This window comes from Aquitalea sp. FG25, assembly GCF_057809375.1.
In genome coordinates this window covers 287396-345066 of the sequence record NZ_JBMDJV010000001.1, presented here as the reverse complement: position 1 = coordinate 345066, position 57671 = coordinate 287396, and the positions used below count along the sequence as shown (strand labels likewise).

Below are 57671 nucleotides of genomic sequence, written 5' to 3'. Positions count from 1 at the left end.
TCCGATGCGCAAGGAGGTGCAGGGCTTTGTCATGAATCCAAATGGATCGTTTGCCTTTGAGGATGTTTACCTGAAGTAGCCAGCCAGCCTGGCGTTGCCATAAAAGAACAAGGCCGCTGCAGCGGCCTTGTGAGTACTCCCCGTTAACATCTGTTTCTTGCTTGTTATTGTATTTCCGGCCTCACGCATTCCAGGCTAGGTCCCACCCAAAGCCTGGCGCGCTTGGTCCGACACTGCCCCCTGCTTGCTCCCGTCTATAAGCACCTTCCCCGATGCTGTTCTTGCTATGGCGCGCGCTCCTCAACGCTTGTGCGCTTGTGCAGCCGGATTGTGGTGGCCTGTCTGTGCTGGCCGACTCACTGCCGTCTGACAATTTCATCTTATCGTCTGGATTTTTCTTGGCTAGTGCTGAGACGTAATTTCCACGAAAAATACTAAGTAAACTTACGTAGTGTGGTGGAAATGTCATTATTGTTAATATTTATTAATAGATAAGTTCATCATTCGATTAATTCTTACACATCGTTCCAGTACTTTTCGTAACACAGTTTCGATGTTGACTATGCTTTACCAGTCTTTACCGATAAAAAGTTAAGCATACAAGCGCGTATGTATTTAAAATAGCCATACTGCCCGATGAGCAGCCTTGCACTGGCTCAGCGCAGTTCCCATAAAATCAAGTTCTGGAATGTTTATGCACATCAAGCAAGCTTCACCCGCACTCAAGGCTGTTGCCGCTTTGCTCCTGACTGCCGCGCTGAGCAGTTGCGGCCAGTCGCAAAATGCCGCCATGCCGGCCGCTGGCCCCGCCAGTGTTGGCGTCTTGACCCTGCAACCACAAGACACGGTGATCAGCCGCGAGCTGCCGGCCCGCATTTCCGCCTTCACGATGGCCGAAATCCGCCCGCAAGTAGGCGGCATCATCCAGAAGCGCCTGTTTACCGAAGGCAGTGATGTCAAGGCCGGTCAGGTGCTGTACCAGATCAACCCCGATAGCTACCAGGCCGCCTATCAGTCGGCCCAGGCAAGCCAGGCCAAGGCAGAAGCCACGCTGACCTCCGCCGAGCTGAAAGCCAAGCGTTATGCGCAGCTGGCGGAGATCAAGGCCATCAGTAGCCAGGATAATGACGACGCCCGTGCATCGCTGCTGCAGGCGCGCGCTGATCTGGCGACCGCCAAGGCGGCAGTGGAAACTGCCCGTATCAATCTGGCCTACACCCGGATCACCGCACCGGTGAGCGGCCGCATTGGTAAATCCAGCGTCACCGCTGGTGCGCTGGTAACCGCCAGCCAGACCACTGCGCTGGCTACCGTGCAGCAATTGTCGACGGCCTATGTGGACATGACGCAGTCCAGTACTGACTTGCTTCATCTGCGCCGCGATTTTGCCAAGGGCGCCCTGCAGAACCAGCAAGGCAAGGCCAAGGTGAAACTGATTCTGGAAGATGGCAGCGAATACGCCAAGACTGGCGAACTGCAGTTCTCCGACATCACCGTGGATGCCACCACCGGCATGGTTACCCTGCGTGCCGTATTCGACAACCCCAATAGCGAGCTGCTGCCAGGCATGTTCGTACGTGCCCGTCTGGAGCAGGGTGTGCGCCATAACGCACTGCTGGTTCCCCAGCCTGCGGTCAGCCGCAACCAGAAAGGTGAGCCGGTTGTGATGGTGGTGGGGCAGGACAACAAGGTCCATGCCCGCATCATCAAGACCAGTCAAACCATCGGCGATAAGTGGCTGGTGGATGGCGGCCTGCAAAGCGGTGAGCGCATCGTGGTGGAAGGTTTGATGAAGGTGCAGGACGGGGCCACCGTCAAACCCGAAGCACTGAAGACCAACGCCTCTGCTGCCAAGTAAATCAGGAAAAGATTCATGTCCAAATTTTTTATCGACCGGCCAATCTTTGCCTGGGTGATCGCCATCGTGATCATGCTGGCAGGCTTACTGTCGATCCGCAGCCTGCCGATATCCCAGTATCCGGCCATTGCCCCGCCGCAGATCGCCATCAACGCCACTTATCCGGGCGCATCGGCCAAAACCGTTGAAGACAGTGTCACCCAGGTGATCGAGCAAAAAATGCAGGGTATCGACCACCTGCGTTACATGAACTCCACCAGTGATGACACTGGTGCGGTCACCATTACCATGACCTTCGACGCCGGCACCAATCCGGATACCGCGCAAGTCCAAGTGCAGAATAAGTTGCAATCTGCCATGGCCACCTTGCCTACCGTGGTGCAGCAGCAGGGCATCACCGTCACCAAATCGGCACGTAACTTCCTGATGGTGGTGGGTTTTGTGTCCGAAGACGGCAGCATGACCGGCACCGACCTGGGTGACTATGTATCCAGCAACCTGCAGGATTCGCTTAGCCGGGTAAATGGCGTGGGTGAAGTGACGCTGTTCGGTTCGCAATACGCCATGCGCGTATGGCTGGACCCGAACAAGCTCAACAGCTACCAGTTGACCGTTTCCGACGTATCTGCCGCCATTACTGCGCAGAATGCCCAGGTATCTGCCGGTCAATTGGGCGGCCTGCCGTCCAAGCCGGGTCAGCAGTTGAACGCTACCATCGTGGCGCAAACCCGCCTGTCCAGTGCCGAGCAGTTTGGCAAGATCCTGCTGAAGGTGAATACCGACGGCTCACGCGTATTGCTGAAAGACGTTGCCCGCATCGAACTGGGCGCGGAAACCTACCGCACCAAGGCCTTGTTCAATGGCAAGCCGGCTACCGGTGTGGCCATCAAGCTGGCCAGTGGTGCCAATGCACTGGATACCGCCCAGGCCGTACGCAACAAAGTGACCGAACTGTCCGCCTATTTCCCCAAGGGCGTAAAGGCGGTTTACCCGTACGACACCACCCCCTTCGTGAAGATTTCCATCGAAGAAGTGGTGAAGACGCTGGTGGAAGCCATCGGTCTGGTATTCGTGGTGATGTATGTCTTCCTGCAGAACTTCCGTGCCACGCTGATTCCCACCATTGCCGTTCCGGTTGTGCTGCTGGGTACCTTTGGTGTGATGGCAGCCACCGGTTTCTCCATCAATACGCTGACGATGTTTGGCCTGGTGCTGGCCATCGGTCTGTTGGTGGATGATGCCATCGTGGTGGTGGAAAACGTGGAGCGGGTGATGAGCGAGGAGGGCTTGCCACCACGCGAAGCCACCCGTAAATCCATGGGCCAGATTACCGGCGCGCTGATCGGCATTGCGCTGGTACTGGCAGCGGTATTTGTGCCGATGGCCTTCTTTGGTGGCTCCACTGGCGTCATTTACCGCCAGTTCTCCATTACCGTGGTGTCCTCCATGGCGCTGTCGGTGCTGGTGGCGCTGGTGCTGACACCGGCTTTGTGCGCCACCTTGCTCAAGCCTGTTGAAAAAGGCCATGACGTCGGTCACGAATACAGTGGCGTGTTTGGCTGGTTCAACCGCACCTTCGACCGCAACAACGAGCGCTACCAGAGCATCGTGTCGCGCATGTTGAACAAGACCTTCCGCTACATGGTGATCTACACCGGCATCATCATTGCCATGGCGGTACTGTTCATGCGCCTGCCCACCTCCTTCCTGCCGGAAGAAGACCAGGGCATCCTGTTTACCCAGGTGCAATTGCCGCCGGGGGCCACGCAGGAACGGACTGATGCGGCATTGCTGCAAGTGCAAAAGCACTTCCTGAACGACCCGGCAGTCAGCTCACTGTTTACCGTATCGGGCTTCGGCTTTGCCGGTAGCGGCCAGAACATGGGTCTGGGTTTTGTCCAGCTCAAGCCCTGGGATGAGCGCAATCGTCCTGACCTGACCGTGAAGGCGGTAGCCGGTCGTGCCATGGGTGCCTTCAGCCAGATTCGCGATGCGATGATCTTTGCCTTTGCACCGCCAGCCGTCATGGAGCTGGGTAATGCCTCCGGCTTCGACCTGCAGCTGCAGGACCGTGCCGGCCTGGGGCATGACAAGCTGATGGCTGCACGTAACCAGCTGCTGGGCATGGCAGGCAAGAACCCCAAGCTGGTGGGTGTGCGTCCCAATGGCCTGAGTGACAATCCGCAGTATCTGCTGGATGTGGATCATGAAAAGGCCAATGCGCTGGGGGTATCGGTTTCCGACATCAATACCACGCTGAGTACGGCCATCGGCTCCAGCTATGTCAATGACTTCATTGACCGTGGCCGGATCAAGAAGGTGTACCTGCAAGGCGATGCGCCATTCCGCATGTCGCCGGAAGACCTGGCCAACTGGTATGTCCGTAATGCCACGGGCACCATGGTGCCGTTCTCTGCCTTCGCCAGCTCGCATTGGGGCTTTGGTTCGCCGCGTCTGGAGCGTTACAACGGCCAATCGTCGGTGGAAATTCTTGGCACGCCCGCGCCCGGAGTCAGCACCGGTACCGCCATGGTTGAAATGGAAAACCTGATCAAGCAATTGCCGGCAGGCATTGGCTATGAATGGACCGGTCTGTCCTACGAAGAACGTCTGTCCGGTTCGCAGGCACCGGCGTTGTATGCCATCTCGCTGCTGATCGTGTTCCTCTGCCTGGCTGCGCTGTATGAAAGCTGGTCGATTCCGTTCTCGGTAATGATGGTGGTGCCGCTGGGTGTGATTGGTGCCTTGCTGGCAGCCAGCATGCGTGGCCTGACCAATGACGTGTACTTCCAGGTGGGCTTGCTGACCACGATTGGTCTGGCAGCCAAAAATGCCATCCTGATCGTGGAATTTGCCAAGGAGCAGCAAGAACATGGCAAGGAACTGATTGCGGCCACCATGGAAGCGGTGCGCATGCGTCTGCGCCCCATCCTGATGACCTCGCTGGCCTTCATCCTGGGCATTCTGCCGCTGGTGATCAGCCACGGCGCCGGCTCGGGCAGCCAGAACGCCATTGGTACCGGCGTGATGGGCGGCATGATCTCCGCCACCGTACTGGCGATTTTCCTGGTTCCGGTATTCTTCGTGGTTGTGCGCCGTCGTTTCCCGCCGAAAAAACTGGCGGACGACATGCATGGCATCAGCAAGGAAGGTCTGTAATGTCCCGACTCATCAAGATTTTTAGTCTGAGCGTACTGGCCAGTGCACTGGCTGGCTGCTCGCTGATTCCGGTGTACCAACAGCCGGCTTCTCCGGTGGCTGCGCAGTGGCCAACCGGGCCAGCCTATCAGGGGGTGCCGGCAGACAAAGCTGGCAGCTCCACGGCAGATCAACTGGCCTGGCAGCAATTTTTTACCGACCCGGCCATGCAAAAGCTGATTCGGCTGACGCTGGAAAACAACCGTGATCTGCGCGTGGCTGCCCTGAATATCGAAACTGCGCGTGCGCAGTACCAGATCACCAAGGCTGACCTGTTTCCATCCGTCAGCGCCAGCGGCAGCGGTACCAATCAGCGCGTATCGGCTAATTCCAGCACCACCGGCAGCGCTTACATCAGCCACAGCTACAGCGCAGGCATCGGTTTTAGCGCTTATGAGCTGGATGTGTTTGGCCGCTTGTCCAGCCTGAAACAACAGGCACTGGAAAATTACTTCTCGCTGGAAGAAACCCGCCGCAGCACGCAGATTTCTCTGGTGGCCGAAGTGGCCAATGCCTACCTGACGCTACTGGCAGACCGCCAGCACCTGAAGGTGTCGGACGAAACCGTCAAGTCGCAGCAGGCTTCCCTGGAACTCACCCGGCGCAAGCTGGAAGTGGGTGCTGCCACCGAGCTTGACCTGAGTGACGCAGAAACCACCGTGCAATCCGCGCTGTCCGATCAGGCCGGTTACCTCAGTCAGGTGGCGCAGGATGAAAATGCGCTCACCCTGCTGGTTGGCACCACGGTGCCGGATGACATACTGAAAGGCAGTGAACTATCGACACAGGGCAAGCTGGCGGATCTGCCAGCCGGTCTGCCTTCAACCTTGCTGCAACGCCGCCCGGACGTACAGGCTGCCGAGCACGACCTGAAAGCAGCCAATGCCAATATCGGTGCCGCGCGGGCCAAGTTTTTCCCCAGCATCAGCCTGACCGCCAGTGCAGGAGCCAGCTCCAGCAATCTGTCCGAGCTGTTCAAGGCCGGTAGCGGCACCTGGTCGTTCAGCCCATCCATCAACCTGCCCATCTTCAATGCCGGCAGCCTGAGTGCCAATCTTGATTCGGCCAAGGTGGCACGCGACATCACGGTGGCCAAGTACGAAAAGGCCGTCCAGACTGCCTTCCGCGAAGTTTCGGATGCCTTGGCCGTGCGTGGCACCGTTGGCACGCAACTGCGGGCGCAGCAGGCGCTGGTCAATTCCAGTCAGCGCAGCCTGCAGCTTTCCGAAGCGCGCTTCAAGGTAGGCGTCGACAGCTATCTGACCCTGCTGGTGGCGCAACGTACTTTGTACTCGGCCCAGCAAAATCTCATCAGCACCCAGCTGTCGCAGGCATCCAATCTGGTAACCCTGTACAAGGTGCTTGGTGGTGGTTGGCAGCCGCTGGAAGAGCGCAAGCAAGGCAGTTAAACCGCTAGAGGCCGGCAAGGTTGCACCGCGCGTGCAATAATGCCGGCCTACCTGAATGGCCGGGCAATGTACCCGGCCATCTTTTCGGATTGATGACACGATGGCACGCAAAACTAAAGAAGAAGCAGACAAGACGCGACACCTGTTGCTGGACGCCGCAGAACATTTGTTTTGGGAGCAGGGCGTCAGTAAAACTACGCTGGCTGGTATCGCCGAGCATGCAGGGCTCACCCGAGGTGCCATTTACTGGCATTTCGACAATAAGGCCGACCTGTTCAATGCCATGTGTGACCGCGCTTTTCCGCCATTCGAAGAAATGATGAAACTGCTGCTGGAAGAAGGGCACAGCCCAGGCCTCAGCCCGGCACAACGCCTGTGGCAACACAGTTGCGGCGTACTGCAACTGGTGACCACCACCCCGCGCATTGCCCGGGTTGTCGGCATCATCAACCTGCGCTGCGAGTATGTGGGCGAAATGCAGAACTCCCATCTGATGGACCGCACCTGGCTGATGGAAAAGCTGGGAAACCTGCAGGCCATTCTCGAACAAGCTGCCGAAATGGGGCAGGTGCGCCCCGGTCTGGATCTGCACTGTGCCTCGGGCTGCCTGCACTCGATGATTTGCGGCCTGGTTGACAGCTGGTTGCTCAGCCCGCAGGTGGTCAATCTGGAAAACGATGCCGAACGTCTGCTCACACCTTTCTTTGCGGGGGTTTTTGTTGAGCAGTGCTGGCTGCCTACAGTTTGAGCCGTATCAACAATACAGTCTGTCCGCTGTAAATAATCGCTTGCGGGCTGCCGATGCGATTGTCCGCCAGCTGCATTACTGACTACACTGTCATGATCAGGGCGTAGCTGTCTTTAGGGCCAGTTTGCAACCAGTACACGTCAGCAAGTCAGAGAGTGAAGCATGTTAAAAAAATTACTTGGCGGACTGCTCAGCCGGGGTGAGCAGGCAGCAGCTGTCGTGGACGCACCGGTGGCGCCCACGGTAGTTGATCACCACCGCTCCCACAACGCACCACTGAATCTGCCGCAGACCTTGGGTTTTGTTTCCCACCAGCCTATCCAGGATAAATCGCAACGTATTGTCGCTTACGAATTCACCGTCAAGGATAGCGTCAGCGGCAATCGAAACGCTGCCAATCGCCGCACCTTCGACCGCCTGCTGTTCAGCACACTGAAAAACATGAATATCTTTCGCCTGCTGACGTTTCGCCGGGCATTCATTCATGTTTCCCTGGCGTCGCTAGATGATTTGCTGGCGCAGAAATTACCCGCCGACAGCACCATTTATCAGCTGGATCTACTGGAAGGCGAACAACTGACTGAGGATTTGCTGCCGCAGCTGGATGCCTTGCGTGGCACGGGTTTGCGTTTTGCCGTAGAGCCGGCACGTTATGGCAGCAGCCCCACCGCGCTTGCACTGTATCAGCGCATGGATTATCTGGTGCTGGACTTTGCCGCAGCCAATACCCGGGCCTTATTCCCCCTGCTGGAACAATTACCTCAGCGTTATCCCCATATCCGCTGGCTAGCCCGCAATATCAATACCGCCGAAGAGCTAGCCCTATGCAGCCGAGGGCAGGACAGTGACCGCTTTGCCCTGTTTCATGGTTCCTATCTTTCCGTTGCACACAACAGGGTCAGCCAAAAAGAAGGGGCCAATCAGGGCCGGGTGCTGGAAATCATGCGTCTGTTGCGCGCCAATGCACCCACGACGGAGATAGAGGCGCAGTTCAAACTGGACTCGCTGCTGCTGTTCAAGTTGCTGCGCTTCGTCAACTCTCCGGTCAACGGCTTGTCACGCAAAATTCAGACCATCGAGGATGGCTTGATGTTGCTGGGGCGCAGTGCCTTGTTCAAATGGCTGTCGCTATTGCTGTTTACCTCGGAAAGCGAAAGTGGAGCTACGCTGACACTGCTGGAAAAGTCACTGATGCGGGCGCACTTCATGGAAGAACTGGGCACTATCCGGGGCAACAAGCTGGAAGCCGAGCATTTGTTTCTTACCGGTATGTTTTCTCTGCTGGGGGACTTGCTGAGCATGCCGCTGGCCGAAGCGCTGGAACCGCTTGATTTGCCCTTCATGATTTCCGATGCGCTGCTGTATAACAAAGGCCTGTTCGCCATGCCACTGCAACTGGCCCAGGCCTGCGAGCAGGACGATAACGACACCATCACCCGGCTGGCTGAAGCCATGACGGTGGATCTTGATCAGGTCAACAGCGTCTATATGGAAGCCGTTGTCTGGGCGCAGGAAATCCTTAGCGAGAGCGAAGTGCAAAGCGACGTTGCAAGCGTCTGACCCAGCCGCTTGCACCACCCAGGCCCGTCAGGGCCTTTTTCTTTTGCTGCAACCTCACTGGGCATCATCAAGGTTTTGGCGCGGCCCACGCCAGTTGACCGTGGCCTGATGCCGGTCGTCATCTTCGGTGTGCAGATAGCGACGCGTGGTTTCAATCTGGGCATGGCGCAGGTTCTGACTAACCGTCAGCAAGGGCAGGCCGGCTTCCAGCTGATGCGAAGCGGCGCTGTGGCGCAGCCAGTGTGTCGTAGCATATTCAAGATTGGCCGCAATCTGCAGGCGCATATCATTGCGGGCATCATCCGCCGCCGCCTTCATGGTGGCCTTGATGATTTTATGCAAGGATGCCGCACTGATCGGACTGAGCTTGCCGTAAACACTGCATACCAAGGGCGTGGTTTCGCCAGGAGAGGGCAGGGGAGACAGCCCCAGAAAACGGCGATAGCGCTGAACAGCCTCCAGCAACGCTTGCGGCACCGGCACCAGACCTTCTTTCTCCCCCTTGCCCATTACCCGAAACCACCAGTTACCACGAATCAGCTTGATGTCAGCCATGCGCGCTGCCGGAATCTCACGCAAGCGCGCTGCCGTATAGTAATACAGCGAAACAATCCACAAGGCCCGCTCGGCATGCTGCTTTTCGCGCACCGTTTCTGCCGGCAAGGATTCCAGCCACCAGAACAGATAGTCGATTGTGTCTTTTTCCAGCAGGCGCTCGTCATGGATAGCACGAGCGGTCGCAGAACGTCCGCGCTTGAGTGCAAAAGGATTGCGACTTAGATAACCAGCCTCAACCAGATAATTGAACAGATTAGACAAAATAACGTGCGCCTGGGCGCAGGAGGATTCGGCCAGACCATGTTTTCCGGCAGACCATTTGGCAAAAGGCTTCCACTCTGGATGCTGGCGCGGCCTGGTTGGCCCGCACCAGCCTATGTCCGGGTTGCGCAGAAACAAGCCATATTCCAGCACATCATCCCGGTTGATATCCGACAGGTTTTTGCCACGCTTCATTGCTGACCATAACAGGAAACGCTCGGCCTCCTTGCGATAGGAATCTAGCGTACGAGGGCGGTCACGATACTCTTTTAACCAAGTCCGCACAGCTTCGACATCTGAATCTGCATCAATCAGACAATGACCATGCTGACGATTCCAGCCGTTGGCCGCTGGATTCCGTTGCAAGTCTAAAGCGGCAACATCCGCATCTTCAGGGAAAAACGTCAGGGTAGGGAAACTCACAGCCAGACTCCACAAAGCGTAGCCGGAACGCCGCAAGAAGCAGCATATTCATCAATAATCATTTAAATAAATGTCAACATTATGTGGATAATGATGAATTATAACGCCAAAAATCCACCGCCTGCCGTATTTCAGGAACCTTACCCATCCCACATGATCATTTAATTGAAACGACAAACAAGGCTAGCGAAGAGGGTAGACGCCAGCCATCTCAATCCATCAAGGTCAGACCAGAACATGCATTCAGCTTGGCTATTTTTTCTCCTCATCATCGCAGTGTGGTTTCTGCTTTATCTGGTGACAACACGGCGCAAGCAAGGACAAGCAAGGACAACGCGGCCAGCCGGAAAATTTGCAGCAGCCCGCTTATTCGCCAAATCATCAGTTTCGCCAGGCTTCAGCGGCCTCGTCAGAGCATGCATGGGCGACTCCGCTCGCGCTACGCGGCTGGTACAGTTTGTACAGCGCAAGAATCCAGGGCTTTCCTACCGTCAGGCCGTGTCCGCCGCCATGGAGCGCTTGTCGGCAGATCGTTCACGGTAATCCTGGTGTCACCGCTTGGGCGACAAGGAAAAGCCGCACGCTGCCGAGCTGATCAGTACTAGTATGAGCTGCAGCCGGCACGCATTAAATCGTCGTGCGCATCGCTTGATCTGTGTAGCAATCCTTGCTCTTTGTCGCCATTTCTTAGCCTGGCATTTAGCAGATCTCGCTTAGCTCGTAAGGTGTTGTAGTTAAGAAGCTAGTTCTGTTTACTATGCACTTAAGTACTGCGGCATGACTGGACGTAGCTGAAACGATAAGGATTACTGCAGTAATTTTCTTCATGATTTATCTCGGAAAATGTTGTTAACCATCAGTCCGAATCGGGCTTGTCTATCGAGGTTATCACGGTAGAAATCTCGTTCCATCGTCAGGCGTTCAATCGGGGACTGGCGTTACGCCAGTTTCCCATTTCTCCTTCCTATATTTGACATAATATATATTATGCGAACCACAGTAAGCACTACCCATGCTTTACTTATGGCGAGATATGGCTTCTCAGTTATCGTTCGTATCAGTACCATGTACTACCCCATCCACCGCATTGAAAGACAAGAATCATGCAATATCGCAAGCTGGGCGACACTGATGTGTCGGTGAGCGTGATTGCCCTGGGCACCATGACCTGGGGGGAACAGAATACCGAGGCGGAAGCCCATAGCCAGATTGACCTTGCTCTTGAGCATGGCGTGAATTTACTGGATGCTGCCGAGATGTATCCGGTGCCGCCTCGTCCGGAAACCCAGGGGCTGACTGAGTCCTATATTGGCAGCTGGTTGAAGAAAACGGGCCAGCGCGACCGTATTGTTCTTGCCAGCAAGATTGTTGGCCCGGCCACCGACCCGAAGCGCCCCAGCCATTTTCGTGATGGGAAACCACATTTTGACCGCAAGAATCTGACACAGGCATTGAATGACAGCCTGCAACGCTTACAGACGGATTATCTTGATCTTTACCAGCTCCACTGGCCGGATCGCACGGCCAACACGTTTGGCACACTGGGTTTCCCCTGGCAGGATGATCCGGTAGGCAGTACGCCCATCGAGGAAACGCTGTCCATTCTTAAAGATTTCATCACGGCAGGTAAAATCCGCGCTATTGGTCTGTCCAATGAAACGCCGTGGGGTGTGGCACAGTTTCTCAAAGCATCCGAGAACCTGGGTTTGCCAAGGGTTGTCAGCATCCAGAACCCATACAGCCTGCTGAACCGTCTGTATGAGGTTGGTCTGTCCGAATTCAGTCGCCGTGAAAATGTAGGCTTGCTGGCCTATTCGCCACTGGCGTTTGGCGTATTGAGCGGTAAATACCTGGATGGTCAGCGCCCTGCTGCCGCTCGCCTGACCTTGTTTGAACGCTTTAGCCGCTACAGCAGCGAAGCAGCTGAAACCGCCACCCGGGCCTATGTTGATCTGGCGCGCAATCATGGCTTAAGTCCGGCGCAACTGGCGCTGGCCTTTGTCAATAGCCGCCCTTTCGTGACCAGCAACATCATTGGCGCAACCACCCTGGCCCAGCTACAGGAAAATCTGGACAGTATTCATGTCCAGCTGGATGAAACCATCCTCCATCAGCTGGAAGCCATTCACGCACGTATTCCAAACCCCTGCCCTTGATCTGTCAGCATAAAAAAAGCCCTGAACCATCAGGGCTTTTTTACATATCAAGCAGATCGATCAGGCGATGTCTTTTTCACGCTGGTACATGGCATAGCTGAAAATCGGCCAGCCGGAAGCCAGTGCCTGTTCCAGCGTCAGCTGTTGCGGCTGCCAGTGTTCTGGCTGCTCGTCGTCAAACTCACCAAATACGTCGTACAGCGTGGCAGACAGCACATCATCCAGCTCGTCGGCAGATTTCATTTCCACCACGATGAAGTCGTACATTTTTTCCCATTCGCTGGAATTGCGCATCGGAATCTTGAAGAACACCATACTGATACTCCTGTTTGCTATGCAGGCCGCAAGGCTGCGGCCATGCTTCATGTTTTACCGGCGCTATCTTAACCATTTGGCAGAAATACTTCACCCCCCGGTCACGCTTCAGACATCACCACCCTCTTCTGCTTCGTCAGTCAGCAAATGTGCCGGCAGTTGCTTGCCGTGTTTGATACCCATCTTGCGTAAGCGTTCGGCACTGGACAATAAATTACCGCGTCCGCTGGAGAGCTGGCGCATGGCATCACCAAAAACATCGCGCGTGCTGTCCAACTGCTTGCCCAGCTTTTCCATATTGCCGACGAAGCCCGCCAGCTTGTCGTACATGGCACCACTCTGGCGGGCAATTTCCTGTGCATTTTGATTCTGGTATTCGTAGCGCCAGATGCTGGCTACCGTGCGTAAGGTGGCCAGCAAGGTGGAAGGGCCAACTATCATGATGCGACGTTCGAAAGCCTCGTTGAACAGGCTCATATCATGCTGCACGGCAAGCAGATAAGCAGGCTCAACCGGGATGAACATGAATACGAAATCCACGGTATTGAGACGATACAGGTCCTGGTAGCGCTTTTCAGACAGGCTGCGGATGTGCTGACGGATGGCCGCCACATGCGCCTTGAGCGCCTGCTCGCGCGCAACGTCATCAATGGCACCCACATGCCGCACATAGGCATTCAGGCTGACTTTGGAGTCAACCACCAGTTGTTTGCCTTCGGGTAGATCAATCACCACATCAGGCTGATAGCGTTTGATACCGTCTTCGGTTTCCAATACATCGGACACCTGTACCCGGTATTCCCTATCTCGCGTCAGGCCGGAGGTTTCCAGTACCTTTTCCAACACCATTTCACCCCAGCCGCCCTGGGTTTTGCTGCTGGCACCGGTCAAGGCCTGCGTCAGAGCAACGGCATCCTGATTCAGCCGGGTATTCATTTCCTGCAGTCGGCGTAATTCCTGCTCCAGCGTCAGTCGTTCTTTTGAGTCCTTGTCGTAGGTGTCTTGCACCAGCTTGCCGAAGCCTTGAATCCGCTCATGCAGCGGCCCCAGCATGGCACCGATATTTTGCTGGTTCTGCTCGGTAAATTTTTTGGATTTTTCTTCCAGAATATCGCTGGCCAGTGCCTTGAACTGGTTTCCCAGGGCTTCCCGTGCCTCGCTGAGCAGAGTCAGTTTTTCCGCCGACTGCTGCCGCTCCATCTGCAACAGGGTTTGCAGTTCTTGCTCGCGCCCGCTTAATCGCATCAGTTCTGCAGCCTGCTGCTGCAATTGCTGAACCTGTTGCTGCATGTCGACACGCAACTGTTCCAGTTGGCGCGACTGCTCCTGACGGCTGGCCCAGTGTGCAGCAGTTTGCTGCTGTGACTCGGCCAACTGCTGGCGCAGGCTGGAAATTTCCTGTTGCTGCTGATGTTCACGCTGGTGCAGCGCTAGCAGCTTCTCCTGCAACGCATCCAGCCGCGCCTGCAATCCGGCTTCTTGCTGCACGCTTTGCTGGGTATGTTGCATGTACTGCCGCTGTGCCCGGTAGTGCGCCAGCAAATAGCATGCGGCACCGCTGAGCAGGATGGCTACGGCCAGTTCAATCATGATTATCTGCACCCGGGGTAAGCAATTTTCCGAGGATAGTCGAGATTTTTGAAATTGTACATATTCATAAGGACTTATTACCTCTTCGTATCCCCAATGAGTAAAACATGCGGTGAAATTTCATCATCCCCATTGGTAAATTCCGATTTTTTTCATCCCGCCCAGTCTGGCGACTGCATGCCTGCTGTTGCTGGCTACACTCATGCCTCCATCGACCACGCACAAAGATACCGCCATGTTCGACATGTCACTCTTGCTTGATCAAGTTCAGCAGCGTAACCCCGGCCAAGCTGAGTATCTGCAGGCAGTTACCGAAGTATTCGACAGCCTCACCCCTTTTTTGCAACAGCACCCCCACTATACCGGGCAAGCCTTGCTGGAAAGGCTGGTGGAGCCAGAACGCATCATCATGTTTCGCATCTGCTGGACAGACGATCACGGGCGAGTCCAGGTGAATCGCGGCTACCGGATTCAGCACAGCATGGCCATTGGCCCTTACAAGGGCGGCATCCGTTTTCACCCATCAGTCAATCTGTCGGTGCTGAAGTTTCTTGCCTTTGAACAGACGCTGAAAAACGCACTCACCACCTTGCCAATGGGTGGTGCCAAGGGCGGTGCCGATTTTGATCCCAAGGGCAAGAGTCCCGGCGAGGTCATGCGCTTCTGTCAGGCATTTGCATGCGAGTTGCAGCGCCATATTGGTTCCGATACCGATATCCCTGCGGGCGATATCGGCGTTGGCGCTCGTGAAGTGGGCTATATGGCCGGCATGGTGAAGAAACTGGGCAATCGGGCAGACTGTGTCTTTACCGGCAAGGGCTTGAGCTTTGGCGGATCACTGATGCGTCCGGAAGCAACCGGGTTTGGCACCGTCTATTTTGCTCAGGAAATGCTGAAAACCCGTGGGATGTCGCTGGAAGGCATGCGTGTTAGCGTGTCAGGCTCTGGCAATGTGGCGCAATACGCCATTGCCAAGGCCATGGAGCTGGGTGCCAAAGTACTGACCGCATCAGATTCCAGCGGCACGGTACTCGATGAACAAGGCTTTACCCCGGCCAAGCTGGCGGAGTTGATGGATGTAAAGAATCGCCATTACGGCCGCATCAGCGATTACGCTGCGCGGCTTGGTCTGCCCTTTTTGCGCGGCATGCGGCCATGGCAAGTGCCGGTGGAGGTTGCCCTGCCCTGCGCCACCCAGAATGAGCTGGACGAAAACGATGCGCGCCAGCTGATTGCCAACGGGCTGTGCTGCGTGGCGGAAGGTGCCAACATGCCTTCCACGCTGCAGGCGGTTCAACTGTTTGAACACGCTGGCATCCTGTATGCGCCCGGCAAGGCCAGCAATGCAGGCGGCGTGGCGACATCGGGCCTGGAAATGAGCCAGAACGCAGCGCGACTGAGCTGGAGCCATGGCGAAGTGGATGCCCGGCTGCATGCCATCATGCAGGGCATCCATCACGCCTGCGTAAGCTACGGGCGCATGGAGGACGGGCGTATCAGCTATGTGCGCGGGGCCAATATTGCAGGTTTTGTCAAAGTGGCTGATGCCATGCTGGCGCAAGGACTGATATGACAGCACAAGCCAGCATGGGGCGTGCCCTTGTGCTGGCTTGTGACAAGAATCGGCTGGCAAACATCCTCTCCCACCACTCATTCGGGAGAGGATGCACGCGTCGATGGCAGGCTGGCTGAGCCTGCCCTCTTCGGCCGGCCAGTCATTTTCAGGTATAAAATCAGCCAGTTATCCACCTGTCACTGTACAACACGCCCGTTGCGTCACTCCACGGCCGACCAGTGCTGCAGATAGATCTGCAGCTCCTTACGGCCCTGCCACTCATTGGCAACCAACTGGTAGACCGCATTGATATTGTCGGGCAACCAATCCACCTGATTGAACAGCATGGCGTCAAACTCCTGGCCTTGCTTGGCAATGCGCAGCTTCAGATGCTTGTCTCCCACCACTCGCTGACTCATCACCGCGAAACGGTCATGGAAGTACGGTACCGGAAAGCCCTGTCCCCACACCTCGGCCGCCAGTTCTTCGGCAAATGGCAAATGCAGATCCCTGGCATCCAGCCCGCCATCGGTTTCGATGGTGCGCGTCAGCTGGTTTTCATCCAGCAGCTCGCGCCCTACCTGCTCGAATGCCTGTTGGAATTCAGCAAAGCGGGCTGCGGATATAGTTAGCCCTGCGGCCATGGCGTGGCCGCCAAACTTCAGTATCAGGCCGGGGTGGCGCTTGAACACCAGATCCAGCGCATCCCGCAGATGAAATCCGGGAATCGAGCGGCCAGAGCCTTTGATCTCACCCTCATCGCCCGGGGCAAATACGATGGAAGGCCGGTGAAAGCGTTCCTTCAATCTGGAAGCAACAATACCGACTACGCCCTGATGCCAGTCATCCCGAAACAAGGCCAGGGTGTAGCAATCCGCCGGATCGATGCTGGAAAGTACCGCCAGCGCCTCATCTTGCATGCCGTGCTCGATAACGCGCCGCTCCCGGTTCAGCCGATCCAGCTCCTGCGCCAGCGCCATGGCCTGGCCCTCATCACCAGATAGCAGGCAGGCAATGCCCAGGCTCATATCATCCAGCCGCCCGGCTGCGTTCAGCCGTGGCCCCAGGGTAAAACCCAGATCAAAAGCATTGGCTTTGTAATGTGCCCGCCCAGCAATGCGGAATAACGCTGCAATACCCGGTGCCATGCGGCCTGCCCGCATCCGGCGCAGGCCGTTTTCCACCAGAATGCGGTTGTTCTGATCCAGCCGAACCACATCGGCTACCGTGCCAAGTGCTACGTAGTCCAGCAACTCGCCCAGATTGGGTTCGGTCTTGCCCACATAGATGCCGCGCTGACGCTGCTCCGCACGCAAGGCCAACAATACATAAAACATGACCCCGACACCGGCCAGATTCTTTGATGGGAAACTGCAGCCCGGCTGGTTCGGGTTGACGATCAGCGCCTGCGGCAATACATCACCAGGCAAGTGGTGGTCGGTAATCAATACCTCGATGCCCAGCGCGCGGGCACGCTCCACGCCAGCCACGCTGGCAATACCGTTATCCACCGTGACGATGATGTCCGGCTTGCTGTGCGCCGCCAGATCGACAATTTCCGGGGTCAGGCCATAGCCGTACTCGAAACGGTTGGGGACGATGAAGTCTACCTTTCCGCCCAGCATGGACAGCCCCTTCACCGCTACTGTGCAGGCGGTGGCTCCGTCGGCATCGTAATCCGCTACCACCAGCATGCGCTGACCGGCAGCAATGGCATCCGCCAGCCGGTGGGCCATGGCCGCGATATTTTTCATATCGTGGTATGGCAGCAAGGCCTTGAGGCCGTAGTCCAGCTCATCACAGCCGGTAATGCCACGGGCGGCATACAGGCGGGCCATCAGCGGACTCATGCCCTGTGCCAGCAGCGTGGAATGGCAATCGGCGGGAACGCTGCGGGTAACAATGCGCGACATAATCACTTTCAGTACAGGGCAGCTGGCGACTGTGGCCGCTGCCAGAATTTCCACAAATCCTTGCGGCTGATGCTGACATCCATACCGGCTGGGCCATGACTCACCAGGCGCAGGCTGCTGAGCTGCCCCTGTTTCAACGCCTGCAATAATGGCGCAAACCAGTCGTTTTCCATACGCTGCAATTGCTCGCGCCATCCCCAGGCATCACGATACTGGGCTGCAGCCAGCAAGCTGTCCTGCACCAGCAGGACATGGTTGGCAGCGGCATGCGCGCCAATCTGCTCCAGCAGGCCGGCACAATCATAGGGGGCGGTATCTGCGGACACGCCAACGGCGGCGGCCTGCTGTCTGAGCAGTTCGTCATCGGCAAGCAGCAGATCAGGGCGCGGTACATTGGCCGGTGCAAGCGCAGGCTCGCCCTCGCCCCACAGCCACACGCTGTTGACTGAAAGTTCGCCACGCAGCTCGCGCGCATCATTTACTGCGTGGATATATAGCAGCATCTGCATTTCATTCAGCAGCTTATTCCAGTGCAAACCATGTGCACCGGCGGGCAGGTGCTCGTTGACATTTTCTCCTACCGCATCTGCCAGTGGGGTAAACACCGCGCCGGCCGCAGCGGAAAGTTGCAACAGCCAGCGGCCTGGCTGCAGGGCATGAAACCGCAGACCATCTTCAGCAAAGTGCTGATTGAGGCTGGCGGTCAGGGCATCGGCCTCATCCTGCGCAATGCGCATAACGCCTACGTCTGCCAGCAAGGCACGGTCACGATCGATACGGACATGAACCGGATCGGCCAATAGCCAATGGCCTGCAGGCAGACCAGCGGCCACTGCATAGGCCGCTGCGACACCACTGCCGTGCAAGCCAAGCGCTTGCTGGCACATGGCCGTTAGTGTCGGAGTCTGGCGCAGCATGTGGCCACGCCCCAGCAATATGGAAAGGGCAGGCAAGGCCAGGCCGCGACAAACTTCAGCCCCGTCGTGGGCATCCAGCCAGCTTAGGCCGGGCAACAGCAAGGTCAGCTTCATTGAGTGAAAGTCAAACAGGCAAGGAGCCGACGGTTATATCAGCACCTTGATTGAAAAGTTCGGCTGGCGGAACTTATGACAATGCCCCTCGGCCCAAGCTGGCCGGTTTACTGTCAGTTTCCACCAACCCTGTATCTTCCGATGCCGCCGCTGGCATGCATCGCGGGATGAATTATCGCAAACTGCCGCCCTTACCGCAAAATTGCCCTCGCCAGTAGCCTCACCATCAATGCAAGATGACTATGGCAAGATCATTGCATACGCCATAATACAAAGCTGAGCATGCTTTGCTGCCGCCGAAACTGGCGCTGCCGTGTGGTTTGCTGACAAAAATTGCCCAACCGGATTCATGAAAAGACGTACAAAAATGACGGAACGCTATATCGGATTGATGTCGGGAACCAGCCTGGATGGCGTGGATGCCGTCTTGCTGGCGATGGATGAGCAGGGTCGACCACATGTTGAAGCAGACAGTTTTCTACCCTTTCCTTCCAGCATCCGGCAGCAAGTGCTGGCACTGCAAACGGTAGACAACAACGAGTTGGACCGCGCAGCACAACTGGGCAATGCGCTGGCCCGGCGTTACGCCGAGGTGGTTGCCCAGTTACTGGCCCGCAGCGCCTTGCCGACATCCGCCATCAAGGCCATCGGTTGCCACGGCCAAACGATCAGACATGCCCCGCATGCCGGTTACACCTTGCAGATTGGCAACCATGCGCTGCTGGCCGAACTTTGTGGCATCGACGTTGTTGCCGACTTCCGCAGTCGTGACGTGGCTGCGGGCGGGCACGGTGCGCCCCTGGTTCCTGCGTTTCATCAGGATATCTTCGCCAGCGACGGCGAAAACCGCGTCATCCTGAATATCGGCGGCATCAGCAACCTTACCCGCTTGGCCAAGGACTTGCCGGTAAGTGGTTTTGATTGCGGGCCGGGCAATATGTTGTTGGATGCCTGGTGTCAGCACCATACCGGGGCTGCCTATGATGCCAATGGTGACTGGGCAGCGGGTGGCCAGCTGCATCCAGCACTACTGCAGCAAATGCTGGCGGATGACTACTTCCAGCAGCAGCCCCCCAAGAGCACGGGACGTGATCTGTTCAGCATGACGTGGCTTCAGCAGCAGTTGGCGGCGCAGCCTGCGATAGCGCCACGTGATGTACAGCACACCCTGTTGCAACTTACCGCCCACAGCATTGCCCTTGATATCCAGCGCCACTGCCCAGGCACCGCCAGCGTCTATGTGTGTGGTGGTGGTGCGATGAATCTGGCGCTGATGCAGGCACTACAACAACAAATGCCAGGTATTGCCATCCGCAGCACGGCAGAGCTTGGCCTGCCGGTCAATCAGGTTGAAGCCGCCGCCTTTGCCTGGCTGGCCTGGCGCTTTTGCCATCGACTACCTGCCAACCTGCCAGAAGTTACCGGTGCATCCGGACGCAGAGTCCTGGGAGCCCTATACCCGGCCTGACGCTGGGCAGCAAAGTGCTACAGACAACTGCCAACACGCCAAGCCGCCTTGTCAGGCTATAATCACCCACTGTCATAGCCCATAACGAGAAAAATGCGACTTTTCAAAAGAAAGGCCGTTGTCAAAAACAGTCAAACGCCATTGCCACCCAAGCTTGCCAGCCTGCTGCGCGAGGCATGGTGGCTGCTGATGGCGGTGGCTGCGGTCTACCTGGTGCTGGTACTGGCCAGCTACTCTGCACAAGACCCCTCCTGGTCCCACAGCTCTTCCGACCCCACCGTGCGCAATTACGGTGGTGCTTTTGGTGCCTGGCTGTCGGACATGCTGCTCTATATTTTCGGCCTGTCCGCCTGGTGGTTGGTGGTGTTTTGCCTGGTTGCCATCGCCTGGGGCTACCGCCGCATGGAAACGCTGGGTTTCCGACTCAATCCGATGACGCTGGCGGCCATGGGTGGCTTCTTCCTGCTGCTGCTGTCCAGCTCCAGCGTGGAAGGTATCGTACTTTCCGGCAAGCAGTTGAACCTGCCGCTGGCACCGGGCGGCATGCTGGGGCACTGGCTGGGCAAGGCGCTGGGCCATGGCCTGGGGCAATCGGGTGCCTATTTGCTGCTATCGGTTACCGGGGCAATCGGGTTTTCGCTGTTTACCGGCCTGTCTTGGCTGGACATCATGGAAAAAATTGGCGGCACGCTGGAAGATGGTGTGCTGAAACTGTGGCATAGCTGGCAAGCGCGCAAGGACAGGGAAATCGGCCGTGAAACCGCCCAGCAGCGCGAGGCCAAGGTCAGTACGGAAAAGAAAAAGCAAGAAGACAAGACGCCGGTACGCATAGAAGCCACGCTCAGCGAGGTTCCCTTGTCTCCCAAGGCACAAAAACCGGTACAGCAATCGCTGTTTGCCGACCCCGCCAGTGGCGAACTGCCTGGCCTGAGCCTGCTGGAAACTCCCAAGGACCAGCACGAACCGGTGTCTGCTGAAACAGTGGAATACACCTCGCGCCTGATCGAACGCAAACTGGCTGACTTCGGAGTTGATGTGAAAGTGATTGCCGCCTACCCAGGCCCGGTGATTACCCGCTACGAAATCGAACCCGCCGTCGGCGTCAAAGGCGCGCAAATCGTCAACCTGATGAAGGATCTGGCGCGCGCGTTGTCACTGGTATCGGTGCGCGTGGTGGAAACCATCCCCGGCAAAACCTATATGGGCTTGGAATTGCCCAATCCGAAACGCCAGATTGTGCGTCTGTCGGAAATCATCGGCTCGGATGGCTATCAGAACATGAGCTCGCGATTAGCCATTGCCGTGGGCAAGGATATTGCCGGTCAGCCCGTTACGGTGGATCTGGGGAAAATGCCGCACGTGCTGGTGGCGGGCACCACGGGCTCTGGCAAATCAGTGGCCATCAATGCCATGATCCTGTCCTTGCTGTATAAATCCACGGCACGGGAAGTCCGTCTGATCATGGTAGACCCCAAGATGCTGGAACTGTCGGTATACGAAGGCATTCCGCATCTGCTGGCCCCGGTGGTCACCGACATGAAGCAGGCTGCCAATGCGCTCAACTGGTGCGTGGGCGAGATGGAACGCCGCTATAAACTGATGTCCAAGCTGGGCGTGCGCAATCTGGCTGGTTACAACCAGAAGATCAAGGACGGCGAAAAGGCTGGCGAAAAAATTCCCAATCCATTCAGCCTGACCCCGGAAACACCAGAGCCGCTGGACACCCTGCCCTTGATTGTGGTGGTAATCGACGAATTGGCCGACCTGATGATGGTGGCTGGCAAAAAAATTGAAGAGCTGATTGCCCGGCTAGCGCAGAAAGCCCGCGCCGCCGGCATTCACCTGATTCTGGCCACGCAGCGCCCGTCGGTGGATGTGATTACCGGCCTGATCAAGGCCAACATCCCAACGCGGATTGCATTCCAGGTTTCCAGCAAGATCGACAGCCGCACCATTCTCGACCAAATGGGCGCTGAGGCCTTGCTGGGGCAAGGTGACATGCTTTATCTTCCGCCAGGCTCCGGCTACCCCAATCGGGTACATGGCGCCTTTGTCGCCGACGATGAAGTCCATCATGTGGTGGAGTTCCTCAAGGCCAGTGGTGAACCCGACTACATCGAAGGCATTCTCACCGGCCAGGCTGAAGCTGACGACAGCAGCACTGCAGCCGCAGGCGAGGCCGATGCCGGCAGCGAAGCCGACCCGCTGTATGACGAAGCCGTCGCCATTGTGGTGAAAACCCGCAAGGCATCCATCTCCTCCGTACAGCGGCACTTGCGCATCGGTTACAACCGCGCCGCACGGCTGATCGAGCAGATGGAAACCGCAGGCTTGGTTTCCGCCATGGAAACCAATGGCAACCGAACCGTACTCATCCCCGCCCGGGACGAGTAAAACGGCCAGCCCGGTACATCATCAAAAATCACATCATGGCTGCTGACCGCAGAGTCGGCAGCCTCCACCTGAACAGGTAGCGAGAACCTCATGTCCGGATACCTTCCAGAACCACCCTTCTCTCATGACAGCCAGGCCAAAACCGGCATTTTACTGATCAATCTGGGCACCCCTGACGCACCGACAGCCCGTGCCGTGCGCCCCTATCTCAAGCAATTCCTGTCAGACACCCGTGTCATCGAAATCCCCAAGGCCATCTGGTGGCTGATTCTCAACGGCATCATTCTCAATACCCGGCCAAAACAATCGGCTGAGAAATACGCCAGCATTTGGAGCAAGGACGGTTCGCCACTGCTGGTGAATACCCGCAAACAGGCCGTCCTGCTCAAAGGACTGCTGGGTGAGCGCGGCCTGCGCAATCTGGTGGTGGACTATGCCATGCGCTACGGCCAGCCATCCATCGAAAGCGTTATCCAGAACATGCGTGCTCAGGGCGTGGACAAGCTGCTGGTACTACCGCTGTATCCGCAATATGCTGGCTCATCCAGCGCCACCGCCCTGGACGATGTATTCCGTGTACTGATGAAGCTGCGCAATATGCCCGCGTTGCGCACAATCAGACACTTTCACGACGACCCTGCTTATATCGATGCCTTGGCGCAACGCGTACAAGCGCATTGGCAACAACATGGCCGTGGCGAAAAATTGCTGATGAGCTTTCACGGGGTGCCGCGCTTCACTCTGGACAAGGGTGACCCCTACCACTGCGAATGTCTGAAAACCGGTCGCCTGTTGGCCGAGCGTCTGGGGCTATCCAAAGAACAATATGTCATCAGCTTCCAAAGTCGCTTTGGCCGGGCTGAATGGCTGCAACCCTATACCAGCGCCACGCTTGAACAATTAGGCAAGCAAGGCTGCAAATCACTGGATGTGATTTGCCCTGGTTTTGTTGGGGATTGCCTGGAAACCCTGGAAGAAATAGCCATGGAAGGAAAACATAGCTTCCAGCATGCCGGCGGTGGTGAATTTCGATACATATCCTGCCTGAATGACAACCCGCACTGGATTGCTGCGCTGGCAGGCATTGTGGAGAAAAATCTTCAAGGCTGGCAGGAAGTTATAGAACAAGATGCCACACTGCGCCAGCAACGTGCACAAGCCCTTGGGGCCGCGCGCTGACAACACAGAAAATAAATTGCAAGGCAACGAATAAACCCCGTTGACACCCGCGCAAACTGCTCCCCATAATCAGCGCAGCTGGTGGCCATTCCAAAAGAATGGACTGAATCAGTAATGGGTAAAGGCTGAATTTTAATCAGACTGCCCGCAGAGATCGCCAAGTCTACATAGATAAGATCAGGGGAAATAAAATATGAATAAGTATGCTCGTCTGAGCCTCATCGCTGCTGCTGCCATGACCCTGGCTGCCTGCGGCAAACAAGAGCAACCGGCTGCTGGTGCCGCCTCTGCTCCTGCCGCTTCTGCTGCCGGTGGTGATGTCACCGTCAAGATCGGTCAAGTATCCCCCATGTCCGGCCCGATTTCGCATCTGGGCAAAGACAATGAATTTGGCGCCAAGCTGGCCATCGAAGACCTGAACGCTGAAGGCGTTGAGATCGGTGGCAAGAAAGTCAAATTCGAACTGGTATCCGAAGATGACCAGGGCGACCCGAAAATCGGCACCCAGGTTGCTCAGCGTTTGGTTGATGCAGGCGTTGTCGGCGTTGTCGGTCACCTGAACTCTGGTACCACCATCCCGGCCTCCAAGATCTACTCTGACGCAGGCCTGCCGCAGATCTCTCCGTCCGCAACCAACCCGGACTACACCAAGCAAGGCTTCAAGACCACCTTCCGCGTAATTGCCAACGACGTTCAGCAAGGTACTGCGCTGGGCCAGTTTGCCGCTGATGGCCTGAAAGCCAAGAAGGTCGCCATCATTGACGACCGTACCGCTTACGGTCAGGGTCTGGCTGACGAGTTTGAGAAAGCCGTCAAGGCCAAAGGCCTGGATGTTGTGAAGCGTGAATTCACCACCAACACTGCTACCGACTTCAACGCCATTCTGACCTCCATCAAGGCCACCAAGCCGGACGTCATCTTCTACGGCGGTATGGATGCACAGGCAGGCCCGCTGGCCAAGCAGATGGACCGTCTGGGCATCAAAGCCAAGCTGATGGGTGGTGACGGCTGGCAAACTCCGGAATTCATCAAGCTGGCTGGTACCGCTTCTGAAGGTCAGTACTCCTCCAGCTGCGGCGTACCGCGCGACAAGATGCCGGGTTTTGCTGCCTTCAACGACAAGTTCAAGGCCAAGTTCAACACCGAAGTACAAATCTACGCACCGTATGAATACGATGCCGTACGTGTACTGGTTGACGCCATGAAGCGTGCCAAGTCTACCGATCCGAAGGTATACCTGCCTGAAGTTGGCAAGACCGACTACACCGGCGTTACCGGCAAGATTGCCTTTGACGACAAGGGCGACATCAAGAACGGTGCCGTTACCGTGTACCAAGTCAAGAACGGCAAGTGGGAAGTGGTATCCACCGTCGGTGGCAGTGCTCCGGCAGCCGCCAGCGCAGCCCAGTAATTACTGCTTCATGTCTTGCAAAAGCGCAGCTCAGGCTGCGCTTTTTTCATTTGGTATCCGATGAATGTACTCATGCAGTGACAGCAATCTGATCTGGATCAGCCACAAAGGTTGACGAAATGCTGCAGAACAACAAAAATAACCGGGTCAGTGGCGTCGATTGTATCCATTCAATGCCATCAACAGACCTCACCACCCCCGAGGTTTGCTGACATGAAATGCCAAAAGCTTTCGTGGCGAATGACCCTTATCAAATTCTAATTAGACCAGGGCATTTCCATGTATCTCCCACGTATTACCCTTATCGCCGCCGCCGTACTGGCGCTGACTGCTTGTAACAAGCAAGATGCTGCCGCCCCGCAACAAAACGCCTCTGCCGCCGCTGGTGCTACCGATGCCGTGGTCGTGAAGATTGGCTCTGCCAATCCGCTGACTGGCCCGTTTGCGCACTGGGGCCGCGATGCCGACAATGGCGTCAAGCTGGCTGCCGAAGAAGCCACCGCTGAAAACCTGAAACTCGACGGCAAGCCGGTCAAGTTCGAAGTGGTTTCCGAAGACGATCAGGCTGACCCGAAAACCGCCACCCAGGTGGCACAGCGCTTTGTCGACAACAAGGTTGCCGGCGTAATCGGTCACCTGACCTCCGGCGCAGCCATCCCGGCCTCCAAAATCTATTCGGATGCAGGCATTCCGATGATTGCTGGTTCGGTTACCAGCCCCAAGTTTACCGAGCAAGGCTTCAAGAACACCTTCCGCATCATCGCCAATGACCAGCAGCAGGGACAAGCGCTGGCCAAATTTGCCGTGAGCGACCTGAAACGCAGCCGCATTGCCATCATTGATGACCGCACCACTTATGGTCAGGGCCTTGCGGATGACTTTGCCAAGTCGGTAGAAGCTGCCGGCGGCAAGGTGATCAAGCGCGAATTCACCACCAACAGCGCCACCGACTTCATGTCCATCCTCACCTCCATTAAGGGTGAAAAGCCTGACCTGGTATTCTACGGCGGCATGGACGCGCAAGCCGGTCCGATGGTGAAGCAGATGCGCAAGCTGGGCATCACTGCTGACTACATGGGCGCCGACGGCGTGAATACCGCTGAATTTGCCAAACTGGGCGGCAAGGATGCCGAAGGTAGCTACGCCTCCAGCGCTGGCGCACCCAAGGAAAGCATGCCCGGCTTTGCCGCCTTCAATGACAAGTTCAAGAAGCGCTTTAATGCCGAGATCCAGGCCTACGCACCGTACACCTACGATGCAACCCACGTGCTGATCGAAGCCATGAAGCGCGCTGACTCTGCCGATCCGGCCAAGTACCTGCCGGAAATTGCCAAGACCAAGCTGCAAGGCGTCACTGGCGACATCGCTTTTGACCCCAAGGGCAATATCGTCAACGGTACCGTTTCGCTATACCAGCTGAAAAATGGCAAGTGGGAATCGGTGGCCAAGCCTGCTGCAGCGGCAGCCAGCGCAGCCCAATAAGCGCAGCGCAGCCCAATAAGCGCAGCGCAGCCCAAACAAAAACGGCAGCCACAAGCTGCCGTTTTTGCGTCATCAAGGACACGACTCAGTCACGAAAAATCACTTGCTGGCGCGTCATCGCAGCCATGCCAGCTTTCTGGATGTCTTCCGACAGCAGCATGGCTGCATTCCAGGTAGCCACATGATTCAAACTATCAGCCACGCTGTGATCACGTGCATAATTCAGCATTTCCTTGCTGCCGCGCACCGCCAGCGGGGATTTGCTGGCAATCAAGGCTGCAGACGCCAACGCAGCCGCCAGCACGGCGTCCGCATCAGGCAGCACCCGGTTGACCAGTCCGATACGCAAGGCCTCGTCGGCAGCAACATCACGCCCGGTCAGCGCCATCTCTCTTGCCATGCCCTGCCCGACCACGCCAGGCAAACGCTGCAGCGTACCCACGTCGGCCACCATGCCGATATCCACCTCGCACACGCCAAACACCGTATCGGCAGCAGCAAAACGGAAGTCCGCTGCCAGCGCAATATCCAGCCCGCCGCCCAAACAAGCACCATGAATGGCGGCCACCACCGGCTTGCGGCAGCGCTCCAGACTGGACACATTGTCCTGCAACTGCAAGATCAGCCGACGCAGCTTCTCGCGCTGTCGTCCCTCGCACTCGTCGGCAATAGCACCCTGAATGCCCAGTAGCATCGACAGGTCGATGCCGGAACAGAAATGCCTGCCCTGCCCGGCCAGTACCACCGCGCGCACCGTGGGCTCGGCATCGGCCCACTCCATCACCGACTGCAGCTCCTGCCACATGGTTTGATTCAAAGCATTGGCCTTGTCTGCCCGATTAAAGCGTACCAAGGCCACTTGCCCCTGCAACTCAACGTCAAAAGTTTGCCATTGCATGACTGGGCTCCTTTATTGGGGGCGCTTTTTGGGCACCCATGCCCACACCATTTCACAGACAACCGGCGATTCGCCCGACGCGTCTGTCACGGTGACATCAACCAGTACATCCCCCTTGTCCGTGGTGTACATGGTCCGGATCTGCTCGTCCGTCAGCGTGGCCACCGCCCGCATGTCACCCTGCGCACGCTTGACATAGTTTACTTTCATCGACTTGAGCAGCATCAGCTTGTCATCCGGCACATTCATGCCTATGACAAAACCGCTAGCCGTTTCCGCCAGTAGCGCCATCGCAGCTGCGTGCACGCCCTTGATATGGTTTTGCACCTTGCGCTGATTGCGTATTGAAACAGTCAGCCGGGTATGGCCTACCTGTTCAAAACGAATGCCCGAAGTCGACAAAAAAGGCACCAGCCGACCAAACAGCAGGGACAATACCCTGCTGCGCATGCCGACAGGCAATTTGCCCACCTTATCGGCAATGCGGCTCATACTGTTTTTTTGATAATCCATGCGTGTTAGCCCTCTGTTTTATGTCATGGAAGTGAACCATCCAGGCCCAGCAAGGCCCGGATCTGAATTTTCAGTACCTCGATAACCGCCCGATCTGTTCGCGCCAATTGCAAGCCACCCTGCAAGGCAGCCAGCATCAACAAACCCATCGCCTCGGCCGTGCCGGCATAGCGCATGCTGCCATCGGCCCGTCCGCGCTCCGCAATGCTGACCGCCCAGTCACGCATTTCCTCGACAAAGGCATTGGCTTCCAGCTGCATTTCGTTTGGTAGCGTCTGGTATTCGGTAGTCAGGATGCCACTGGGGCAGATTTGCTGGTCGTGCTCAAAATAGGCATCCGTCAGGGTGTAATAGCGCTCCAGTTGCTGAGCTGGCGTCAAGGCAAGCTGCGCCTCGATAAAACGCTGGAAACGGCGGCGGTAGCGCTGGATCAGCGCCACGCCCAGATCAGTCTTTTTGGGGTAGTGGTAATGAATCGCTGCATTACGGACCCCCAGTGCCGAACTGATGTGCTGATAGCTGAAAGCATTGTAGCCGCGCGTGAGCAGCAGCTCCTCGGCGATATCCAGGATGCGCTTGCTTGTATCGCTCTTGGCTTCGGTGGCAGGTTTCATCAGGAAACTTTACTTACTGGTTAGTAAGGTGTCAATCGAATGGCTCCAACGCTGGACAGGCATGGCATATCAGTTATGATGGAAGGCATTTGGCCAACCCTGAGACCGGACCTATTCCGATGCGACTCAAATTCAGCAAGATGCATGGCCTGGGCAATGACTTCATGGTAATTGACGGTGTCAGACAAACCGTCTCCCTCGATACCGACAGAATCCGCCAGCTCGGCAACCGCCACTTCGGCATTGGTTTTGACCAGATGCTGTTGGTGGAATCCCCCCAGCAAGAAAACAACGACTTCCGCTACCGTATTTTCAATAATGACGGCAGCGAAGTGGAACAGTGCGGCAACGGCGCGCGCTGTTTTGCCAAGTTTGTCTGCGACCAGAAACTGACCAACAAGAAGGCTATCCGGGTTGAAACCGCCAAGGGCGTCATCATTCCGGAATACCTGGGCCAGAACCAGTCCATCGTCGATATGGGCGTGCCGCGCTTCCGCCCGGTGGACATTCCCTTTGTCGCCGAAGGTGAGGCTATTACTTACCCGCTGGATACCGGCGGCTACAGCTGCGACATCAGCGTGGTATCCATGGGGAACCCGCACGCGGTACAGGTGGTCGATAGTGTCGATACCGCGCCGGTTAAGGAGCTGGGCGCACTGATAGAAGCCCATCACCGCTTTCCGGAAAAGGTTAATGCCGGCTTCATGCAGATTGTTTCCCGCCAAGAAATCCGTCTGCGTGTTTTCGAGCGCGGGGCCGGCGAAACCCTGGCCTGTGGCACGGGAGCCTGCGCGGCAGTGGTAGCCGGAATCCGCCGAGGCCTGCTGGATGGCAAGGTATTGGTGCATACCCGTGGTGGCGACCTGCAGATCGAATGGCATGGCGAAGGCCACCCGGTACGCATGACCGGCCCGGCCATGACGGTATTCCAGGGCGAAATCGAAGTCTGAATTGCCAAGGCGCGCAAGCGCCGCACAAGGAGAATGTTGATGCAAAGCGAAGAGGTTCTGGCCTTTCTGGATAGCCATCCGGATTTTCTTCAGCACCATGCCGACCGCTTCGGCCTGCGCAGCCAGGTTCCACAGGACCGGGTAGTGGTTTCGCTGGCAGACCGGCAGATGCTGGAACTGAAAGACCGCAACCGGCAACTGGAAGCCCGCTTGCATCAACTCATCCGCCACGGTGAGGCCAATGACCAGATCATCCATAGCGCCCACCGCCTGTCGCTGACATTGCAGCGCTGCCTGAACCTGCAACAGGTGGCCGACGGGCTGGCCAGTTGCTTTCATCAGGACTTCGCCCTGGATCGCATTGCATTACGCCTGTGGCATCCGGCGGCGGAGTCCTCTCCACTCTACAATGCCCGCCATGAGGTCCAGGCGCTGACACGCAATCTGTCAGCCCCCTACTGCGGTCCCTATGTCAATGATGAGGTGCTGGGCTGGTTCCCAGCCACTCCAGTACTACAGTCCTTCAGCCAGATACCGCTGACCGATGCCAGTGGCACTGCATTCGGCCTGCTGGTGCTGGCCAGCGATGACGCACAGCGCTTTACTTTCGACATGCACACGCACTATCTGGCGCAAATGGGCGAGATCATTTCTGCAGCATTGCTGCGCGTACTGGGACAGGCATGACGGCAACAATTGGGGGCTGGGCTCTCATCCTGCTGCTGACTGCCTATCTGCTGCACATACTGTGGCGACAAATTGCAGCACGCAGCCCGGTAGCCATTGCAGCTTTTGTTGCCGGCTATTTCCTGCTGGCGACAATGATCCGTCTTGCCGAGCCCTACCAAGTGCTGCGCCCCATCTGGCTTCCCTTGGTCTACAGCTATGCATGGCTGGCCATTGCAGCCGCCATCTGGCTGCCAGCCACCGCCAGCGCCAGCCGCAGCGGATTGCACTTTCCCGGAGAATCACCCCGCATCACTGCGCTGCTTGCCTCGCAGCTCACACTTGGCCTGGGTTGTCTGCTTACCTCTCCGTTTCTGGATTGGCGCCCGATGGCTGCCTATATCATGTTGCCGCCGATGATCGTGGTGATCAGCTACATGCTCTATCATGTGTTTCTGCTTGTTCTGCTGCACAACAAGCAAGGCAGGCTCTCATGGGGCGTATTACTGGCCAGCACACTACTGTCGCCATTACTCTGCAATCTGCTGGGAAGCAGACTAGCCCCTATCCTGCTGGGCTGGACCTGAGCCAAGATGGCAATAAAAAAACCGGCACTCGCCGGTTTTTTTATTGTTTACCCGATAATATTCAAGCCAGGCCGCGCCCCAGCGAAGCGGCCAGTGCGGATAGCTGCTGCATCAGCAAACCGAACTCCGCCGGACTGAGCGCCTGCTCGCCATCGCACCAGGCGTTGGCCGGATCCGGGTGAATGTCCAGCATCAAACCATCTGCTCCAGCCGCAAGCGCCGCCTTGGCCAGTGACGGCACCATCCATGCCTTGCCAGCGGCATGACTGGGGTCGACGATAACCGGCAAATGCGTTTCACGCTTCATCACAGCGATGGCAGAGAGATCCAGCATATTGCGGTAGGCCGACTCGAAGCTGCGGATGCCACGCTCGCAGAAAATGATGTTGTGGTTGCCACCTGCGGCAATGTACTCGGCGGCCATCAGCCACTCAGCCAGTGTGGAAGACGGGCCGCGCTTGAGAATGACGGGCTTGTTGATACGGCCCACTTCTTTGAGCAGGCCGACATTCTGCATATTGCGGGCACCAATTTCGATGACATCTACGTCATACTCCAGAAACGTATCCAGCAGCCGCACATCCAGCAATTCGCTCACCATGGGCAAGCCCTGACGGCGCGCCTCCTGCTGCAAGATATCCAGCCCCTCCACCCCAACCCCCTGGAATGCATAGGGGCTGGTGCGCGGCTTGAAAGCACCGCCACGCAGCAATTTGCCACCATGCTGGCGCACCATCTGCGCCGATTGCGCCATCTGCTCCGGCGTTTCAACCGCAGCCGGACCCGCGATGACATGAATGACAGACCCGCCAATAGCCAGGCCTCGTACCTGTACCACGCTATCCGCCGGGTGCACTTCCCGCGATACGATGCGGTATTCCTTTACCACCCGCATGGCCCGCTCCACACCCGGCATCAGGGCAAAAGCATCCGGGCTGAACACCCGCTCATCCCCCACCGCCCCGATGATGGTTCGCTCAGTACCGCGAGAGACATGCTCGCTCAGGCCTGCGGCGCGAATCTTGTCGACAACGGCCTGAATCTGCTCATCCTGTGCGTAACGGGTCATCACGATAATCATGCTGTATTCCTGCGAAATGGATTGGGGCGGTCATGCTGGCATGACAGTCAGATTGCCAGGCCGACACCGATTTTATCAGAAGCCGACAGCGAACGATGTCGGCTATTTGCGCAAATGCTGCCACTGCCGAGACATGCGCCGCCCCAGGCGCGACCATACCGACGACCGCCGCAAGCGGATGCGCAACAAGGCCAGCAGGCGTTGTGCTGCCTGCCAGGCGCGCGAGGCAGCAAGGCGTCCATACACATAAGCCTTTAAGCGCATAAACAGCTGGTACGCGCGGGCAAACCAGCCCACACGCATCAGTTGGTTCCGCGTCAGCGCAAACAGACGTGCAGCCACTGCTGTTCCCAGCAGCTTGGCCAGCAGAATCACCAGCAGGCCGGATACCGCATGACCTCGACTGATCAGCAGCACCGCAGCCAGCTTGACCGGCAACAGACCCAGCACCGGCAGCAGGAACAGACTGAGCGCCACCGATGGCGATGCCCGGGCAATGACAGCCTCAATCTGGCGCAGCACCGGCAAGCGCCCAAGCCGTGCCAGCCAGGCAGACAGCTCCTCCCAGGCAAATTCCTCGAATGCAATCAACAGGGCCGCCAGCAGCACCAGCGGCCCGGTCAGCAGGCGGCGCATGCGCCAGCGCCATGTTTTGCTGCCTGCGCAGCGCTCATCGGTCATATCGGTTTCCCCGGGGCGATAACTTGCCAGATGGGGTCAGGTCTTGGCCAGATCAAGCCATTTCAGCGTCTGGCGTGGTTGATAGGCACGCATGGCGTCCAATAATTGCGCTACATCCGGGGAGTGGGAAAACAGTTCCATATTGCTGGCCGGCACAAAACCTTCCGCCACGGCATGGCGGCTGAGTGCCAGCAAGGGCTGGAAGTAAGCGGCCACATCCAGCAGGCCAACCGGCTTGTCGTGGACCGACAGCTGCGCCCAGGTCAGGATTTCAAACAGTTCATCAAAAGTGCCAAAGCCGCCGGGCAAGGCGACAAAGCCATCGGCCATCTCGGCCATCATGGCCTTGCGCTGGTGCATGGTTTCCGTGACATATAGCTCGCTGAGGCCCATGTGTGCTACTTCCTTGGCCTTGAGAAACTCCGGAATCACACCGATCACCTTACCACCCGCCGCCAGTGCGGCATCGGCAGCCACGCCCATCAACCCCACCTTGCCGGCACCGTATACCAAGGTGATGCCCTCTTCGGCCAGCGTGCGGCCAAATGCGGCAGCTGCCGCCACGTATTCGGGACGCGCCCCTTTGTTGGAACCACAAAACAGACAAACCGACTTCATGTTTACACTCTCCCAAAAAGCCGCAGCCGGGCGGAGTACTCCAGCCCGGCTGCGTATTGCATAACAATAAACTTACAAAACTGCTTGCGGGTAAGAACCCAGTACTTTGACAAAAGAAGTCCGCTCCGCCAGCCCGGCCAGCGCAGTGGCAACATTGGCGTCGTCGTGATGGCCTTCCATGTCGATGAAGAACACGTAGTCCCACAAACCAGCGCGCGAGGGGCGCGATTCGAACTTGGTCATGGAAACACCATTATCGGCCACTGGCGCCAGCAATTGGTGGACTGCACCCGGACGATTAGGCGCAGCCACCACGATGGAAGTCTTGTCCTGGCCGGTTGCACCAACTTGCTGATTGCCCAACACCAGAAAGCGCGTGGTGTTATTAGGTTCGTCTTCAATATTCTCCGCCAGTTTGACCAGCCCGTAGCGTTCGGCAGCGGCCTGACCGGCAATGGCTGCGGCCTGCGGGTCCTCTCCGGCCAGACGTGCGGCTTCGGCATTGCTGGCTACCGACATGCGCTCGACATTTTCCGGCAGATTCTTGTTCAACCATTCGTGACATTGCGCCAGCGCCTGGGCATGGGCATACACCCGGGTAATCCCGGCCATACCGTCTTCCTTGCGCAGCAGGTGGTGATGGATGCGCAGCACCACTTCACCGCAAATGCGCAAGGGGCTACTTACCATCAGGTCCAATGTGCGGCCAACAGCGCCTTCGGTGCTGTTTTCCACAGGGGCCACCACATAATCCAGCGCGCGGGATTCCACCAGGCGGAAAGCCTCATCCACCGAGGCGCAGGCCACCGTGCGGGCCGCATGGCCAAAATGCTTGATTGCAGCCAACTGGGTGAAGGTGCCTTCCGGTCCCAGATAAGCGATGGACAAGGGCTTTTCCAGCGCCAGGCATTCGGACATCACCTCCCGGAACAGGCGGGCTACGCTTTCATTCGGCAAGGGGCCCGGATTGAGCTGCTGGATACGGCGCAGCACCTGGGCTTCACGCTCCGGGCGGTAGATGATGCCACCGCCCTTGATTTCACCGATCTCGCGAGCATGGCTGGCACGGCTATTGAGCAGATGGAGAATCTGGGCATCGATAGAGTCGATGGCATCGCGGTGTTGCTTCAGCAGTTCTTCTGACACGTAATCAATCTTTCACTATGACAAACTGGCCTTTTCCAATCTGGTAAGTTTCCGCGAGATAGCCTTCCGTCGCAAGCACCAGTCGAATGAAATCCGCACATTCGCTTGCATGCGACAAGACATTATCCACCACAACCAGGCCGCCTGAGCGCAGAATCCTGCACAGATCAGGCCAATAATCCACATAACGGCTGCGATCTGCATCCAGAAACACCAGATCCACGCTGCCAGCTTCGGCGGTCTGCAAATAAGTGCCAGCATCCAGACAGTGCAGGTCCACCTTGTGCTGCAAGGCAAAATCCTGCAAATGGTGCGCCGCCTGCTGCTGTTTGGCCGGCAGAATATCCAGGCTGCTGATACGGCCCGGGCGATCACGCAAGGCCAGGGCCAGCCACAAGGTGGAGTAACCGTTGGAGGTGCCGATCTCCAGCACCTGCTGCGGATTGGCATGGCGCAGCAGCTGATACAGAAAACGCCCGGTATCCGGCGTGATGAACAGGTTTTTCATGGCGCGTTCGGTAGTGACGGCATCGTGATGCTCGCCCTCTTCCCAGATGGCATTCAAACGGGCAAACAGTTCGGTACTCAGCATGCAAGCTCCTGACGCTTCAAAAACAGGCTGTTATCAAGTCGGAAAATGCCATGACAAAGCGCGGTTGCTGGTACATCAACAGCAGTATCACCAGCAGCAGGCCCAGCACGGCAAACAAAGCGGTTTTCATGCAGCGGCCTTGTCGGCAAAGGCGGTGGATGCCTGCTCGCGAATCGGCAGATTAGCCAGCGCGGCCAGCACCCCCAGCACAATGGCGATGCCCCACACGATATTGTAATTGCCATTCAGGTCGTACAGCTTGCCCCCCAGCCACACACCAAGAAAGCTACCCAGCTGGTGCGAGAAAAACACCGCACCGGACAGCATGCCCAAGTGCTGCACGCCAAACTGGCTGGCGATAACACCATTGGTCAGCGGCACGGTGGAGAGCCACAAAAATCCCATCACGGCAGCAAACACCAGGACTGAAGGTACGGACAAGGGCAATAGCAAGAACAGGCCGATGGCAATGCTGCGCACAAGGTAGATGCCGGCCAGCAGCGGTGGCTTGGCATAACGGCTGCCTGCTTCACCAAAGATGAAGGTGCCAAAAATATTGAACAGGCCGATCAAGGCCAGCGCCAGACTGGCGATATTGCCCCCCATGCCATGGTCGCGCAGATAGGCCGGCAGGTGGACGCCAATGAACACCACCTGAAAACCGCAAACAAAATAGCCAGCCATCAACAGACGGAAGCCCTTTTCGGTCCATGCCCGGCTGAATGTATGCAGCATCCCCTGCAGCAAGTGCGGATGGGTGTGCGGCTGCGCCGTCTGCGGCAGTGATGCAGCCTGACGGGTAAGCGACCGACCCAATGGCAGCATCAACAAGGCACAAGCCCCCAGCACCAGCAAGGCAGGCAGCCAGCCCATGCCGTCAATCAAGGAACGCTCGATCGGCACCATGGCAAATTGACCGAACGAGCCAGCCGCTGCCGTCAGCCCCATGGCGCGCGAACGATAGGCAGCGGGTACGGTGCGGCCCAGTACGCCAAAAATCACACTGTATGTAGTGCCGGATAATGCCAGCCCCAGCAGCACCCCGGCAGACAGGGAGAACATGGCCGGACTGGCCGATACCGTCATCAGCAGCAAGCCCAGTGCATAGAGCAAGCCGCCCCCCAGCAGCACCTTGCCCGGGCCGTGGCGGTCGGCCAGTGCGCCGGCAAATGGCTGGGCCAGACCCCAGATCAGGTTTTGCATACCCAGCGCAAAGGCAAAGCTCTCACGCGTCCAGCCAAAGGCTGCTGTCATCGGCGGCATGAAAAAGCCGAAACCATGGCGAATGCCCATGGCTAGCGAAACGATGAGGCCGCCCGCAAGCAGCAAGCGTTGTATGGAGCGGTCCATGGAATGATTTCCGATATTGTTATGGTCAACCATCATAAAACCACTGCAGCCAATAAAAAACCCGTGTTGAACACGGGTTTTTGCACACAGTGTAGCGACAGCAGAACAATCTGCCCTGCCTCGTTAGCGTTAGCCGTTCTGGCGGGCAAAGTCCTGCATGAAGCTGGCCAGCGCTTTCACGCCCTCAATGGGCATGGCGTTGTAAATGGAGGCACGCATGCCGCCCACTACACGGTGGCCCTTGAGCTGAATCAGACCATTCTTGCGTGCTTCCATCAGGAAGCTTTCTTCCAGCGCCTCATCCTTCAGGCGGAATACCACGTTCATGCGGGAGCGGAAAGGTTCGTCAATGTGGGTGGTGTAGAAGCCTTCGCTGGCTTGAATGGTGTGATACAGCAGGCCGGCCTTTTCTGCGTTGCGGCTTTCCATACCCTTTACCCCACCTTGCTGCTTCAGCCACTTGAACACCAGACCGGCGATATAGATGGGATAGGTGGCCGGTGTGTTGTACATGGAGTCGGCGTCGGCATGCACCTGATAGTTGAGCATGGTGGGCAGGTCGGCACGGGCACGGCCCAGCAGGTCTTCACGCACCAACATCACCACCAAGCCGGATGGGCCGATATTTTTTTGCGCACCGGCATAAATCAGACCGAACTTGCTGACGTCAACCTCGCGCGACAGAAAGTCGGACGACATGTCACAAACCAGCGGCACGCCTTGGTCGGACGGCACAAAGGGAAACTGCAGGCCGCCGATGGTTTCATTAGAGGTGTAATGCAGATAGGCGGCGTCAGGGTCGCGCTGCCAGGTATTTTCTGCCGGGATATAGGCAAAGTTGCGGTCTTCGCTACTGGCCACCACATTGACATTACAGTAGCGGCGCGCTTCCTTGATGGCCAGCTTGGACCAGTGGCCGGTATTAACGATATCGACCGATTGTTTACCACCCAGCAAGTTGAGCGGCACCATGGAAAACTGCATGGAGGCACCGCCCTGCAGGAACAGCACTTTGTAACCGGCAGGCACGTGCATCAGCTCGCGCAGGTCCTGTTCGGCATCATGGATGATTTCCATGAATTCCTTGCCGCGATGGCTCATTTCCATCACGCACATACCGGAACCATGCCAGTCCAGCATTTCACTTTGGGCTTGTGCCAGAACGTCGTGGGGCAAAACTGCCGGTCCGGCGGAAAAGTTATACACCTTGGCCATGTCTGTCCTCAGTCATTGCTTCAAACTTGCGGCATGACCGGGCAGGCCACGCCTGTGTGTGTGTCACTGCGTCAGCAGGAAGTGGGCCCGTGCCACGGCCACCGGCTTGCGGCGGTCCTCTTGCCAGGCCTCGATCAATACATGCGCCACGCGCTTGCCTTGCTTGGTGATTTCACAGCGGGCAAACAGCGTTTGCGACCGCCCAGAGCGCAGGTAATCCAGCGAAAAATCGACAATCTTGGGTGCTTCCAGCGATTCACGATGCCAGATCAGGTGCAGCAGCGCGGCATTTTCCAGAAAACCGCCAATCAGCCCGCCGTGCAGTGCCGGCAACGCTGTATTGCCGACATTTCTTTCGGCAAACGGTAGCTGGAACAGCAACTCGCCTGCTTCGTCTTCCCCCATTTCCACGCCCATCAGACGGGCATAGGGAATGGCGTCGATCAGGGCAGCGAAGTCTTTGGCATCGCGCAGCGCAGCCAGCTTCTCCATAAAATCACTCATGGCTTTGCCTCCTGCAGCATGGAGGCACGGCTGGATTCGCGCATGAAGGTGGCTACGCCGTGGGCGATGGGGTCGGCGGGGTCGTCGTGATAGCACACCGCACGGGTAAAGGCGATCTGACTGGCCAGGCGGTAACACTCCGCGCGGCAGTGGATGGCTTTACCTGGCGTGGCGGCCTTGAGGTAGTCGATGCGCAGGTCCAGCGTGGCGATGGTTTCAAAATCCGGCAGGCAGGCCGTTACCGATACGGCGCTGGTGGTATCCACCAGCGAGGTAATCACCCCGCCGTGGATGGTACCGCTGGCAGGGTTGCCGACCAGATCTTCCCGCCACTCCACCTTGAGCACCGGACACCGGCCCTCGGTGCCCAGATACTGGAAACCGAGGGTAGCGCAGTGCGGCAAGGAGACGAAGAGCGCACTCATCGTCTCCAGTACCTGCGGATTGGCAGCACTAGGCGTCATGCCTCGGCATCCCCTGCACTGGCAGAATCGGCAGCTGGTGCGGCGATATCTTCACCGCTGATCACTTCGCCATCGACAACTTCGACTTCCTCGTCGGACTCGCCTTCGGCTACTTTTTCCAGGCCAATCAGCTTCTCGCCTTCGTCCAGGTTGATCAGGCGCACGCCCTGAGCCGAACGGCCGGTTTCGCGCACTTCGGATACCTTGGTACGGATCAGTACGCCGCCGGTGGTGATCAGCATTACGTCGTCGCTGTCTTCCACCAGGCTGGCAGCCACCAGCTTGAGGCCGGTCTTGTCGGTCAGATCCATGGCAATCACGCCCTGGGTGCCACGGCTGGTATGACGGAACTCGCCGGTGCGGGTGCGTTTGCCATAGCCGCCATCGCTGGCGGTCAGCACTTGCTGCTCTTCCGAATTGGTGACCAGCAGCGAAATTACCTGCTGACCTTCGCCCAGCATCATGCCGCGTACGCCACCGGCGGTACGCCCCATGGCGCGGACATTGGCTTCGCTGAAACGCACGGCCTTGCCTGCATCGGAGAACAGCATGATCTGGTCGTTGCCGGAGGTCAGTGCCACGCCGATCAGGTTGTCGCCTTCATCCAGGCGCACGGCGATAATGCCGGCGGTACGCGGACGGGAGAAGGCTTCCAGCGGGGTTTTCTTCACGGTGCCATTGGCGGTACACATAAAGATGAACGGGCCCTTGGCCTTGAGGGCGGCGGCTTCGTCGTCCTCGATCTCGTCCTCAATCTCACCGTCGGTAAAGGCCTTGATCGGCAGCAGCGCATTGATCTTTTCGCCATCGGCCAGCGGCAGCACGTTTACCATTGGCTTGCCACGGCTGTTGCGACCGCCTTGCGGCAGGTTGTAGACCTTGATCCAGTAGCAACGACCCTTGCTGGAGAAGCACAGCACGTAGTCGTGGGTATTGGCTACAAACAGGGTGTCGATGAAATCGTCATCCTTGGTGGCGGCAGCTTGCTTGCCACGACCGCCACGGCGCTGCGAGCGGTAGTCATCAATCGGCTGGGTCTTGATGTAGCCGGTATGGGAGATGGTCACCACCATGTCTTGCGGGGTGATCAGGTCCTCGATGTTGATGTCACCACCGAACGGTTCAATCTCGGAACGACGCTCGTCGCCAAACTGGGTCTTGATGGCCAGCAGTTCGTCGCCGATGATCTGGTTGATGCGTTCCGGGCGTTCCAGAATGTCGATCAAATCCAGGATGATGGCCATGATGTCGCGGTATTCGCCGACGATCTTGTCTTGTTCCAGGCCGGTCAGGCGTTGCAGGCGCATTTCCAGGATGGCCTGGGCTTGCGCGTCGGACAGGCGGTAGCCATCAGCATGCAGACCAAACTCGACGTCCAAGCCGTCCGGGCGGGCCTTGCTCTGGTCCACGCGTGACAGCATTTCTTCCACCAGCTCGGAGCGCCATGGGCGTGCCATCAGCGCAATCTTGGCGGCTGGCGGGGTTTCCGAGGCTTTGATCAGCGCAATGATGTCGTCCACATTGGACAGCGCCACGGCCAGGCCTTCCAGGATATGGCCGCGCTCGCGCGCCTTGCGCAGTTCGTAGATGGTGCGGCGGGTGACGACTTCGCGACGGTGACGCAGGAATTCGTCGATGATCTGCTTCAGGTTCAACAGGCGCGGCTGGCCATCGACCAGTGCCACCATATTGATACCGAAGCTGTCTTGCAGCTGGGTGAGCTTGAACAAGTGGTTGAGCACCACTTCCGGCATTTCGCCGCGCTTGAGCTCGATTACCACGCGCATGCCGGACTTGTCCGACTCGTCGCGCAGGTCGGAAATGCCTTCGATCTGCTTGTCGCGCACCAGCTCGGCAATACGCTCCAGCAGGCGCGATTTGTTTACCTGGTACGGAATCTCGTCGACGATGATGGCCTGGCGGTCACCCTTGCCGATGTCTTCAAAGTGGGTGCGGGCGCGCATGATGACGCGGCCGCGACCGGTACGGTAGCCCTCTTTCACACCGGCAGTGCCGTAGATGATGCCTGCCGTCGGGAAGTCTGGTGCCGGAATGATGTCGATCAGCTCGTCGATGGTCAGTTCCGGATTGGCCAGCAGTGCCAGACAGGCGTCCACCACTTCCGTCAGGTTATGCGGCGGAATGTTGGTGGCCATGCCCACGGCAATGCCGGAGGAGCCATTGATCAGCAGGTTGGGGATTTTGGCCGGCAGGATCAGCGGTTCGTGCTCGGAGCCATCGTAGTTGGGCCCGAAATCCACGGTTTCCTTGTCGATATCCGCCAGCAGTTCATGCGCAATGCGCGCCATGCGGATTTCGGTATAACGCATGGCGGCGGCGCTGTCGCCATCCACCGAACCGAAGTTGCCCTGACCGTCCACCAGCGGGTAACGCAGGCTGAAGTCCTGCGCCATGCGCACGATGGTGTCGTACACCGCCGAGTCGCCGTGCGGGTGGTATTTACCGATGACATCGCCCACGATACGCGCGGATTTCTTGTATGCGCGGTTCCAGTCGTTGGAAAGCTCGTGCATGGCAAACAGCACGCGACGATGTACCGGTTTGAGGCCATCACGCACATCGGGAAGCGCCCGGCCCACAATCACGCTCATGGCGTAATCCAGGTAGGAACGGCGCATTTCCTCTTCGAGGCTGATTGGGATCGTTTCCTTGGCGAAAAGCTGATCTGTCATGGGTAAATGGCTATCTTTTCAGAAATCAAAAATAAGCTCGATTCTACCACGTCCACCCCGCCAGCGCATGCCTTGTCGCAGCAGGCCCGCCCGCTGCAATAGCCAGTTCACCAGTGCTGGCAGGCAGTGCCTGCTGCGTCAGGCACTTAGCTTGCAAAAGCACCTGCCACCGCACGCGCCAAGCAAGCGGGCAAATAGCCAGCCCGCCAGCAATAAAGCGCCTGACCATGCAAAACGGGCCGCCTGCCTGCGCAAGCGACCCGTCCAATCCCAACCTGCCATCACTCAGGATGATTGGTGCGAACTACCGAATTCCCAGCTCATGGCCCAGGCGTAGAAGGCAATCAGCATCATCACATTCAGCATCAGGCTGAACAGGATGAACAGCATGGGCATGAACATCAGCGAACCGTAGTGCATGACTACGGCAGCCAGAAAATAATGCAGCGGCGCTTCCAGCAGCAGATAGGCCATGGAAATGGCGGTCAGCAGAATTTTCTCGACAATGGGCTTATTGAGGATGTTGAAGGTGATGCTGTGTATCCACGGCACCAGAAAGGTAAGAATCAGCACCGTTTCCAGGCAGGTATGGTGATACTCCGGCAAGGAGTGCGCAAACCAGGCCGGGAAAAAAGCAAAGTACAGGCAGGCGCTGCCATGCACGATGACAATCAGCCGCAGCACATAGCGCAGCGGCGTGTTTTCCTTATTGACCAGAAAGGACAGCACAAACAGCAGCACGCAGGCCAGGCAGTTGAGCCACCACTGCCAGTAGCTTGGCACGGTGGCGGAAAGCTCCAGCCAAGGCAAGGCAATCAGCGGATGCAATGGCCAGCCGGCAATCACCTGACTGGATAAATCCGCCGGCACATTGCTTACACCGATGCTCCACGCCGTCAACCATTGCCAGAACTGCATCACCTGCGGCAAAAACTGCAGCAAGATCAGATCAAACAGTAACGGCAGGCCGATGATCTCCACCCAGCGCACCCGGGTGAAGCGCTCGGTACGCATGGCGCGGTGACTCTGGATGACACCACCGCCATAGCCGGTGGTGCGCATCGCATTGAGCAAGGCCAGACGTGGCTTCAGGCTCATGGCAGATCCCAAAATACCGCCATGGAACCACCGGAGCGCTGATAGTAGGTGCCATGGTAGTAATCCACCGTGGCATGCACGCCCCAGTGCGGGCCAACCCACTCCTTCCAGCCCAGGCTGTAATACTGGCTGTCAAACACCTGCTGGGTAGTGCTGTTACCAATCGGCATATAACCTTCACTGCCGGAGTTAACCGACAGGACGATCTGACGCCAGCGGTCGCGGCCATAGGTCACTGCACCGTAGCCCTGGGTGGAAGTCACGCTGCCCGGATTACTCAGGTTGCGGTGAATGCCGCCCTCCACAACCCACGGGCCGTCAAAGTAATAGACAAAGCCCAGGGTGTAGACCCGGTCGCTGTAACCTTGGCGATTGTCGTTGTAGGCAAAGCCGAACGTGGACACCAGATTGCGCTCAGGCAGCCATTTGCGGTTGATGGCTGCGCCGTAGTGCTTGTCTGCCCAGAACGTACCCGCACTACTCTTGCCAAACTCCAGACGGCCATACCAGTCCTGGTTGATGTCGTGATTCCAGCCGCCATTGAATGCGGTACCGGATTCACCGAAGCGGTGATCGTTCTGCACAATCCAGTCAAATACATTGGCAGTATCGGTTTGCCACACACCGGAAACAAAAGCGCTGTTCCAATCGCCGTTGCCACCGCTGACATGATGACCGCCACCGCCTACTTCAATACTGCGGCTCATGGCATAAGGCCCGGCCACTTCGGGTGCCGCCACTTCGGCAGCGGCCTCGTTGGCAACCGGGGCGGCTGCCGGGGCTGCATCTTCTGCTGCAGCGGCAGCGCTGCACAGTACGCTGGCAAGCATCAGTGCATAGTGTTTTTGTTTGAATTTCATTCTTCCCCTCACTGAGAATTGCCTGTTGGCGGTAAGTAATCGATTTGCAAATCCTTGCCGGAACGCGCGGTCACACGCCATCCCTGCGGTGTTTCTTCCAGGCGCGCATCGCCGGCAGTCAGCAAGGGCCGCCCTGTCACGCTATTTTTGGGCAGCAGCCAGCTTTGCCCGGCCAGCGACTGCGGGTTGTGCGCCTGGATACGGAAATGGCCGCCACTGGCTGCGCCCAGCGGGAGAATCTGCCAACTGGTCAGCTCCCGCTGCGACAGGAAACGCGCCAGGCCGGTCATGGTATACCAGCGAAATGTGCCACTGGCATGCAGGCTGGCGGTCTGTGCCAGCCAGCTGGCGGCAGCATTCTGATAGAAATACACACCCGGCGGATGGAAATACACCAGGCGCGCCTCGCCCTGGTCCACCACAAAACGGGTCATGGCCTGCAGCCAGGCCTGCATGCGCGGCTGACTGTAATCGTTGCGCACGCCTTCTTCAAAGGAAGCCACGCTGCCATCGGCCGATACCGGGAAAGACCATGGGCGGTCGTGCATATTGGCCGGATCGACATAAGAACGCGTAGGCCCCATCGACAGGTTGGCCACCTGGTAGTAGGCAATCACGCCATGCTTGCGCAGCCAGTCAGTCACCCAGGAGGGCTGATTGCCGTTTGGTGCCGAGTATTCGGTCAGCGGCTGGTGAATGACGTTTTCCAGATCCTGCTTGTTATGCTCCAGATAGGGCGTCCACTCCGCCGCATTGTGTTCGTTCACATTGAAGGCAAAGTAGTTGTGCGCCCAGCCGCCATGCGCGCCAATCTCGTTGCCCATGCCCTTGAGACGGCTGACCAGCGCCTGCGCCTTGGGATTGTTGGCCAGATCCATACCCAGATGATCGCCGGGGCGATTGGTGTCCGGGCCGGTTGTAAAGTGAATGGAGTACGGACCCTGCTTCAGGAAGCCAATTTTCTCCAGCATGTCGATATAAGGCAGCGCATTGGCCGCATCCACGTGCCAGTTCATCACCAGGCCGCCAATACCGTCCGGCACAGCAGAGAGCCGGGGCAGATGCAGCACCTGACGATTGAAGAAGGCAAGAAAGGAATGCAACCACAGGCCATCCGTACGCACGGCCAGATACGTCACGGGCAAATTGACAAACAGCACCTTGCCTTTGCCATAGTCGCGCAAACCGGCCAGCACCGAACCGTCGCGCCCTTCTGCCAGCAGCTTGCCGGGAAAGCGGCCACGGGTTTCAAAGTAGCTGAATGCCGCATTGTCATAGCCGTACGTCGTGGCCTGCAGCCAACCGCTGCCGCTGGCGGTGTAGGGCTGAAACCGACCGGGAGCAATGGCCAGATCCTGCAGCGTGGATGGTGGCACCAGCAGGGCATCGTTGTGGATCATGCCCTTGCCCCGCTCCTGAAACAGCAGGTATTCCACACCGACCAGGCGGGTCAGCTCGGCCCGTTCCAGAAAACGGCCTTCGGCATTTTCGGTGGCGGCATCGTAATTGAGCCACAGGGCACCGCCCTGGCGCACATACTCTTCCAGCACGCTACCCAGCGCCGGGCTGATATAACGATGAATACCGTCCGGCAGCACCACGCCACGAATCTGCGATCGCTGGGCGGCATCCAGATCGACAAAGTCGCTGGCACGCATCTGCGACATCAAAACGCCGCTTTCGGTGGCTGCATCCTGCCAGGCCAGTACATACTTTTGCGACGGCGCATTATCCGGCAGCAATAACACCATGCCCACGGCGGGGGGCGGCATATTGCGGCTACGCTGCCAATGCCAACCCAGGCTGACCAGCAAGGCCAGCACCACAATCACCACCAGCCAGACCCACTTGGGCCACTGCTGTACTTTCGTCAAACTGCCTACCCCTTATTTTGCAAGCGGACCGAAGCGTTGCTCCAGCCCCTGAAAAACGGCTTCTTCCAGCACATTCCAGCGCTGTCCATTACGCGATGGTGCAGCGCGCGTCATCCATTGCTGCGCCACGTCATCCCGCTTGTTTTTAATGGCTGCCACGGTCAGCAGGCCCCAGGCAAAATCCAGCACCTCGGCATCCTGCAACAGCCAAGGCAGCCCCTCACCCGCCAGCCAGTCGTCGTAGCTGCGCTGTCCACGCGGCACCGGCATACCGGCCATCTGCGGAAACAACTGCGCCGCAGTACGCGGATAGAATGCCGCTGCTGGCTCGCCGTGCGAAGCTGTACGCCACACCCGCCGCCGCGCATCCCAGAACACTTTGCCAACCGCAAGCTCCAGCTGACGGGCCAACCCGCAGCTCTTGCCGCCATGCTGGCAATCGTCGCGCAGCGCTTCGTATACCTCGGCGTTGTCCATCAGATAGCCCACATCCGCACCACGCGCATAGTGGTAAATACCGCTGGGCCGAACACGCAGCCGCAGCAAATCGGCCCGCGCCTGCAGCAGCGATTGCTGCAGTTCTGGCGACATGCTGGCACTGTCGCCATATACGCGGTACAGCAGCGACATCCACAAAGCCAGCGTGGAGTCGTCCGCATCGGCATTGGCCATGCGCTTCCAGCCACCACCAGGCTGTGCAACAAAGCGTGGAAAGCTGCCAGCCGCTTCCCGCCGTGGCAGCAGCCAGGCAATCCAGGCCTCGGCAGCCGGCTTGACCGGCAAGCCCAGCCCATCCGCCACCAGCAAGGCCTTCATGGCAAAGTACGGATCAACCAGATCGCCATCCGCCTGCAAGCGGATTGCCCCATCTGCCGACTGGTAGCCATGCAGGTCGATGGCCTCACGCGCCATGCCGCAGCCCGCCCACAGCGCCAGCAACAGGCCAGTCAGCCAATGCCATTTACGCCCCGCTGGCACGCTCATGCCGAATGGCTCCACGCGAGCGCGCCCACACCGTGCCATGCATCAGCATGGGCAATTTGAGACGAATAGAGCTGGAAGACACACTAATCGGACGATCGACACTGCCCAGCACGCAGCGGCTGCCGATATAGACAAAGCGCTCCGCCACCACGGGCCCCAGCAACACGCAGTCGCTCAGGCAGGAAACCGACATATCGGACACCATCGCGCCTTCCACGGTCACCCCATTGCCTGCATGCACGTTGCCACTGGCTTTGACACTGCCCTGGATGTAGCAGCCGTGGCCAATCTTGAGCGTGCCATGCACCACCAGGTGGCCGCTGACCATGCTGTGATCTGGCAGGGAAAGATTTCCCTCCACCACTACACGCTGGATGTCGTCATTGAAAAACACCGTGTGCTCCAGTTGCAGGATGTCAAAGACACGGTACGGCCCCATGGCCGACATCTGCCGCCACGGCTTGCCCATGCGAATGGTTGCGGCCTGAATGCGCTGAAAGCTGGCCGGGCCGGTAAAGCACATTTCCTGCTGAGCCACCATGCGACCGAACAGGGTGGCATTACGGCCAATCAGCATATTGCGGGCACTGGCCCAGCGCACCACGGAGTTCTGCTCACCCAGCACCAGATCACCTTCCGCCAGGATGCTGCGCAGAATCACGCCCCTTCTGGTTTCCACATCACCCGCGCAGTAAACCTCTTTCAGGCAGCTGAAATCAGCCGGGATAGCCAGCCCGGCAGTGGCCAGAACTTCTTCCTCTATATTTTTTTCCAGCAGCGGGCTCCACGCTGACAGGCGTGAATTCCAGTAATCCTGTAATTGATTCAGCAAACCATGGCTTTCCAAGTACTTGCGATAATTCTCGGCAAAAACATTGGAAGAGCCGGTATGCAGCCGATTGATACCCAGCGAGGTAACGTCGGTTTTGCGCACCATCTCCAGCAAGGCAGGCAACAATGGCAGCAGCATCAGCGACAACACGCCAATCACGAATATCAACAGCATCATTTAGCCTGCCCCCGGTAACGCTTGGTCTTGTCCCAGTGCAGGTTTTGCGTCTTGCGGAAGGGTTCGATAATGAACTGCAGAATGGTGGCATGCGAGATGGTCACCAGGCTGACAATGAAACCAAAGATGGAAAACGGCAGAATGCGCAGCCGGTTACCACTGCCATCCAGATAGCAGGCGGTGCCGATTTCAAAGAAGGCAGCAAAATTACCCATGGCGCTGTAACACACCAAGCCCAGGATCAGAAAGAAACCCGGAGACGGCAGCACGCTGTCGAAGTAGAACAGGATCAGGGTAATCAGCCAGCCCACCAGCAAAAACGGTGACATGGCATAGGTACCCAGCAATAGCAGGCCATCTGATTTTTCGCGAAACGGCACGCCCTTGGTACGTAGCAGCCTGCCCACATGGCGCGCCAGCGCCTGATTGTGGCCGCGCGTCCAGCGCATCAGCTGGCGGATACGCACCGGCCAGCTTTCCGGCACTTCTTCATAGCACTCGGAACGGTTGGTATACGCTGTCAGCCAGCCGCCGATCAGCAGCCGGTAGGTCAGGTCGGTATCCTCGGCCAGCACGTCATCATGCCAGCCACCCACGCTTTCCAGCGCAGCTACGCGGATGCCACCCACGGTGCCACCATATTGCGGCACCAGTTTCATGTTCATCCGGGCTTGCTGATCCACCTGATAGCCCCCTGCCCGCTCCATATCCAGCATGCGGGTAAGCATGTTGGCACCCGCATTCAAGGGCACCACGCGCCCCATCACCGCCCCTACTTCCGGGTCGAAGAACGGTGCCACCAGCTGCTTGAGCAAGCCTCGCCCCGGTACATAATCGGCATCGAATACGATGAAGATATCGGTATCGATCATGGCCGTGGCATCTTTCAGCGCTGCCGCCTTGCCTGGTTTGCCTTCGCTGCGATGGAAAGGCCGGATGATATCGGGCCGTCGGGCGGCAATCTGGTCGATGATTTCCCGCGTACCGTCACTGGATCGGTCGTTGACCGGCATGATGACCATGCGTCCGTCCGGATAGTCGGACTCCAGCAAGGCCTCCATCGCATCGGCAATCACGGCTTCTTCGTTGTGAGCGGCAATGAATACGGTGACGCGCGGCCACTCGGCAGTCTCAATATCCAGATAGGGATGGCGCTGCTTGCCAAACAATCGGTTCAGGGTAAACGCCATGTGACGCACGGCATACACCATGATGAAGGCCACAATCACGTACAGGATGATGGCCAGCACACGCAGGAACCACAGCGCGGGTGCTGACTGTTGCGAACGGTGCGGCGGATCATCCAGTTGGTTGGTGCTGCTGCGCGACTCCTCAATCTGCTGGCGGATGACTGCCTGCGTCTGGCGCAGGGCCGCCTCGCTGGCCGCCCCTTTGAGGTGCACGGACGGGCCTCGACGTGCCTGCCCCGCAGCAACACTGGCCTGCGGCGGCAAATCAGCCTTGTCATCAATTGGCAGTGCCGCCAGTGCCGCCTGCGACTGATTGGCTGCCGACTTGGCCGCCAGCACATGGCCAGCCCCCCCCAGCATCAACAGCACACTCAGCAACCCGGCTTTGACTGCACGACAACCATCAAACCGCAGCAACAAGGGATGCCTCCGTCGCCATCTCACGCTGCAATTGCGGTAGCGACGCCAGAATGCTGGCAATGCGCAGGCCAGCCGAACCATCACCATACGGACTGTGCGCCTGCGACATACTGGCGTACACCATGGCATCGTCCAGCAGTTCGCTGGCGCAACGCACAATGTTTTCCGCCTCGGTACCCACCAGTCGCGCCACGCCAGCAGCCAGTGCTTCCGGCCGCTCGGTGGTATCACGCGTCACCAGTACTGGCTTGCCCAGCGCCGGGGCTTCCTCCTGGATACCTCCCGAGTCGGTGATGATCAGGTGGCAACGGTTCATCAGATAGACAAAAGGCAGGTATTCCTGCGGTTCGATCAGATGAATGTTGGAAACGCGGGACAGCAGTTCAAATACCGGCTTGCGGACATTGGGATTCAGATGCACCGGATAGACGATATCCACATCGGGGTAGCGCTGGGCCAGTTTCAGCAGGCCATTGCAGAAGCTGGCAAATTTATCGCCAAAATTTTCGCGCCGATGGCCGGTCACCAGAATCATGCGCGCACCCGGACGGATAACGGAGAAGGCTTGCTCCATGTCGGCGCGCAGGCTGGCGTTTTTCTCCAGCTTGTCCACGGCCAGCAACAGGGTATCCACCACGCTGTTACCGGTAATGAAGATGCGGGAAGGATCGATTTTTTCGGCTTGCAGATTGCGGCTGGACTCTTCAGTCGGTGCAAAGTACCAGCTGGTCAGCGTGTCCGTTACCCGGCGGTTCATTTCTTCCGGCCACGGCGAGTAAAGATCGCCGGTACGCAGGCCAGCCTCAACATGGCCGATGGGAACCTTGCGGTAGAATGCCGCCAGACTTGCTCCCAGCGTGGTGGCGGTATCGCCATGCACCAGTATCACGTCCGGCTTTTCCTGCTCCAGCACCTTGTCGATCCCCTCGATCAACCGTGCGGTCAGCGATGCCAGGCTTTGTCCCTGCTGCATCAGTTGCAGATCAAAATCCGGTTCCACCTCAAAGAAATCCAGAACCTGATCCAGCATTTCCCGGTGCTGGCCGGTTACGCATACCCGCGATTCAATATTGGGGAAACGCGCCAACGCCTGAATTACCGGCACCATTTTCACGGCCTCCGGCCGTGTCCCGAACACAGTCAACACCTTGATCACATCACTACCCCGTTTGCATGATTCTTTGTCTGCCCAAGTTGTGCACGTTTATTTTTACTGATGTGCACAAACTGCCTGCCCGGTTGCATACAGTCTTTTTAAGCCTGTTTTTCTGCATGCCGATTATCATTTTTTCTCTACCGCCCTCCAGCAAACCACCTTGTAACAGCAAGGCATCGCAGCCGGAGTTCGGCATGAATTTTTCGCTATTTTATTCGCACAATGTTTATTTTTCTAAATAAAAATAAACATCATTTTTTTGTTTAAAAATAACGATTTATTTTAAATTTATCAGAACAAGTGCCCAGTAAAATAAAGCACCATTACTTTACCTGATGACATCTAGATTTACAACACTACTCAACATCATTTTAAACATTACCATGCACAATGAGAAAAAAAGGGGCTAGCGCCCCTTTCACTTCCAAACCACCTTCAACGTGACATCATGCCGCCCTCACTGCCCACACCCCTGACTGAACAAGGCCAGCGACAGCGCGCCCGCAGCAAGGGACACGGAGCAACATCATGCAGCTTCGCCTGGCACCGGACACTCCAGCAGGCGCAAGTCCACCAGCGCACCCGGCATCATCTGCAGCAAACCATCTTGCATGGCAAGACCGGCTTCCTGCAGTGCTGACAGCGGCATGGCCGGCAAGCTCTCCAGAATGAACCACATGCGGCTGGCGCTGGCATCCAGCCGGGTACGCACCCCCTGGCGCCAATTCCAGCGCCGGCAAGTGACACCAATATCATCACACCACACCACCTCACCCGTTTCCGGCGGCTCATTCACTGCAACGCCCTGCTTCAGGGTATCGAAGGCCTCACTGCCATCGGCCAAGATCAGCCTTGGCGCTCCGACATAGGCGGCAAAATTTTCCCCGCCAACCGGCACGGCATAGCGCAGGCTGATGGCATTGTATAAATCCACCAGCGGATCGATGGCATCCATGCTGCCATCCCGCAGCACACGCTTGCGCAAGGCTTCTGCCGAGCAGGGAGTGCGTTGTGGCTTGGCGCCAAAAGCGCGGAACACGTCCGCCCAGGCTGCCAGATGGTCCTCGGCCCAGTACGGCTCCCCGGCCTGCACCTGGCGGCAGGCATCTTCCAACATGGCGGATGCAACTTCGGGTCGTGTAATGGCAGCAGCCTCCACGCTGAGACTCAGCGCTCTGAAACCTGGTGCAAGTGTGGCAATGGCAGGATGAATTGACGGCTGAACGAGGAACATTGCAGAATCCTATATTGACTGTTTTATCCCATGATAGTGACCAATGACCAATAAAGTCAATATAATGACCGACAATGGTGCCGACGTGCAGCAAGTCAGTGCTGCGGTGGCAACACAGCTGAAGCAACACCGCAAGGACAAAAAACTGTCACTGGACGAAGTTTCCCGTCGCTCCGGCGTCAGCAAGGGCATGCTGGTGGAAATTGAAAAAGGCAGCGCCAACCCCAGCATCGCCATCCTGTGCAAGCTGGCGGCCACGCTGGGGGTATCGGTGGCTGATATTGTCAATGTCGCCAAAACCCCAGCCGTCCATCTGATCAGGCCAGATGACATTCCCGTGCTGTGGCACGGCCCGGCAGGCGGCAGCGCACGACTGCTGGCCGGGAGCAGCGGCCCGGACATGGTGGAGCTGTGGCGCTGGGAAATGCAGCCGGGCGAGCTGTTTGCATCACCCGGCCACGGTGCGGGTACGGTGGAGCTGTTTCATGTGGAAGAAGGCGAACTGACACTCAAGGTGGGCCAGCAGGAGCTGCAGATTCCCGCTGGCAGCGCGGCGGTGGCCAGCACGGCCGAGCCGCACCATTATGCCAACCGCACCTCGGCACGGGTGGTATTCAGCATGACAGTGGCGGAACCCGGCCAGCACTAGCCCATCCCCTTCTTGGCATTCCACTGCAATATTTGCATGGCTGATAGCAGGAAAATATCCTTTACTAGTATTTAGAGCAGTAGACGGATATAACAATTAATCGGCGGAGCCGCAGCCATGCATTTTTTCGACAACATCAGCCTTACCAAAAAATTCCTTATCAACTTCCTGCTTAGCGGAGGCGTGCTGATAGCCGCCATCCTGTTCTGTATCTGGCAAATCAAGTCTGTGGGCAGCGAAACCCGTGAAATTGCCCAAAACTGGCTCCCCTCGGTGCAATCTGTCGGTGAAATCAGCCAGCTGCGCCTGCGTTACCGGGTGCGCAGCCTGGAATACATGCTGCCCAACACGCCTGCCGAACGCAGCAAGATTGAAAATTCGATGTCTGATCTGGACAGGCAACTACAGGGCGCATTCAAGCACTATGAATCACAGCTAAGCTCTGACGAAGAAAAGGCCGCCTACCAGCAGGCATTGGCTGCCGCCGCAGCCTACCGTGACACAGTGGGAATGGCTGTCAATCTCATGAAGGCCGGCAAGGAAGATGAAGCCCAGGTATTGCGCAAGGGTGAATGGGTGAAAAAAGCCAATGCCCTGCGCGACCTCACCGACTCGCTGATCAAGCTCAATGCCGATGGCGCAAGCAAGGCTGCCGAACGGGCAGATCATAGCGTGCAGGCTGGCGTGGCTGGCGGCACCGTGGCATTGATTGCCGGGGTTATCCTGTCGCTGGCGCTGTCGCTGATTGTGGCGCGGCGCATTGCCAGCCGGCTGGATAACACGGTAGAAGCTGCCCGCCGCATTGCCAGCGGTGATTTGCGCGGTTCGCTGCCGCCGTCCAGCCAGGATGAGGTGGGCAAGCTGATTGTCGCCATGGGCAATATGCAATCCGCCCTGCGTGAAGCCATGCAGGATTCACGCCGCAATGCGGAAGTCCTGCTGGAATCCTCGCGCCAGCTCAACCGTTCGGTGCAGCAGATGGAGCAGTCGGCCAGCATGCAGAGCGAAGCGGCATCGGCCATTGCGGCCAATGCCGAGCAACTGACGGTATCCATCAACCATGTTGCTGATGGCACGGCAGAGGCAGCCAGCCTGAGCGCATCGTCCGACCAGCAAGCGGCCAATGGCCTCAGTTCGCTGCGCTCGCTGGCCGGGCAGATCAATGACATCTCGCAAGTGGTTGGGGCCGCTGCCGAACGCATTGCCCGCCTGCAAACCGAATCGGCGCAAATTTCCACCATTGTGGCTGTCATCAAGGACATTGCCGACCAAACCAATCTACTGGCGCTCAATGCCGCCATCGAGGCCGCACGGGCTGGCGAGCAGGGGCGTGGCTTTGCTGTGGTTGCCGACGAAGTGCGCAAGCTGTCGGAGCGCACCGCCCAGTCCACCAATGAAATCGTCAAGATGGTGGCTTCCATCCAGCAATCCACCATAGAAGTGGTCAATGGCGTTGATCAGGGGGTGGCGCTGGTGACCTCCAGCGTAAGCAATGCCAATGCCGCCGGGGACACTGTCGCCACCCTGCGCGACAGTGCGCAGCATGTTGCCGGCATCGTGGATGAACTGAATACCGCACTGCGCGAGCAGGCATCTGCGGCAACCGAAGTCGCCCAGAAAATCGAAACCATCGTGCAACATGCCGAAGAAGCCAGCGCTACCGCGCACAACACCGCAGAGTCTGCCGATGCGGTGGAACGCATTGCCGTGGACATGGAAAAGCTGGTTGCCCGCTTTCAGGTGTAACCAGGCACAAAAAACGGCCACGCCTTGCCGCGTGGCCGTTTTGCATTCAAACACAGGCAATACCTGTTTACTGTTCCTTGAACATCAGCTTGATGCCACGCAAGGCCTGGCGGATACGCGCTTCGTTCTCGATCAACGCAAAGCGCACGTATTCATCGCCCTGGTCACCAAAACCGATGCCCGGCGAGACGCACACCTTGGCCTTTTCCAGCATCAGACGGGCAAACTCCAGCGAACCCAGTTCGCGCCACTGTTCCGGGATGCGCGCCCAGATATACATGGAAGCCTTGGGGCATTCTACTTCCCAGCCGATTTCATTCAGCCCCTTTACCAGCACGTCGCGGCGCTGCTGGTATTTGGCGGCGATGTCGCGCACGCATTGCTGATCGCCTTCCAGTGCAGCAATGGCAGCCACTTGCAGCGGGGTGAAGGTGCCGTAATCGTGGTAGCTCTTCATGCGTGCCAGCGCGGCCACCAGGTCCGGGTTGCCCACCATGAAACCGATGCGCCAGCCCGCCATATTGTAGCTTTTGCTGAGGGTGAAAAACTCGACGGCAATATCCTTGGCACCCGGCACCTGCATGATGGACGGTGCTTTCCAGCCATCAAACACAATGTCGGCATAAGCCAGGTCATGCACCACGAAGATGTCGTGCTTCTTGGCCAGCGCAATCACTTTTTCGAAGAAATCCAGCTCCACGCACTGCGCAGTGGGATTCGACGGAAAACCCAACACCATCATTTTGGGTTTGGGATAGCTGCCACGGATGGCCTTTTCCAGCTCGGCGAAAAAATCGATGCCCGGCACCAGCGGCACCGAACGGATTTGCGCCCCGGCAATCACCGCGCCGTAAATGTGAATGGGATAACTCGGGTCTGGCACCAGCACGGTATCGCCGCCATCCAGCGTGGCCAGCATCAGGTGGGCCAGGCCCTCCTTGGAGCCGATGGTGACAATCGCCTCGCTATTCGGGTCGATATCCACCTGGTAGCGATCCTTATACCAGCGGGAAATCGCGCGGCGCAGGCGCGGAATGCCCTTGGACGCGGAATAACCGTGGGTATCGGGCCGCTGCGACACTTCGTTGAGCTTGGCCACGATATGCGGCGGGGTGGCACCATCGGGGTTACCCATGCTCAGGTCGATGATGTCCTCGCCGCGCTGTCTGGCGGCCAGTTTCAGTTCGGCGGTGATATTGAAAACGTAAGGAGGGAGACGATCGATGCGCGCAAAGCGGCGCTTGCCTGCAGAGGAAGCCATGTGAACCTTTCACGTAAGCGCCCGGATCCGTCCGAGCGACGTTGCCCATGTGGGGCTGACATGATCCTAGCCCGCCTTGCTGCGTCGCACAAGGAATTTTTGCCAGCAGCATTTTGTTGCCGCTCCGCGCTGGTATCAACAGGCTGCTCATCTGCCCAACCGGCTTTACCGCCACCACGCTGCTGCGCACCAGCCACGCCAAGGCGCAGCAGCTGCTTGCCCAGCAGCGGGCGGTGGGAGTGGGTACTTGCCGCGTGCTGATCAAGATTGCCACCCTTTGGCTTGCCATTCAGGCGGCAGCGACACGGGGTGCCTATTGACTTCAGCCGATTGCCCATTCCCCATAAGGATTATTTCAGTACGTTATATATCAGGGTATATTACGGCCTGATTCCCAAGACTGGAGCTCATCCATGAAAGCAAGGCTGATTACCCTTTCCCTGTGCAGCATGGTGCTGGCAGGCAACACGCTGGCAGGGGAAATTACCGTTTCCGCCGCCGCCAGCCTTACCAACGCTTTCAAGGACATCGCCCAAGGCTTTGAGGCGAACAACCCCGGCAGCAAGGTCAACTTCAACTTTGCCGCTTCGGGTGCCTTGCTGCAGCAAATGGCCAAGGGCGCGCCGGTTGATGTGTTTGCCTCGGCCGATCAGGAAACCATGGACAGCGCCGTCAAGCAGAAGCTGGTTAACAACGCCGACCGCAAGGACTTTGCCCGCAATGCCCTGGTGCTTATCGTTCCCGCTGATAGCAAACTGAAACTGCAGCAGTTGTCCGACCTGCAACAGGTCGGCATCAAGCATGTGGCCCTGGGCATTCCGGCCAGCGTGCCGGTGGGCCGCTATGCCAAGCATGCACTGGAAACCGCCCGGCTGTGGCCGGTGGTGGAAGCCAAGGCCATTAACACCCAGAACGTACGCCAGTCGCTGGATTATGTCGCCCGTGGCGAAGTGGAGGCTGGCTTTGTCTACCAGACCGATGCCGCCATCATGCCTGGCAAGGTGAAAGTGGCGTTTACCGTGCCGCTGGATGAAAGCATCAGCTACCCGGTTGCCCGCACGGCCACCGCTGCCAATGCCGCCGAGGCCCAGCGCTTTGTCAGCTACCTGCTGACACCGGCGGCCCAGTCCATTCTGGCCAAATACGGATTCCACAAGCCCTGAACATGCCCGACTGGATGAATGACCCGGCCTGGACTGCCCTGGGCCTATCGCTACGGGTGGCTGGTTTTGCCACCCTGCTCAACCTGCTGTTAGGCGTAGGTGTGGGCTTTGTACTGGCACGCGGACGCTTTCCAGGGCGCAATCTGCTGGATACCGTGCTCACCCTGCCCATGGTGATGCCGCCCACCGTGCTGGGCTATTACCTGCTCACCCTGCTGGGTCGGCGCGGCCCGGTGGGCGGCTGGCTGCAAGCGCAATTTGGCATCAACCTGATCTTTACCTGGCAAGGTGCGGTGATTGCCGCTGCCCTGGTGGCTTTTCCCTTGGTATACAAACCGGCCCGCGCTGCATTCGAAGCGGTGGATGGTCAGCTGGAACAGGCCGGGCGCGTGCTGGGCGTTTCTGAAATCGGCATTTTTTTTCGCATCACCCTGCCCCTGGCCTGGCGCGGCATCCTGGCCGGCCTGCTGCTGGCCTTTGCCCGTGCGCTGGGCGAGTTTGGTGCCACGCTGATGGTGGCTGGCAGCATTCCTGGCAAGACGCAAACCCTGTCCGTCGCCATCTACGAGGCGGTACAGGCCGGGCAGGACGACAGCGCCAACCGGCTGGTTCTGGTGACCTCGGCAGTCTGCATACTGGTGTTGCTGCTGGCGGGCAAACTGGCCCCTGGCCGACTGGCGGAGCGCTAAGATGAATACACCACGCTTCGATCTGGCCATCCGCCATACCTTGTCCAGCGGCCAGCGCAGTTTTTCTCTGGATATTTCCCTGCAAAGCAACTGCCAGCAACTGGTGGTGTATGGCCCGTCCGGTGCCGGCAAGAGCATGCTGCTCAAGGCAATTGCCGGTCTGCACCATCCCGCTGCCGGGCATATCCGGCTGGATGGCCGCAGCCTGTTTGACAGTAGCCAAGGGATTTGCCTGTGTCCGCAGCAAAGACAGCTGGGCTATCTGTTTCAGGATTACGCGCTGTTTCCACACCTGAGCGTGCGCCAGAACATTGGTTTTGGCCTGCAACGCGGCTGGCTCAACCCCGGGCGGCGACGTCAACTGGCGGCAGTGGATTACTGGCTGACGGCCTTTGGGCTGGACATGCTGGCCGACCAGTTGCCCGCCACGCTATCCGGCGGCCAGCGCCAGCGTACCGCACTGGCGCGCGCACTGGTGGCCGAGCCGCGTGCGCTGCTGCTGGACGAGCCGTTCTCGGCACTGGACCCGGCCTTGCGCCAGCAATTGCGCGGCGAGCTTGCCGAGTTGCTGCAGCGACTGTCCATTCCCATGCTGCTGATCACCCACGATGCCGAAGATGTACGCGCCTTCGGTCAGCAAACCCTTTACCTGCAGGATGGGCGGCTTGGCCAGCCACCTGCGGGCCTGACGGAGACTTCCCATGGATGATTTCCAACAGCAGCAAGCCTTCCGCCTGCTAACCCGTGCCGTGCTGGGTGTACTGCGCAATGCGCAGGATGGCGAGCTTCCCCTGTATGCCTGGACGCTGGGACTGCCGCAGCAAGAGCTGCTGGATGTGCTGTCTGCCTGCGCACCGGAGCTGGGCTGCATGGAGGCCCTGGCCGACGTGCAATACCAGCAGCTGCTGTCACAGCGACCACCCCTCAACAAGGCTCTGCTGACCATGCTGCTGGCCAACCGCTCGGCAGCAGAAAACCCGCAGCACAGCCGCTGGCTGGCCCATGCCGTAGCCGTCGCCAGCCTGGGCAGTCGCCACCTGTGGCAGGATATGGGGCTGGCAGGCCGTCATGAGGTAAACCACCTGCTGCAGTACTACCTGTACCCGCTGTATGCGCGCAACAAGGCCGATATCAAGTGGAAACGCTTCCTGTACGCCGAGCTGGGCGAGCAGTTGGGACGCCCCGATCTCAAGCCGCCGGAATGCGGGCGCTGCCGCGAGCATGCCAGCTGCCAGCCCTCACCATCGGAACAGCCGA

Annotated in this window: 51 protein-coding genes (2 of these 51 running past the window's edge); 24 read left to right on the top strand and 27 right to left on the bottom strand. The window is 58.0% G+C overall.

The genetic code is table 11. The features are described 5' to 3' along the window. From ACODR9_RS01565 to ACODR9_RS01540, 6 genes are all read left to right on the top strand, one after another. On the top strand, positions 1–79 hold the final stretch of the coding sequence (locus ACODR9_RS01565; RefSeq protein WP_488807246.1) for an ABC transporter substrate-binding protein. Its footprint begins 1499 nt before the window's first position; only the last 79 of its 1578 coding nucleotides appear in the window; the start codon falls outside the window, past its left edge; its stop codon occupies positions 77–79. Positions 80–694: 615 nt separating this feature from the next. Then, entirely contained in the window at positions 695–1858 is a 1164-nt protein-coding gene (locus tag ACODR9_RS01560) for an efflux RND transporter periplasmic adaptor subunit (RefSeq protein WP_488807245.1), read from the top strand. Positions 1859–1873: 15 nt separating this feature from the next. After that, complete coding sequence (locus ACODR9_RS01555) at positions 1874–5017, top strand: efflux RND transporter permease subunit (RefSeq protein WP_488807244.1); 3144 nt, start codon at positions 1874–1876, stop codon at positions 5015–5017. After that, positions 5017–6465 (top strand): efflux transporter outer membrane subunit, encoded by a 1449-nt coding sequence (locus ACODR9_RS01550; protein ID WP_488807243.1) that lies wholly within the window; start codon positions 5017–5019, stop codon positions 6463–6465. Before ACODR9_RS01555 ends, ACODR9_RS01550 begins: the two co-directional genes overlap by 1 nt. Positions 6466–6565: 100 nt before the next feature. Then, positions 6566–7213: a TetR family transcriptional regulator gene (locus ACODR9_RS01545; protein WP_488807242.1), complete on the top strand. Its 648-nt coding sequence runs from the start codon at positions 6566–6568 to the stop codon at positions 7211–7213. Between the two features lie 162 nt (positions 7214–7375). Further along, entirely contained in the window at positions 7376–8773 is a 1398-nt protein-coding gene (locus ACODR9_RS01540; RefSeq protein ID WP_488807241.1) for an EAL and HDOD domain-containing protein, read from the top strand. A gap of 54 nt (positions 8774–8827) precedes the next feature. Here the strand turns inward: ACODR9_RS01540 and ACODR9_RS01535 are convergent, their stop codons facing one another. Then, positions 8828–9787 carry a tyrosine-type recombinase/integrase gene (locus tag ACODR9_RS01535; protein ID WP_488807240.1) on the bottom strand — a complete coding sequence of 320 codons (960 nt, stop codon included), beginning with the start codon at positions 9785–9787 and terminating at the stop codon, positions 8828–8830. Between the two features lie 648 nt (positions 9788–10435). Between ACODR9_RS01535 and ACODR9_RS01530 the strand changes: the two genes are divergently transcribed. Together ACODR9_RS01530 and ACODR9_RS01525 are read left to right on the top strand one after the other, a co-directional pair. Continuing rightward, positions 10436–10558: a hypothetical protein gene (locus ACODR9_RS01530; RefSeq protein ID WP_488807239.1), complete on the top strand. Its 123-nt coding sequence runs from the start codon at positions 10436–10438 to the stop codon at positions 10556–10558. Positions 10559–11118: 560 nt separating this feature from the next. Beyond that, positions 11119–12171 (top strand): NADP(H)-dependent aldo-keto reductase, encoded by a 1053-nt coding sequence (locus ACODR9_RS01525; RefSeq protein WP_488807238.1) that lies wholly within the window; start codon positions 11119–11121, stop codon positions 12169–12171. Positions 12172–12231: 60 nt separating this feature from the next. On the opposite strand, the gene ACODR9_RS01520 is transcribed toward ACODR9_RS01525, so the two are convergent. Both ACODR9_RS01520 and ACODR9_RS01515 read right to left on the bottom strand, forming a co-directional pair. Next, positions 12232–12486 carry a hypothetical protein gene (locus ACODR9_RS01520; RefSeq protein ID WP_488807237.1) on the bottom strand — a complete coding sequence of 85 codons (255 nt, stop codon included), beginning with the start codon at positions 12484–12486 and terminating at the stop codon, positions 12232–12234. 108 nt (positions 12487–12594) lie between these two features. Next, complete coding sequence (locus ACODR9_RS01515) at positions 12595–14076, bottom strand: DNA recombination protein RmuC (RefSeq protein WP_488807236.1); 1482 nt, start codon at positions 14074–14076, stop codon at positions 12595–12597. Positions 14077–14311: 235 nt separating this feature from the next. Here ACODR9_RS01515 and gdhA point away from each other — a divergent pair, with 235 nt between their 5' ends. Then, entirely contained in the window at positions 14312–15649 is a 1338-nt protein-coding gene (gdhA, locus tag ACODR9_RS01510; protein ID WP_488807283.1) for an NADP-specific glutamate dehydrogenase, read from the top strand. Positions 15650–15852: 203 nt separating this feature from the next. Here gdhA and recJ read toward each other — a convergent pair whose 3' ends face one another. Both recJ and ACODR9_RS01500 read right to left on the bottom strand, forming a co-directional pair. After that, complete coding sequence (recJ, locus tag ACODR9_RS01505; protein ID WP_488807282.1) at positions 15853–17547, bottom strand: single-stranded-DNA-specific exonuclease RecJ; 1695 nt, start codon at positions 17545–17547, stop codon at positions 15853–15855. A gap of 5 nt (positions 17548–17552) precedes the next feature. Further along, positions 17553–18575 (bottom strand): hypothetical protein, encoded by a 1023-nt coding sequence (locus ACODR9_RS01500; RefSeq protein WP_488807235.1) that lies wholly within the window; start codon positions 18573–18575, stop codon positions 17553–17555. Between the two features lie 367 nt (positions 18576–18942). Here ACODR9_RS01500 and ACODR9_RS01495 point away from each other — a divergent pair, with 367 nt between their 5' ends. The 5 genes from ACODR9_RS01495 to ACODR9_RS01475 all read left to right on the top strand — a co-directional run bounded on the left by ACODR9_RS01495 (position 18943) and on the right by ACODR9_RS01475 (position 26509). Then, on the top strand, positions 18943–20043 hold the full coding sequence (locus ACODR9_RS01495) for an anhydro-N-acetylmuramic acid kinase (RefSeq protein ID WP_488807234.1): 1101 nt from the start codon (positions 18943–18945) through the stop codon (positions 20041–20043). A 93-nt stretch (positions 20044–20136) separates the two neighbouring features. Further along, positions 20137–22437, top strand: a complete 2301-nt coding sequence (locus tag ACODR9_RS01490) for a DNA translocase FtsK (RefSeq protein ID WP_488807233.1) — start codon at positions 20137–20139, stop codon at positions 22435–22437. Between the two features lie 90 nt (positions 22438–22527). Then, entirely contained in the window at positions 22528–23616 is a 1089-nt protein-coding gene (hemH, locus tag ACODR9_RS01485) for a ferrochelatase (protein WP_488807232.1), read from the top strand. A gap of 193 nt (positions 23617–23809) precedes the next feature. Next, positions 23810–25027 carry a branched-chain amino acid ABC transporter substrate-binding protein gene (locus ACODR9_RS01480; RefSeq protein WP_488807231.1) on the top strand — a complete coding sequence of 406 codons (1218 nt, stop codon included), beginning with the start codon at positions 23810–23812 and terminating at the stop codon, positions 25025–25027. A 279-nt stretch (positions 25028–25306) separates the two neighbouring features. After that, positions 25307–26509, top strand: coding sequence for a branched-chain amino acid ABC transporter substrate-binding protein (locus ACODR9_RS01475; protein WP_488807230.1), 1203 nt, complete (start codon positions 25307–25309; stop codon positions 26507–26509). 85 nt (positions 26510–26594) lie between these two features. Here ACODR9_RS01475 and ACODR9_RS01470 read toward each other — a convergent pair whose 3' ends face one another. Genes ACODR9_RS01470 through ACODR9_RS01460 form a run of 3 tightly spaced genes read right to left on the bottom strand, consistent with a single transcriptional unit; the run spans position 26595 to position 28534 of the window. After that, entirely contained in the window at positions 26595–27407 is an 813-nt protein-coding gene (locus ACODR9_RS01470; RefSeq protein WP_488807229.1) for a crotonase/enoyl-CoA hydratase family protein, read from the bottom strand. A 12-nt stretch (positions 27408–27419) separates the two neighbouring features. Further along, a complete protein-coding gene (locus tag ACODR9_RS01465) occupies positions 27420–27920 on the bottom strand; it encodes a DUF4442 domain-containing protein (protein WP_488807228.1) in 501 nt (166 codons plus the stop codon). Positions 27921–27943: 23 nt separating this feature from the next. Continuing rightward, the gene (locus tag ACODR9_RS01460) at positions 27944–28534 is read right to left on the bottom strand and encodes a TetR/AcrR family transcriptional regulator (RefSeq protein WP_488807227.1); all 591 of its coding nucleotides are present in this window, start codon (positions 28532–28534) and stop codon (positions 27944–27946) included. A gap of 119 nt (positions 28535–28653) precedes the next feature. Between ACODR9_RS01460 and dapF the strand changes: the two genes are divergently transcribed. The 3 genes from dapF to ACODR9_RS01445 are packed head-to-tail and all read left to right on the top strand — an operon-like array spanning position 28654 to position 30737. After that, entirely contained in the window at positions 28654–29484 is an 831-nt protein-coding gene (gene dapF, locus ACODR9_RS01455; RefSeq protein WP_488807226.1) for a diaminopimelate epimerase, read from the top strand. 39 nt (positions 29485–29523) lie between these two features. Then, positions 29524–30171 (top strand): DUF484 family protein, encoded by a 648-nt coding sequence (locus ACODR9_RS01450; protein WP_488807225.1) that lies wholly within the window; start codon positions 29524–29526, stop codon positions 30169–30171. Further along, complete coding sequence (locus tag ACODR9_RS01445) at positions 30168–30737, top strand: hypothetical protein (protein ID WP_488807224.1); 570 nt, start codon at positions 30168–30170, stop codon at positions 30735–30737. The genes ACODR9_RS01450 and ACODR9_RS01445 overlap by 4 nt, the downstream gene beginning before the upstream one ends. 61 nt (positions 30738–30798) lie before the next feature. Here ACODR9_RS01445 and aroF read toward each other — a convergent pair whose 3' ends face one another. From aroF to ACODR9_RS01355, 18 genes are all read right to left on the bottom strand, one after another. Continuing rightward, the gene (aroF, locus tag ACODR9_RS01440; protein WP_488807223.1) at positions 30799–31818 is read right to left on the bottom strand and encodes a 3-deoxy-7-phosphoheptulonate synthase; all 1020 of its coding nucleotides are present in this window, start codon (positions 31816–31818) and stop codon (positions 30799–30801) included. Between the two features lie 102 nt (positions 31819–31920). Further along, positions 31921–32499: a hypothetical protein gene (locus ACODR9_RS01435; RefSeq protein WP_488807222.1), complete on the bottom strand. Its 579-nt coding sequence runs from the start codon at positions 32497–32499 to the stop codon at positions 31921–31923. Positions 32500–32535: 36 nt separating this feature from the next. Further along, a complete protein-coding gene (locus ACODR9_RS01430; RefSeq protein ID WP_488807221.1) occupies positions 32536–33117 on the bottom strand; it encodes an LOG family protein in 582 nt (193 codons plus the stop codon). Positions 33118–33189: 72 nt separating this feature from the next. Further along, positions 33190–34263: a prephenate dehydratase gene (gene pheA, locus ACODR9_RS01425; RefSeq protein ID WP_488807220.1), complete on the bottom strand. Its 1074-nt coding sequence runs from the start codon at positions 34261–34263 to the stop codon at positions 33190–33192. A 4-nt stretch (positions 34264–34267) separates the two neighbouring features. Further along, the gene (locus ACODR9_RS01420) at positions 34268–34855 is read right to left on the bottom strand and encodes an O-methyltransferase (RefSeq protein ID WP_488807219.1); all 588 of its coding nucleotides are present in this window, start codon (positions 34853–34855) and stop codon (positions 34268–34270) included. A gap of 126 nt (positions 34856–34981) precedes the next feature. Beyond that, complete coding sequence (locus ACODR9_RS01415; RefSeq protein WP_488807218.1) at positions 34982–36205, bottom strand: MFS transporter; 1224 nt, start codon at positions 36203–36205, stop codon at positions 34982–34984. Positions 36206–36334: 129 nt separating this feature from the next. Next, positions 36335–37420 carry a 3-phosphoserine/phosphohydroxythreonine transaminase gene (gene serC, locus ACODR9_RS01410; protein WP_488807217.1) on the bottom strand — a complete coding sequence of 362 codons (1086 nt, stop codon included), beginning with the start codon at positions 37418–37420 and terminating at the stop codon, positions 36335–36337. Positions 37421–37483: 63 nt separating this feature from the next. Continuing rightward, on the bottom strand, positions 37484–37924 hold the full coding sequence (locus ACODR9_RS01405; RefSeq protein ID WP_488807216.1) for a PaaI family thioesterase: 441 nt from the start codon (positions 37922–37924) through the stop codon (positions 37484–37486). Continuing rightward, complete coding sequence (locus ACODR9_RS01400) at positions 37921–38388, bottom strand: PaaI family thioesterase (protein ID WP_488807215.1); 468 nt, start codon at positions 38386–38388, stop codon at positions 37921–37923. Before ACODR9_RS01400 ends, ACODR9_RS01405 begins: the two co-directional genes overlap by 4 nt. Continuing rightward, positions 38385–41081, bottom strand: a complete 2697-nt coding sequence (gyrA, locus tag ACODR9_RS01395; RefSeq protein WP_488807214.1) for a DNA gyrase subunit A — start codon at positions 41079–41081, stop codon at positions 38385–38387. The genes ACODR9_RS01400 and gyrA overlap by 4 nt, the downstream gene beginning before the upstream one ends. Before the next feature lie 285 nt (positions 41082–41366). After that, the gene (locus tag ACODR9_RS01390) at positions 41367–42179 is read right to left on the bottom strand and encodes a hypothetical protein (protein ID WP_488807213.1); all 813 of its coding nucleotides are present in this window, start codon (positions 42177–42179) and stop codon (positions 41367–41369) included. Continuing rightward, positions 42176–43039, bottom strand: a complete 864-nt coding sequence (locus tag ACODR9_RS01385; protein ID WP_488807212.1) for a YaiO family outer membrane beta-barrel protein — start codon at positions 43037–43039, stop codon at positions 42176–42178. The genes ACODR9_RS01390 and ACODR9_RS01385 overlap by 4 nt, the downstream gene beginning before the upstream one ends. 8 nt (positions 43040–43047) lie before the next feature. Then, positions 43048–44913 (bottom strand): polysaccharide deacetylase family protein, encoded by a 1866-nt coding sequence (locus ACODR9_RS01380; protein WP_488807211.1) that lies wholly within the window; start codon positions 44911–44913, stop codon positions 43048–43050. Between the two features lie 12 nt (positions 44914–44925). Next, positions 44926–45897, bottom strand: a complete 972-nt coding sequence (locus tag ACODR9_RS01375) for a hypothetical protein (protein ID WP_488807210.1) — start codon at positions 45895–45897, stop codon at positions 44926–44928. After that, positions 45875–46906: a hypothetical protein gene (locus ACODR9_RS01370; RefSeq protein WP_488807209.1), complete on the bottom strand. Its 1032-nt coding sequence runs from the start codon at positions 46904–46906 to the stop codon at positions 45875–45877. The genes ACODR9_RS01375 and ACODR9_RS01370 overlap by 23 nt, the downstream gene beginning before the upstream one ends. Beyond that, on the bottom strand, positions 46903–48516 hold the full coding sequence (locus ACODR9_RS01365; protein ID WP_488807208.1) for a glycosyltransferase family 2 protein: 1614 nt from the start codon (positions 48514–48516) through the stop codon (positions 46903–46905). Before ACODR9_RS01365 ends, ACODR9_RS01370 begins: the two co-directional genes overlap by 4 nt. Continuing rightward, positions 48500–49663: a non-hydrolyzing UDP-N-acetylglucosamine 2-epimerase gene (wecB, locus tag ACODR9_RS01360; protein WP_488807207.1), complete on the bottom strand. Its 1164-nt coding sequence runs from the start codon at positions 49661–49663 to the stop codon at positions 48500–48502. The genes ACODR9_RS01365 and wecB overlap by 17 nt, the downstream gene beginning before the upstream one ends. 535 nt (positions 49664–50198) lie before the next feature. Then, a complete protein-coding gene (locus ACODR9_RS01355) occupies positions 50199–50906 on the bottom strand; it encodes a B3/B4 domain-containing protein (protein ID WP_488807206.1) in 708 nt (235 codons plus the stop codon). A gap of 43 nt (positions 50907–50949) precedes the next feature. On the opposite strand from ACODR9_RS01355, the gene ACODR9_RS01350 reads away from it, so the two are divergent. Together ACODR9_RS01350 and ACODR9_RS01345 are read left to right on the top strand one after the other, a co-directional pair. Further along, a complete protein-coding gene (locus ACODR9_RS01350) occupies positions 50950–51555 on the top strand; it encodes a helix-turn-helix domain-containing protein (protein WP_488807205.1) in 606 nt (201 codons plus the stop codon). Between the two features lie 117 nt (positions 51556–51672). Beyond that, positions 51673–53301 (top strand): methyl-accepting chemotaxis protein, encoded by a 1629-nt coding sequence (locus ACODR9_RS01345; RefSeq protein WP_488807204.1) that lies wholly within the window; start codon positions 51673–51675, stop codon positions 53299–53301. Between the two features lie 67 nt (positions 53302–53368). Here the strand turns inward: ACODR9_RS01345 and alaC are convergent, their stop codons facing one another. Next, positions 53369–54562: an alanine transaminase gene (alaC, locus tag ACODR9_RS01340; protein WP_488807203.1), complete on the bottom strand. Its 1194-nt coding sequence runs from the start codon at positions 54560–54562 to the stop codon at positions 53369–53371. Between the two features lie 116 nt (positions 54563–54678). Between alaC and ACODR9_RS01335 the strand changes: the two genes are divergently transcribed. The 5 genes from ACODR9_RS01335 to ACODR9_RS01315 all read left to right on the top strand — a co-directional run. Further along, the gene (locus tag ACODR9_RS01335) at positions 54679–54882 is read left to right on the top strand and encodes a hypothetical protein (RefSeq protein WP_488807202.1); all 204 of its coding nucleotides are present in this window, start codon (positions 54679–54681) and stop codon (positions 54880–54882) included. Positions 54883–54975: 93 nt separating this feature from the next. After that, entirely contained in the window at positions 54976–55725 is a 750-nt protein-coding gene (gene modA / locus ACODR9_RS01330; RefSeq protein WP_488807201.1) for a molybdate ABC transporter substrate-binding protein, read from the top strand. 2 nt (positions 55726–55727) lie between these two features. After that, on the top strand, positions 55728–56414 hold the full coding sequence (modB, locus tag ACODR9_RS01325; protein ID WP_488807200.1) for a molybdate ABC transporter permease subunit: 687 nt from the start codon (positions 55728–55730) through the stop codon (positions 56412–56414). 1 nt (position 56415) lies between these two features. Continuing rightward, positions 56416–57123 (top strand): ATP-binding cassette domain-containing protein, encoded by a 708-nt coding sequence (locus ACODR9_RS01320; RefSeq protein WP_488807199.1) that lies wholly within the window; start codon positions 56416–56418, stop codon positions 57121–57123. Then, positions 57116–57671, top strand: partial view of a nitrogen fixation protein NifQ gene (locus tag ACODR9_RS01315; protein ID WP_488807198.1) — the 5' portion only. It continues 5 nt past the right edge of the window; 556 of the gene's 561 nt are visible here — the first part of the coding sequence; the start codon lies at positions 57116–57118; the stop codon falls past the right edge of the window. The genes ACODR9_RS01320 and ACODR9_RS01315 overlap by 8 nt, the downstream gene beginning before the upstream one ends.

Excerpts from the sequence above, each read along its gene's own strand:
- ACODR9_RS01560 (WP_488807245.1), top strand. The coding sequence starts at position 695 with ATGCACATCAAGCAAGCTTCACCCGCACTCAAGGCTGTTGCCGCTTTG.
- ACODR9_RS01555 (WP_488807244.1), top strand. The coding sequence starts at position 1,874 with ATGTCCAAATTTTTTATCGACCGGCCAATCTTTGCCTGGGTGATCGCC.
- ACODR9_RS01550 (WP_488807243.1), top strand. The coding sequence starts at position 5,017 with ATGTCCCGACTCATCAAGATTTTTAGTCTGAGCGTACTGGCCAGTGCA.
- ACODR9_RS01545 (WP_488807242.1), top strand. The coding sequence starts at position 6,566 with ATGGCACGCAAAACTAAAGAAGAAGCAGACAAGACGCGACACCTGTTG.
- ACODR9_RS01540 (WP_488807241.1), top strand. The coding sequence starts at position 7,376 with ATGTTAAAAAAATTACTTGGCGGACTGCTCAGCCGGGGTGAGCAGGCA.
- ACODR9_RS01535 (WP_488807240.1), bottom strand. The coding sequence starts at position 9,787 with ATGAAGCGTGGCAAAAACCTGTCGGATATCAACCGGGATGATGTGCTG.
- ACODR9_RS01530 (WP_488807239.1), top strand. The coding sequence starts at position 10,436 with ATGGGCGACTCCGCTCGCGCTACGCGGCTGGTACAGTTTGTACAGCGC.
- ACODR9_RS01525 (WP_488807238.1), top strand. The coding sequence starts at position 11,119 with ATGCAATATCGCAAGCTGGGCGACACTGATGTGTCGGTGAGCGTGATT.
- ACODR9_RS01520 (WP_488807237.1), bottom strand. The coding sequence starts at position 12,486 with ATGGTGTTCTTCAAGATTCCGATGCGCAATTCCAGCGAATGGGAAAAA.
- ACODR9_RS01515 (WP_488807236.1), bottom strand. The coding sequence starts at position 14,076 with ATGATTGAACTGGCCGTAGCCATCCTGCTCAGCGGTGCCGCATGCTAT.
- gdhA (WP_488807283.1), top strand. The coding sequence starts at position 14,312 with ATGTTCGACATGTCACTCTTGCTTGATCAAGTTCAGCAGCGTAACCCC.
- ACODR9_RS01500 (WP_488807235.1), bottom strand. The coding sequence starts at position 18,575 with ATGAAGCTGACCTTGCTGTTGCCCGGCCTAAGCTGGCTGGATGCCCAC.
- ACODR9_RS01495 (WP_488807234.1), top strand. The coding sequence starts at position 18,943 with ATGACGGAACGCTATATCGGATTGATGTCGGGAACCAGCCTGGATGGC.
- ACODR9_RS01490 (WP_488807233.1), top strand. The coding sequence starts at position 20,137 with ATGCGACTTTTCAAAAGAAAGGCCGTTGTCAAAAACAGTCAAACGCCA.
- hemH (WP_488807232.1), top strand. The coding sequence starts at position 22,528 with ATGTCCGGATACCTTCCAGAACCACCCTTCTCTCATGACAGCCAGGCC.
- ACODR9_RS01480 (WP_488807231.1), top strand. The coding sequence starts at position 23,810 with ATGAATAAGTATGCTCGTCTGAGCCTCATCGCTGCTGCTGCCATGACC.
- ACODR9_RS01475 (WP_488807230.1), top strand. The coding sequence starts at position 25,307 with ATGTATCTCCCACGTATTACCCTTATCGCCGCCGCCGTACTGGCGCTG.
- ACODR9_RS01470 (WP_488807229.1), bottom strand. The coding sequence starts at position 27,407 with ATGCAATGGCAAACTTTTGACGTTGAGTTGCAGGGGCAAGTGGCCTTG.
- ACODR9_RS01465 (WP_488807228.1), bottom strand. The coding sequence starts at position 27,920 with ATGGATTATCAAAAAAACAGTATGAGCCGCATTGCCGATAAGGTGGGC.
- ACODR9_RS01460 (WP_488807227.1), bottom strand. The coding sequence starts at position 28,534 with ATGAAACCTGCCACCGAAGCCAAGAGCGATACAAGCAAGCGCATCCTG.
- dapF (WP_488807226.1), top strand. The coding sequence starts at position 28,654 with ATGCGACTCAAATTCAGCAAGATGCATGGCCTGGGCAATGACTTCATG.
- ACODR9_RS01450 (WP_488807225.1), top strand. The coding sequence starts at position 29,524 with ATGCAAAGCGAAGAGGTTCTGGCCTTTCTGGATAGCCATCCGGATTTT.
- ACODR9_RS01445 (WP_488807224.1), top strand. The coding sequence starts at position 30,168 with ATGACGGCAACAATTGGGGGCTGGGCTCTCATCCTGCTGCTGACTGCC.
- aroF (WP_488807223.1), bottom strand. The coding sequence starts at position 31,818 with ATGATTATCGTGATGACCCGTTACGCACAGGATGAGCAGATTCAGGCC.
- ACODR9_RS01435 (WP_488807222.1), bottom strand. The coding sequence starts at position 32,499 with ATGACCGATGAGCGCTGCGCAGGCAGCAAAACATGGCGCTGGCGCATG.
- ACODR9_RS01430 (WP_488807221.1), bottom strand. The coding sequence starts at position 33,117 with ATGAAGTCGGTTTGTCTGTTTTGTGGTTCCAACAAAGGGGCGCGTCCC.
- ACODR9_RS01420 (WP_488807219.1), bottom strand. The coding sequence starts at position 34,855 with ATGCTGAGTACCGAACTGTTTGCCCGTTTGAATGCCATCTGGGAAGAG.
- ACODR9_RS01415 (WP_488807218.1), bottom strand. The coding sequence starts at position 36,205 with ATGGACCGCTCCATACAACGCTTGCTGCTTGCGGGCGGCCTCATCGTT.
- serC (WP_488807217.1), bottom strand. The coding sequence starts at position 37,420 with ATGGCCAAGGTGTATAACTTTTCCGCCGGACCGGCAGTTTTGCCCCAC.
- ACODR9_RS01405 (WP_488807216.1), bottom strand. The coding sequence starts at position 37,924 with ATGAGTGATTTTATGGAGAAGCTGGCTGCGCTGCGCGATGCCAAAGAC.
- ACODR9_RS01400 (WP_488807215.1), bottom strand. The coding sequence starts at position 38,388 with ATGACGCCTAGTGCTGCCAATCCGCAGGTACTGGAGACGATGAGTGCG.
- gyrA (WP_488807214.1), bottom strand. The coding sequence starts at position 41,081 with ATGACAGATCAGCTTTTCGCCAAGGAAACGATCCCAATCAGCCTCGAA.
- ACODR9_RS01390 (WP_488807213.1), bottom strand. The coding sequence starts at position 42,179 with ATGAGCCTGAAGCCACGTCTGGCCTTGCTCAATGCGATGCGCACCACC.
- ACODR9_RS01385 (WP_488807212.1), bottom strand. The coding sequence starts at position 43,039 with ATGAAATTCAAACAAAAACACTATGCACTGATGCTTGCCAGCGTACTG.
- ACODR9_RS01375 (WP_488807210.1), bottom strand. The coding sequence starts at position 45,897 with ATGAGCGTGCCAGCGGGGCGTAAATGGCATTGGCTGACTGGCCTGTTG.
- ACODR9_RS01370 (WP_488807209.1), bottom strand. The coding sequence starts at position 46,906 with ATGATGCTGTTGATATTCGTGATTGGCGTGTTGTCGCTGATGCTGCTG.
- ACODR9_RS01355 (WP_488807206.1), bottom strand. The coding sequence starts at position 50,906 with ATGTTCCTCGTTCAGCCGTCAATTCATCCTGCCATTGCCACACTTGCA.
- ACODR9_RS01350 (WP_488807205.1), top strand. The coding sequence starts at position 50,950 with ATGACCAATAAAGTCAATATAATGACCGACAATGGTGCCGACGTGCAG.
- ACODR9_RS01345 (WP_488807204.1), top strand. The coding sequence starts at position 51,673 with ATGCATTTTTTCGACAACATCAGCCTTACCAAAAAATTCCTTATCAAC.
- alaC (WP_488807203.1), bottom strand. The coding sequence starts at position 54,562 with ATGGCTTCCTCTGCAGGCAAGCGCCGCTTTGCGCGCATCGATCGTCTC.
- modA (WP_488807201.1), top strand. The coding sequence starts at position 54,976 with ATGAAAGCAAGGCTGATTACCCTTTCCCTGTGCAGCATGGTGCTGGCA.
- modB (WP_488807200.1), top strand. The coding sequence starts at position 55,728 with ATGCCCGACTGGATGAATGACCCGGCCTGGACTGCCCTGGGCCTATCG.
- ACODR9_RS01320 (WP_488807199.1), top strand. The coding sequence starts at position 56,416 with ATGAATACACCACGCTTCGATCTGGCCATCCGCCATACCTTGTCCAGC.